We start from the raw sequence: 57671 nt of genomic DNA, 5'->3' as shown, positions 1-57671 counted from the left end.
TCATATTTCTTAGCATTTTTTTTGCAAGTTGATACATTATACAGATATTTTTGTCGAATTGCATAAGTATATTGATACACAAAAAAGAAATGCCCTTGTGTAAACGGACATCCCTTAGTTTGTAAAGCCATTATTTTCGCTTGCGCATCATATCGAAATAAGCAACAGGCTGATCTACCTTCATCCGCACACGCTGAAGCGGGTGACGGGCCACATCCAGCGGATTGCCGGCCTCATCCCACAGCTCTCCGACGGTCTGCTTGAAGAAGGTGTCATCCGGGCCGAAGAACTCAACTTCCTGTCCCGGCTTGAAGTTATTGCGCTGCTGAACGAGCGCCATTCCGCTCTCTGCATCATACTCCAGCACCAGTCCCGCGAAATCATACGGAGCTGCCTTCTCTTCGGGTTCATAGATGTGGTCCTCATGGTCCGGTGTGTCATAGAAAAAGCCTGTGTTCAGCGGACGGTTAGCCGCCTTCTGCAGCTCCTCCAGCCATTCGGGCTTCAGCACATACCCTTCAGGGTCGGCCATGTAAGCATCTATGGCTTTGCGGTAGGCATTCACTACGGTCGCCACATAGTGAATCGATTTCATCCGGCCCTCAATCTTGAAGCTATCGATCCCGGCTTCAATCAGGTCGGGAATACTCTCCAGCATGCATAGGTCCTTCGATCCCATAGTGAACGGGTTGTCCTCGGGCTGATGCAGCGGCAGCTGGGTGATTCCAGGCTGCAAGGCCTGAGGCGCCTCAGCTTGTTCCTCTTCGGATACCCAAGCCCCTTCGGGACGGGCATCTTCGAACAGATCATACTTCCAGCGGCAGGATTGGCAGCAGCCGCCGCGGTTGGAGTCACGGTCGGTGAAGTGATTCGATAACACACAACGTCCGGAGTATGAGGAGCACATCGCTCCATGGATGAAGCTCTCGATCTCAATATCCACATGCTGCTTGATCTCGGCGATCTCCTCCAGGCTAGTCTCCCGGCCCAATACTACGCGCGGCAGACCTTCCTCCTTCCAATAAGACACTGCCTGCCAGTTGAGCGTGGACTGCTGGGTGCTTAAGTGCACTTCAAGACCAGGCACGAGACGCAGGGCAGTATCGACAATCACCGGATCGGCTACGATAATTGCTGCAATTCCGGCCTCATATAAATTACGCAGGTATTCTTCAATCCCCGCGACATCTTCATTGTGAGCATAGATATTGGTGGCTACGAATACTTTGGCACCATATTTCTTGGCAAATTCAACACCCTCGCGCATTTCCTCGAAGGTGAAATTATCTGCGCCTGAGCGCAGACCGTATTTCTGTCCTCCGATATAGACTGCATCCGCGCCATAATGCACGGCGAATTTCAATTTCTCCAGATTTCCTGCCGGAGCCAGGAGCTCCGGTCTGTCCAGACGGTAACGCTTGCCCTTGAACTGGGGCTTAGTCATGGTTCCCATTCCTGTTCTCCTTTCTGTGTCTCATCTTCTGCAAGATTTAAAAGCATACATCAGGTGGTACACGCTGCTGAACCCAATGATGATGGGATAAACCTTACAAGAGCTGAGACAATACCTTTTATTTAATATACCTGCTCTTTATAGAAGAAGCCGAACGACAGTTCACGCTCAGGGTCCTGCAAAGCCCGGACCTCCTCCAGCCAAGACTCCTCGAATGCATATACAGCGGGATCAGCGGCGTAGACGTCCATGGCATGACGGTAAGCCTTAACGACAGCCACATTATAAGCCACCGGCTTCAGCAACCCCTCGATCTTCAGGCTGTGTACACCAGCTTTTAACAAGAAATGGAGATCCTCCAGAATGCAAATATCATCCGAGCTCATAATATGCGTGCCGTTCTCGTCCTCATAGATCGGGAACTTCTCATTCGGACGCTCCGCTTCGATCAGGAACAGCCCGCGCTCCTTACCCAGGCTTCCGCCATCGCTTGGACGGCCCTGGTGGGACATATAGCTTGCAACAAGCTTTCGCTTGGAATGATAGATATTCGTCATGCCGTGTACCTGGACCTGGGCTTCCACTTCAAGGTTAGGGACCATCTCGGTCATCTCATCCATATTCAGCTCACGTGCCAGAACGACCCGCGTGGCTCCCTTGCGGCCCCAGTAATTGGCTGTAGCATAGTTGGTCGAGGTCATTTCCGCATTCCAGTGCAGCTTCATTCCCGGTGCTTCGGCTTTGACGGCCGCCAGTACGGCGGGATCACCGAACTCCACCCCATCCACACCCAGCCCGCCCATGGCCTTCACATAAGCCGGAAGCTCCTCCAGCATAGTATTGGGAATCAGTCCATTGATGCTTACATATACCTTACCGCCCCGGGCATGTGCCAGCTTAACTACTGCGGCCGTGTCTTCAAGTGTAAAATGTCCGGCGAGACGCATACCAAAGCGGTCATCGCCGACCAGCAGGGCACTCGCTCCTGCATCCAGCAGCGCTGCCGCTTCTTCCAGAGAAGCCGCTGTTACCAGCAGCTCCGGTGTGTTATTCATCGTGTTACCTCCTGTGCATTGCTCATCCTTACTATTGTAGCGGGTTCTTACGGATTTTGTTTGCTTTTTTGAATATTGGCTAAATGTTCCTTGTAGGTTCTGGCAAATAAATGTCCCTGTGAACCGTCCTTCTTCGTCACATAGAAGAAATAATCCGAGATCTCCGGCGTCATGGCTGCTTCGATCGACGCCAGCCCGGGGCTGCTGATCGGTCCAGGCGGCAAGCCCGCCTGCTTATACGTATTATAAGGACTGTCTACCTTCAGATCCTTCTCATACAACCGCTCTTTCTGCTTGTCCAGCAAGTACTGGACGGTAGCGTCGATCTCCAGCTTCTGCCCCTTATCCAACCGGTTATAGATAATACCGGCCACCAGCGGACGTTCCTTGTCTACTACCACCTCACGCTCCACCAGTGAAGCTACGGTCAGCAGCTCATGCAGCGAGAGCCCGCGGTTCGCCAGCTTCGCCTTCCACTCAGGAATCGTATCCAGCTTCTTCACCAGCTGGTCCAGCATCGCCCCGATGACTTCCTGCGGGGTGCTGTCCTTAGCCAGTTCATAGGTCTCCGGGAAAAGGTACCCCTCCAGCCGGTGGCGCAGCAGCGGATTGTCCGGAATCTCCAGCTTGCTTACGGCTTCCATTCCCTTACCTGAATCAATCAGCTTCAGGAAGATCTCCGGCTTCTGATTCCATGCAGCGGCCAGCTTCTCTGCCACCTGAACCGCAGTATACCCTTCAGGAATTGTAAAAGTAACGGTAGCTTCCTTCACAATATCTCCGGCATTCAACCGGCTGATCAGCGTATCGTAGGAGTCGCCGGGGCTTACCTGGTAAGTGCCCGCCTTGAAGCTGGAGCCTTCCTGGACCCATTTCAGATATCCTTTGAAGAACAGGCTGTGCTTGATAATGCCCTCTTGCTCAAGCAGGTCAGCTATTTGCGAGCTTCCCATACCCTTCTCAATCGTAACCGTTACGGCCGGCCCTGCGGGCTTGACCGGCTGCATTCCATTCCAGATGTACCATGCTCCTCCTCCTGCAGCAGCTGCCAGGACCAGAATTAAGATAAGCACAGTGCGGATCACGGCTTTCAAATGTTACGCCTCACTTTCCGACTATAAAGTATAAAATTGTATTGTCCAAAATTCAACCTATTTTTATAGCATAAGCTTTTTCCATCCAAACTGAAAGGTCATTTCGCTGACCATAAGCAAAAAGAGCGCGGAAAAAATCCGCACTCTTCCGTATCTGCTCTACATGAAGTTGCTACAGTCGCTTATTCGCTATCCGCAGGGAAAGTAAGCTCATCATACAGCTCGGAAATATTCTCCCACTCTTCATCGTCCATAATGCTCTCCAGCTCCGGAAGTCCGTCCGGAGAAACTACGATGCGCAGAATTTCCTGCTCCGCAGCTCTTCCCGATCCGCCCAGAACGGCATAAGCATGATCACCCACAGCAAATTCTGCAATAATATCGTAAACGGAAGACTTGCCCTGCTCATCCTCCAGTTCTACTGTTTCTCCATATACTTCTTTGAGCTTAGAAGTCCATACCGCTTGATCAGCGGAAAACTCAGTCATTCTCTGCTCCTCCATCCAGCTCGTCAACCAAAGTATTGAAGGTCTCCTCTACGATGGCCCATTCTTCATCATTCTCAATCATGAAGAGCTGCAGATCGTCGCCGTCTTCCTCGTAACGGAACGCGTAGACCTCATCTGTCTCCTCATCCTCGGAATCAAGCGGAACCACCATCATATACTTGGCATCCGATCCGTCCACTTCAAACTTCATGATGACCTCGAATTCCTCTTCATTACCTTCCTCGTCGGGAATATAGATAATTTCCGGTTCCTCTTCTTGGCCGATCTGTTCGTTTGTCATATCCGCACACCCCTCACCTTTTACTGTTAGCATCCAAATAATTTTGCAAAATCAGCGCTGCGGCCATTTTGTCCACCAGCCCCTTGCGTTTCTTCCGGCTGACGTCCCCATCAATCAGCACCCGCTCAGCAGATACCGTCGTCAGACGCTCATCCCAAAGGTGTACGGGTAAATCGAGTTGCTCCCGCAGCTTATCTGCGAATTCAATGCAAATTTCACCACGGGGTCCTACGGAGCCGTTCATGTTCTTCGGCAGTCCGACAACAATCTCGCCGATTTCGTACTCCTTGACCAGTTCACGGATACGCTCGAATTCATTGCCGTTTCCGCGCCGCTCAATAGTCTCCAGAGATTGTGCTGTCCATCCGAAAATATCGCTTGTGGCGACACCTATTCTGCGGTCGCCGTAATCCAGTCCCAGCTTCTTCATCATTTGGGCTGGTCCACCCGATGATTGGCCAGATAGAAACGGACCAGTTCTTCGATCAGCTCATCACGCTCTTTCCTCCGGACCAAACTTCTCGCATTGTTGTGGCGTGGAATGTAAGCCGGATCTCCTGAAAGAAGATATCCTACGATCTGATTGATCGGATGATATTCTTTCTCCACCAGCGCGTCGTACACGGCGAGCAGTATTTCCTGGGGAGAGGCTTCCTTTTCGTCGCCCTTCACATTGAATTTGACCGTTTTGTCCATGGAGTCCATGTGGTGACACCTTCCTTCTGCAAAATCACCCTGATTCGGGCGGCTTCGCAAAGTTGCTGCTGTACAGCTCACTTGCTGCCCTCATCATAACATATTCATGCCCCAACGAGGAAATCCTGCCATGGTTAAAGCGCTTTTTTTGGCATTTTGTCTACAAAAATAGATGTTTTTTTGGGTTTTAAGCTATTGCAAGCCCTGGGTCAATAATGAATAACCCAAAAAAATATACATTGTGTGAATAAAGCAGCGGCACCGAGGAAATGCCCTCAGCACCGCTGCTTCCCAACCCTTGATAGAAATCCACAGTTTCTTACAGACAGGAATTACTGTATACCGCTTAAGCCTGTGCGGCTACCAGTTCCTCGGCCTTCTTCAGGGCTTCGCCCAGCTTGGAAGCGTCCTTGCCTCCGGCCTGCGCCATATCCGGACGTCCACCGCCGCCGCCGCCGCAGACTGCAGCGATCTCCTTCACCAGCTTGCCGGCATGGAAGCCCTTCTTCACCAGCTCCTGAGGTACGGCTACCACGAAGTTCACCTTGTCATCCATTGCAGCACCAAGTACCAGTATGGCCTCCGGGAGCTTGGACTTCAGTTCGTCCGCTGTCGAGCGCAAAGCATCGATATTGCCGGCTTGTACAGAGACCGCAAGAAGCTGCGTTCCTCCGCCTACTGTGATTACACTGCTGGTCAGCTCTGCTGCGAAGGTTGCGCTCAGCTTGGACTGGAGCGATTCATTCTCACGGCCCAGCTCGCGTACCTGGGCATGCAGGGCTTCAATCCGCTTCGGCACATCGGTCAGCGAAGATTTCAGCAAGGCTGCCGACTGCTTCAACAGGTCCAGCTGACTCTCCGTGAACTGATAGGCGTAACGGCCAGTCACAGCTTCAATCCGGCGCACCCCGGAACCGATGCCGCTCTCGCTAAGCAGCTTGAAGATTCCGATCTGTGCTGTATTAGACACATGGCATCCGCCGCACAGCTCCAGGCTGTAGTCGCCAACTTGAACGACACGGACAACATTGCCGTATTTCTCTCCGAAGAGGGCCATCGCTCCCATAGCTTTGGCTTCATCTATCGGCTTATTCTCAATGACTACTGGAAGGCTGCGCCAGATCTGCGCGTTCACGCGCTGCTCAATATCACTGAGCTCCTCTGGAGTAATGGCTCCAAAATGCGAGAAGTCGAACCGCAGGCGTGAGCCTTCTACTAAAGAGCCAGCCTGATTCACATGGCTGCCCAGCACTTCCTTCAGCGCCTTGTGCAGCAAGTGGGTGGCCGTGTGGTTCTTCACGATATCCTCGCGCTCCGCCTGGTTCACTTCGGCACGGACGGTATCGCCGACCTTCAGATCGCCTGCTTCCACCGTAACCAGATGAACATGCTGGCCATGCGGTGCTTTGAAGAGGCCGTTCACCTTCGCGGTCACCGATCCGCCGGTCAGAACGCCGGTATCGCTGACTTGGCCGCCGCTCTCTGCATAGAATGGTGTTGTCTCCAGGATCACCTGGCACTCGGCGCCTTCGCTTACTGTATCCTGAAGAACACCGTCTACCACAATCGCCAGGACCTTGGACTCTGTTACCGTGTCATTATATCCAACAAATTCACTTTTAACCGTAAGCTCGGCGAGCGCACCGCCTTGAATCTTCATGCTGGCGCTGTCCTGACGGGCTGCTCTGGCCCGGTCACGCTGCTCCTGCATCGCGGCATCGAAGCCGGCGCGGTCTACAGCAAGCCCCTGCTCGGACGCAAAGTCCTCGGTCAGGTCAAACGGGAAGCCATACGTGTCATAGAGCTTGAATGCATCGGCACCGGCAATGGTGCTCAGGCCGTCTGCTTTGGCTTTGGCGCTGATCTCCCCGAGGATCGCCAGACCATCGGACAACGTCTCGTGGAAGCGCTCCTCTTCCAGACGGATGATTTTGGCGATATATTCACGGTTCTCGACCACGGAAGGATAATATACTCCCATAATCTCTCCAACGGTCTCAGTCAGCTCATGAAGAAAAGGACGGTCCATTCCCAGCGTCTTGCCGTAACGTACGGCGCGGCGGAGCAGACGGCGGATAATATAGCCGCGTCCTTCATTGGAAGGAAGTACTCCGTCACCCACCGCAAAGGTAACGGTACGCACATGGTCGGCAATGACTTTTAGCGCGATATCCTGTTCAACATTATCCTTGTAGGTTACCCCGGCAAGCCCGGCAGTCTTCTGGATAATCGGCTGGAACAGATCGGTATCGAAGTTGGAATCCACATCCTGAAGAATGGAAGCGAAGCGCTCCAGGCCTGCGCCGGTATCAATATTCTTGTTGGGAAGCGGCGTATAGCTGCCGTCCTTATTATGGTTGAACTGTGAGAATACGAGGTTCCAGACCTCCAGCCAGCGCTCATTCTCACCGCCCGGATACATCTCCGGATCACTCATATCACTGCCGTACGCTTCACCGCGGTCATAAAAAATCTCCGAGCACGGGCCGCACGGGCCTTCGCCGATATCCCAGAAGTTCTCGTCGCCCAGCTTGATGATGCGTTCTGCGGGCAGGCCGACCTTCTCATTCCACAGCTTGAACGCTTCTTCGTCCTCAGCATACACAGTAACGGAGATCCGGTCGCCGTCGAAGCCGATCCACTCCTTGCCGGTCAGGAATTCCCAAGCCCAGGTAATGGCCTCTTCCTTGAAATAATCACCGATGGAGAAGTTACCCAGCATCTCAAAGAACGTATGGTGGCGGCGCGTCTTGCCCACGTTCTCAATATCATTGGTGCGGATACATTTCTGCGAATTCGTCAGGCGGGGATTCTCCGGAATCTCCCGGCCGTCGAAGTAGGCCTTCAGTGGCGCCATACCTGCGTTAATCCACAGCAGCGAAGGGTCATTGTGCGGCACGAGCGAGGCGCTCGGCTCAATACGGTGGTTCTTGCTCTCAAAAAACTGCAGCCATTTGGAACGGATTTCACTTGCTTTCATCATGTACAGCTCCCGTCTCTTCATTAAATTAACAACAAAAAACGCCCCTGAATGAAATTCAGGGACGATGATTATCGCGGTACCACCCTGGTTATCGCCTTGATCCGTGAACCACGGACAACTGCAGACGATCGCCTTGTGCGGCTGTTAACGGGTGCCCCCGGCGGGATTGTCCCCGCACTCCGAAATTAGCTTTCAGCCGGCCTGTCTCCCAGGTTCTCACACCCGATGCGGCAATCCGCAAAGGAACCTGTTCTCTGGTGAAGCCATGCTCCGGCGTACTTGTTTTCATCAACGCTTTGTCCGATTTGCTTTTTAACATTTCAAGTATAGCCAGCGGGTGGATATCTGTCAATCACAGGCCGTAATTTGCTGTAACAGGAGCTGATAATCGCTATGAAAAAGGTTATTTACAGCGCTTACACACAGGCGTATAATTTAATTATTCTTAGCGTCGAGACGTAGCTCAGCTTGGTAGAGCGCTTGCTTCGGGAGTAAGAGGCCGCAGGTTCGAATCCTGTCGTCTCGACCATTTCTAACATATCTAATTAAGATTCGCGGCTTTGGGGCCGCGATTTTTTGGCATTCTGTCTTCCATATATTATCCTGTTTGGACTCTTGGATCATTCCTCTCTAGCGGCTCTTCTCCTTGCCTAAGACCTTTCGGCATTCTTTCTCGGCAAGTGCCATCTGCTTAATTCCCGTTCTGATCTGATTCTCCGATAAATTCGAATACCCCAGAATAAATGTTGGCTTCTGAGGGATCTGGTTAAGAAAATAATCAGATGCAGGATATATTTTCACTCCATGTCCCAGAGCCTTCGCGGCAATCATCTGCTCATCAACCACTGTATCCAGCTCAATGAGCAGATGTAATCCAGCCTCATCTCCAAAAACCTTGACCCGGCTGCCAAACTCATGCTGAAGCGCCTTTACCAGACAGGAGCGGCGGGTAGCATATAATTTCCCCATTCGGCTTACATGCTTGGCATATTGTCCTGACTGGATGAAATCCGTCAGTGCTTCCTGTTCCAGCGTAGGGGTCATGCGATCCGTAATCCACTTGATCGCCAGAAAGGGCTTTATTAAGGAGGGCGGAAGAATGGCATAGCCAATGCGCAGTGCAGGAAACAGAATTTTGCTGAAGCTTCCCACGTATACGACCCGCCCAGAGTTATCCAGCCCTGCAAGCGCAGATACCTTTTGCCCTACATACCGGTATTCACTGTCATAATCGTCTTCAATAATGAGTGCTCCTGACCCTCTTGCCCACTCCAAAAGCTGAATTCTCCGGTTAAATGACATTGTCACACCCACCGGAAACTGATGCGAAGGGGTTACATAGATCAACTTGGGAGTTTTTGACTGTCTTTTACTGTGATGCGCCAGACATTCATCCATCTCCTGAACACATATTCCTTCCTGGTCAACCCGTACGGGAATCACTTCACCCCCAGAGTAGCTGAATATTTCCCTGAGCACGTTATGAGTTGGGTCTTCAACCAGCACCTGATCTCCTTTACTCAGGCAAAGCCTGGCGAGAATATCCAGAGCTTGTGTAGCCCCAGTCGTAATCACAATTTGCTCCGGAAGTGCCGGAATGGAGCGGGTAGAACGAACTAACCGGGCAATCTCCTCCCGGAGTGCCAGGGTACCTTCTGCTGGTCCGTATGTAAGCATGTCAGGTGTGGCTCTCCGGCAGACCTCAGTCAGTGCACGCTGCCATCGGTCCATGGGAAACATATCCCAAGCTGGCACACCATGTCGGAAATCATAAGGAACCGCTGACGATGAGGGAAGAGCCGATATGAATTTCGGTGCTTTGGTTGACACAGCACAATAATTACCCGTCATCCTGCCGGGGTCAGTATCTGCTCCCGCTGCATTGTCGGCAACAAACGTTCCCGCTCCTCTCCTCATCTCCAGATAACCTTCCGCCTGTAGTTGCTCATAGGCTTGAAGAATGACACTGCGGGAAACCAGAATCTGTTCGGACAGCAATCGAGTGGCAGGAAGCTGGTCCCCGCTTCGCAAGCATCCGCTGTTAATTGCCTGCAAGATTTGCTCAAACACCTGTCTGGATAAAGATGTATCCGATGTCTTATCTAGTGTAATTAACAATTCATACGCCAAGTAAAGCCCCCTCCATCCCCTATGAGATCATTCTCTATAAATGGATTTAAGCCTCCGGGTTTTGAGACACCGAAGGCTTGCTGTATATAGATTGTCTTATACTTCTTGTAGTGCAGGGCGCTCCTTGAGCATTTCATAGACTTGAGCAACATCCTTGTCCCCGCGGCCAGAAAGACTAACCACAATAATTTCATCCTTGCTCATGGCTCCTGCAACCTTCATCGCATAGGCGACAGCGTGAGAGCTTTCCAGGGCCGGGATAATTCCCTCCGTCTTGGAAAGGGTCAAGAAGGCATTCAGCGCTTCTTCATCGGTAATCGAGACATATTCCGCCCGCTTAATCTGCTTATAATAGCTATGTTCCGGACCCACACCGGGGTAATCCAACCCGGCTGCAATGGAATGACAGTTCTCCGCATCGTTCATCACGTAGCATCTGAACCCGTGAATAATATCCGGCTTGCCTGTACTAAGCGGTGCTGCATGGATCCCGGTCTCGATCCCTTTTCCTGCAGGCTCTATGCCCACTATCGTGACACCCGGGTCATCCACGAAGGGATGAAACAATCCAATCGCATTGGATCCCCCGCCTACACATGCAGTGATCAGATCAGGAAGGCGCCCTTCCTTCTGCAGAATCTGCTGCTTGGCCTCTCTTCCAATAATCGCTTGAAAATGACGGACCATCAGCGGAAACGGATGCGGTCCAACAACAGATCCGATGAGATAGTAGGTATCTTCATAGTTCTGTGCGAAATCATTCAGCGCTTCATCCACAGCTTCCTTCAGTGTTCTGTTACCGGACTTCGCAGCCACAACCTCAGCTCCCAGCATCTGCATACGGAATACATTGAGAGCCTGTCGTTCAATATCCACCTCCCCCATATAAATGGTGCAAGGGATATTGAACAAGGCACATACGGTAGCAGTGGCTACACCATGCTGTCCTGCGCCAGTCTCGGCAATAATTCTTTTGGCCTTCATCCGGTGGGCAAGCAGGATCTGGCCGATAGTATTATTGATCTTATGTGCTCCGGTATGATTTAAATCTTCACGTTTGAGGTAAATTTTGGCCCCGCCCAGTTTATCCGTCAGCCGCTGCGCATAATATAACAGACTCGGCCGGCCCACATATTCATTCAGATAGTGCAGGAACTCCCGCTCGAACTCTTCGTCGTCCTTATAACGCTGAAAAGCTTCGTCCAATTTATTAAGCGCCGCCCTTAGCTCATCCGGAACGTAGCTTCCGCCAAACTTCTCCTGATCTCCTTCACCAAATACACCGTCCGCAGTTACCTTAATAATGCTCATTGAGTAACCTCCTATATATTTTTGGGTGTGCCAAAAGAAGTTCTTATAAACCCGTCTCTCATTCTATAGGGTACTGTGCAATCAAACACGACTTTTGTGGTCATGCCAGGCTTCGTAATCTGCGGGGACATGCCCGGCATTTGCGATGGGTCCAGATGGAAACCTTCAAGTCCCGGGAAGGTAATAATGTCCACATCCGCCTGAAAACGGGTCGTCATGGCCCACCACACTTCCTCTTCACTGAACAGGTTAACATCCTCATCTACCAAAACCACCTGTTTGATCATTCGAAAAGAACGAAGAATCATCGTTCCGGCGCGCCTGACGGCGAGATCGTCCTCATCATCTATTTTATGAAATTGAGCAAATAACAGCAGTTGCCCTCCCCCGGCAGAGCTGCAATAGGCATTGGTAATGCGGGAGGTTACTTGATTGCGTACATATTGGAGCACTCCAGCTTCCATCCCCACCGCTAAAAGATTAGATTGCTCGTATCCCGGACCAATCACGGTTTGAAATATAGGATTAGCTGAGGAAGTGATCCCCGTAATCTTAATGACAGGCAAATGGGGATGTGCCTTGCCGTCATATCCCAGAAACTCCGGCATAGAATGGCCCCCAGGCTCTCCTTCAGGAGCATACTCATAGGTAATTTCACCTTCCAGTACATACTCCGCTTCGGACAAGCAGTCTGCGGCAACAGATAAACAGGAGGAAATCTTGACTGGCTGTCTCCGTAATCCGCCTGCAATAGCCAGCTCATTGAACCCCTCGGGCGCTACAGCACCCGTGCAGCAGGAAGCAATATATATAGCAGGATCCAGACCGATATTGATGGAGATCGGAAGCGGCACACCCATTTCTTGTGCCGCCAGGTAGAAGCTCTCCAAGTGGCGGCCTGGAACCATCCAGATTGTCAGTTCGTTGTTGCTTTTCACCCATAGCCGATGAATGGAAATATTGCTGTCACCAGTGACAGGATGCTTAGCGACTACTAACCCGAGTGTAATATAGGGTCCCGCATCCTTCATGCTCATGGTGGGGATTGGCAGCCGGGTGAGGTTAACATCCTGATGGATCACTTCCTGACAGGGCGGCTTCTCATATTTTACAGGCTCAATTGGATGCTGTGCGGCATCCAGCAGGAAGTCCGCTATATATTGTTCTTGGGCCCCGAGAAGCATTGCACAACGTTTCCGGGTTCCAAAGATCCCCGCCAGCACCGTTTTGTTCACTGGCATCACATGTTCGAATAACATCGGTACTCCCGGGCCGGTTGGTGAAGAGACAGGAACCCCGCCTCCCTGGGCTGCATATAGAGCGGCTAACTCATATTTAGCGTCCACAGGCACCGTATACCGCTGGACGCCTTCAACATGTTCCTCCAAGTATACAAGAGCCGACTTCAGATCATGAATCGCGGCTCTCACACCGCTGGCTCATCTGACTGCTCACGGCTGTGCAGATATTCAAGCTGCATATCCGTCAGAACCGTAATTAATGTCTTGTAAGTAGCCGTTGCGATCTGTGGTTCAAGACCTGCAGCCTCTGCCAGCCCAGCTACCTTATCTAGTACCTGCTTAACCCGGTCACAGGAACGGACGGACTCCTCATCTTTTTTCAAGACCATAATTTTCTTAACGACCCGGGTTCTTTCAGCGAGCAAAGCCACTATCTGCCGGTCGATGATATCAATCTCTTGACGATGAAGCGCAAGGTTCTCATTCAACATTACTGATCCTCCCTAGATAATTTGAGTTTCATATAAGAATGATACATAGGTCGAAATGAAATTATGAAATATTTGAAATCCGCTTTCAGTGCATACACTTTCAGGATGAAATTGAATAGATTCAATTGGCAATTCCCTATGCCGTACCCCCATAATATATCCATCATCCGCAGATTCTGCAGTGACTTCCAGACAATCCGGCAGCTCCTCCCGGCTCACGATCAGGGAATGATAACGCGTAGCCCGAAATGGATTATGGAGTTCTGCAAAACAGCCTTTACCATCGTGAATAATCTCACTGGTTTTGCCATGCATCAGATGTTTCGCCCCTATAACTTTGCCGCCGAATGCAAGTCCAATCGCCTGGTGACCCAGACATACGCCAAGGATCGGAAGACACGCTCCATATTGCCGGATCAGCTCGATATACCGCGCATCAGCCGGATGGCCCGGACCTGGACCCAGGACTACAAAATCCGGAGCCAACTGCTCCACAAGACCCGAACTTAACTGATCGTTACGCACCACTTCAAGCTCTACTCCGGCTTTCATCAGATATTGGCAAATAATAAATACAAAGCTATCATATGCGTCAACGACCAATGCTCTCATTCAGTACCTCCCTGCCTGTGACAGCCCAGAATAATGCACCCATTTTATGAAAAGTTTCACTCCACTCCTTCTCCGGCACGGAATCAGCCACCACTCCCGCAGAGGCGCGAATGGAATACGAATCAGGCTTATGGTGAACCGCTGTACGAATGCACAGGGCCATATTTACATACCCGTTGAAATCAATGAATCCCATTGCCCCCGCATAGGCCCCACGGCGCGTGGTTTCAAGCTCTTCAATGATCTCCATTGCCCGAATCTTAGGCGCTCCAGTCATTGTGCCTGCCGGAAAAGTAGCGGCAATAATATCATACATGTCGTTTGTGGCTTTCTTCGCTCCCCTTACACTTGACACCAGATGGTTCAAATGTGAATATTTCTCGATCGCCATTAATTCCTCTACCTCCAGAGTCCCTGTTTCACAGACCCGGCCAATATCATTACGGCATAAATCTACCAGCATAATGTGCTCTGCTACTTCCTTTTCATCCCGCTTCAGAGCTTCTATAAGTCTCACATTCTCCTCTGGAGTGGGGCCCTTGGGGCAAGTACCTGCAATAGGCCTCATTATGATGTTCCCACCCTGGATTTTAATATACAGCTCTGGACTGGCCCCGATCAGCGTCATCCCTCCAAAAGTGGCCAAATACATATATGGCGATGGATTACGCACTCTTAGTCTCCGATACACGTCAACAGGAGTCATAGGGCTGTCAATATTGATTTGATTCCCTAGCTGGACTTGATAGATATCTCCAGCCGAAATATAAGAGAGAGCTTTCCTCACATTATTCTGATATACCTGACTGTCTATCGTATATTCCACAGATAATGGCTCTACAGCATCAGTTAACACCCGGTTCATCTGCAAATCACCCTTATGAAGCATAAGGCAAATCTCCGCCTTGGACAGGTCATCCCATCCTTTAGCAGCTTGGTTGAGAATCAGCCGTACGGTCTTGTCAACCAAATTATATTCTATTAGCCCTTGATACAGGGACAAGGCAAGATCCGGGACCGTTCCGTCATTCGGAATCTGTCTCGGCAGACTTTCAACAGACCATGCGATATCATAGCCCAAATATCCAAAAAAACCGAAATAGAAGGCTTCGCCCCGATCCGGGACGGAAACGGTGAACTGGGACTGAACGAACCGCAGGAAATCCCACAAGTCCTTGCGATTTCGCAAATGCAAACCCCCATCCCGAGAGACAAGCAGCCCTGCCTTCAGCCCCCCCTGGCTTACCCGCTCCATCATGGACTCTAGTCCTGTCAGTTGTATTTCTGTTGAGAATGCTGTAATCGTAAAGAGCGGTTTGAACCCTATAAAAGTACTCTGGGCACTCTTGGAAGACCCCGATAAGGTTTCCAGAAAGTAGGTATTTTGCTCCCCCAGGTGTTCCCGCAAGGATAAATAGGTCTCAAAGGAATCGTGAAACGGAATATCATGCACTTCAGTGTTTACTTGAATAGGATGCAAGATTCTTCACACTCCCAGTCTGTTTTAGTCCACTTCATCAATAACAAACACCAGAGTCGGGCTACCTTCCATCCCTTGTGACCGATGCGGATCTCCATCAGGAATTACAAAACCCATCCCGGGCCTGCAGGATACCTTTCTGCTCTCGTAATGTATTGTGAATTCTCCCTGCAGCACATAACCCACATGCCCCTTCAGGCACCAATGCTCTTCATTAAAACCCGGAGGAAGCTCCAGCAACCGAAGCCGCTTATTGCCGATATAGCTGATTTTCACACGCCCGTTAGCACCAGGCTTTTCCCAGCTTGTCCATTCCATATTAGGAAAATCAATCCCTCCGAGAGCTTCCAGTTCCTTATTCGTCACAGCCATCAACCTCCACTTTTTATTATTTATTATATGAAAACCAATGATGGGCAATCTCTTACACTAGCGGTGCTTGGAGACGACGCAGCTCATTCTTGCATATTCTCCGCTCATTCTCTTCCTCACATTGCAAAAAGGAATGATTCGTAATCTGCGAATAATGCTTCATAGCTGAGATCATATCAATCATCCGGTTGATCATTCTTCGTACAGAATCCAGCCCTTCCAAATCACTGAATGCCTCGCTTGCTTGTCCGGCATGCAGAAGAGCGGGAAAACCGCTCCCTACCAGGATCATACGATTCAGCAGAATATTGTTCACAATCTGAGAATGAACATGCTGGTGATTATAGCGCCGGCCTGTAATGATCGCTCCTCCGACCTTATTCGTAAGGGGGCGCTCAAATCGGAGATAGCATACCCCTGAGCGTTCAATAAACATTTGCATCAGATGCCCCATGCCGAAACCATGAACAGGAACCGCATAAATAATCCCTTCGGCCTTCTGCATCATCTGCACAATGTACTGCATGTCATCCGTCAGTTCGCAGGCCTTCTCCCGGTAGTTGCAATCCCCGCAGGTCCCGGAAGGCGAGAGGTTAAATTCTCTTAAATTAAGTACTGAGAGATTTGCTCCTCTGTGGATAGCTATTTCTTTGCTATACTTCAGGATCTGGTCTGTATTTCCACCAATGCGGGTTGATCCGCATATCGCTAGCAGTTCTACCGGCATAATATCCATAGGCGCATATTCCTCCCATTATGAATGGATTATAGAAGTTCAACAAAAACAGCAACAGCGACAGAAGCAATGATGACACCAAACAATGGCACCTTTTTAGCCAATACGAGAACAATAGCAACCACACCCGCTGCAATCCCTACCATCGGCGCCTCTTGATCCACCTGAAATATACCGGGAATAATTAACGCGCTGAGTACAGCCAGAGGAAGATTCTCCAAAAACCAGTTCTTTCGCTCCTCCATCTCCGCCTTCCGCACAAGCAGCAGCGGCGCAATGCGGAATAAGAAGGTCAGCATACCCATTCCGAGGATCACAATTATTGTCACATGACTTCACTCCTGACCTCATTTTCTTTGGAAGGGAATATTCCGCCGACACATGCTCCGATGATCATCGCAGCCACTACAGTAGCTGTTCCTAATAAGGGCTGTAGCAACCAGGAGGAAACAGCGGCTGAAATGCAGATCGCCAGGTTTCTTTTGTTGAGCCGGATCTGGGGTATTACTAATGCAATAAGCAAAGCGTACAGGGAAGTATTCAGCGCCGGCAAAATATTAGCGGGAATATAATCTGCCAGCATAATCCCGGCATACGTTGCGATTAGTGTGACGGTGTAGGGCGGGATCTCCAGCCCCAGCAAATAAGGAAGGGAATGACTCCCTGCTTCTCTGCGGTTTTTGTCGGACATCATACTGACCGCATACACCTCTTCTGTCAGCCCGAATCCAACAAATCCTTTGTAGAACGGGCGTGTATTCCGGTTCATTCTGGAAGAGAATGACAGGCTAATAAAAAAGTATCTTAAATTGATAACGAACGTGAGCAGCAAAATAATAGGGGCAGCGGTTCCCACTGCGAGCAGCTTAGCTGCGATAAACTGGCTTGCTCCGGCGTAGACCACAGCGGATAGAAGAAAGACCTCCAGGTCACTTAAGGAAAGGGCTTTGCCCACCAGGCCGAAGGTGATGCACGCCGGGATATATCCGATAACAATGGGAATGGAGTCAATAATACCTTTCTTCACTTGCCTCATGGGCTCTGTCACGATCCGCGAAAACCTCCCCGTTATGTAATAGAAAGGTATGCACAGGTGAATCCTTATGAATGAACGCCCATTCAGATCTCCCAACTCCGGTAAATGGCTGCAGCAATTCATTTAAAAGAAACGTAGTGGCCTCTACAAGTACTTTAGCTTCTTTATGGACCGCTTCAATCGTAAACAGCATTTGTGAGGATTCAGCCGTTGTCTTAACATGATCGCTCTGTCTCCAGTTCCAGCGCCGGGAGTGTGCTCTCCCGGCATCATCTGCATAAATAATCTCACCGGCTGAAGGAAGCTCACACCCATCCACTTTCCCAATCGGCAAGAACTGTTCATTCCCAGTAGCTCTTCTGATAACAAATTCTTGTATATCAGAGATATCGCACGAAGCTATAGGTGTACGGCATTTCAAAGAGATAGCATTGCATAAGTTCACGAGTGTATGAATTCGGGCTAATGCCCCCTGTTCAACTACACGTCTTATGAGCGATTCTGCAGCGCAAGGATACCTTGCGGGCTTGACACCAAATTGACTATAGACTTTCCGCCAGGCTGCAATGGTCGGAATTTCACTTATTGATTCTTTTTGCAATCCTGAGTTCATGATTTCCTGTTCCATATGAGCAAGCAGCGCGTTCACTTCAGAATCCCTGTCTAAGTTTGCAATATGAGAAGTCGCGATCAACCCAACATGTAAATCAGGGGCTATCTCAAAAACATCTTGCGAAAATTCCACTTTAAATGCTCTACTGCCCTCTACTTTCCCGGTATGGACTTGATTCATCTTAATCCTCCTTCGGAGCATTTCACTTCACTGCATTGCAGCGCTACATGGAATATTATACCTTATATACATTTTATTTATAAACTACCAATTCCCGACCAATCAACCATACCAATTTGCTTTTGAACTGAAACGTCCGGATGGACGATATCATCCTCAAATAAATCGAATATGTGCTCTTCTGTCTCTAAAATAAAAAAGCACTACCGTGAAGTAGTACCGTCAATGTCCTATTCTCTTTTATGTTTAAATAGCAAATTCAGACTACCTCAGCCCCGCCCACAGCCGTCTTCGCAGCTCCATCTCCTCATAGATACGCTCCAGCGGCAGTTGCATGGACTGGCCCGTTATATTCACTGGTGTGCCGGCGAGACGGAGGTTGATGGCCATCAGCCAGCGCTTTAGTCCGCGTTGCCGGGACAGGTAGGCTTGGGGGTCAACGAGGAAGATGCAGATGTTCAGTTGTCCATAGTAACGGATCAAGCGGATGTCCGAAATGTCCTCCCACATCAAGCGTCCTCCCGGAATCGCTGAAGACTGGTCATCAATGCCCTGGGCATCCACCACCAGCAGCGGGGAGCGGCGCAGCAGCATGATTAGATAGACGATGGCCGCCAGGCCAAACAGCACGGTGCAGGCAATTCCCAGCGTCCGCAGAAGGATGGCAAGATCCGTCGTAACCTCCCCGGATATTTTTAGCAGCCAGAACCCCAATATCACAAAAAGCAAGGATCCCGCTAACAGGAAAAGGATCTTGATCCAGAACGGCTTCACCACGAGCGGCTGGTAACCTCCATCGTTATACGGCTGGTAGTCCATTTAGTCGTCCTCCTTCAGAGCCTGCCATTGAACCGCAGCAGATACATGCCCAGTTTCTTTGGATTATAACTATAAATGGTACCCGATCACTCTACCCTCCGCAACCATTTTACCCAAGAAAATGAAACATTATTGCACATGCGCACCAGCCGTGTTATTTCCGTATTCTAGGCAGGAACGCCGCCGGAATTAACGCCAGAGTCGAGAAGGCAATCGTCCACATGAACGTATGATCGAAGGCAACGGCCAATGCGGACGGGTCAGGAGTCAGGACGGAATTCAGCTCATTTTGCAAAATAATTGCGATAACCGATACGCCGAAGGCGCCGCCAATCTGCTGCATAATACGGGTAGTGCTGCTCGCGTGCGGGATTTGCTTCGAGGACAGACCGATATAGGCAGAAGCCATAACCGGCAGAAAAACGGCCCCTAATCCGGCCCCCCTCACAATAAGAACTGCACTCAAAAAATAGTAACTCGTGTCTGCTCCAAGCTGTGTCAGCGGCCAAGTGCCGAGGATGGTAAGGACCGTTCCGGCAAGCACCACAGGTCTCGATCCGATCTGATCCGTCAATTTGCCGGCCAGTGATCTGGTCAGCAGCATCCCGATGCCTTGGGGAACGAGCAGCAGGCCGGAGATCAGCACCGTTTCACCGCGGACTTGCTGGAGATACAGCGGCAGGAGCAGCATTGCACCATAGGTGGTCAAGCCGGATAGAAACAGCAGTGTAGAGGACACGGTTAAGGAACGTACCCGGAACAGCCTGACATCGATCAATGCTTCGCTTCCTTTGCGGAGGGCATACACCACAAATACTGCTAAAAGCGCCACACCTGCTATGACTGGGGCAAGAACCGCAGCATGACCGAAGCCGTGGTGGGAGCTGACTTCTCCAAGACCGTACAGGATAAGCACGATAGCCGGAGACAGCATCAGCAATCCAGACATATCCAGCCGTAGCGTCCGGGCATTGTGCTCTTCCTTAGGGAGCCCTTTCCAAGCAACAATTATGGCAGCCACGCACAGCGGAATATTGACAAAGAAGATCCATCTCCAGTTCAAGTGATTAACGATTATTCCACCCACCACCGGTCCCAGAATGGGCCCAAGCAGCGCTGGCAGAGCTATGGTCGCCATTTTTCTGCCCATATTGTCTCCTCCATAGGCACGTACGGCCAAGGTCTGCATAATGGGCATCAGCAAGCCCCCGCCGATCCCCTGAAGGGTTCGGAACAGTATCAGGCTCTCCACGTTCCACGCCATGCTGCACAGCACAGAGCCGAGCAAAAACATGCCCAGTGAAAACAGCCACATCCTCCTTCCCCCAAACCGCTCCACAGCCCAGCCGCTTATCGGAATGACCATCGCAAGCGATAGCAAATATCCGGTCATCACCCACTGAATCGTGGACACCGAAGTGTTAAATTCCCGGACCAGCGTATCAATCGCCACATTGGTTATCGTCGTATCGAATATCGGTGCCAGGATACCAAGCATAAGAATCCACATCAAGTTCTTCGCTCCAGCCTGCTGTTCAGACGGTTCAAGTGCTGGTTTAGCTTGCTCTTGCAAGTTGATCATCTCCCTTTAATCACTAAATAAGATACTTTAAGTTTCTTATTTGAGCCTATGATATACTATCCACATAGGAAACGCAACGAAATTCTCCAATGGAGGTTGAGATAGATATGTCCACTTCTCAAGAACAGGATAAATCGAAGAACAGACGCAGAGGCAAGGAGCTGGAAGCTGCCATTCTGCAAGCTGTACGGGAAGAGTTAACAGAGCAGGGGTATTCCAATCTTACGATGGAAAGTGTGGCCGAGCGGGCGGGAACAAGCAAGGCCGTACTCTACCGCCGGTGGGCTAACCGCGCTGAGCTTGTGCTTGCTGCCATCCGGGAACGTGTGCCCCTGCCGCTGGAGGAAGTCCCCGATCACGGGAATTTGAGGGATGATGTATGCGGGGTGCTGCGGGCTATGAACCAGAATAATATTCAAGCCATATTGAACGCTTTCTACGGGCTTGTAGCGGAAATGGGCGATATGCCGCTTGCCTCGTATATTTTCCCGCATGGGCGTCAAAACAGGACCATGTCGATTTTGCTAGAGCGGGCTGTTGAGCGGGGAGAAGTGTCTGCCGAAGCCGTGACCCCCCGAATGCTCACTCTGCCGTCCGATCTGGCCCGCCATGAGCTGATGCTGTACAACGCCCCCATGTCGGAGGAGACGATCGCCAATATTGTGGACGAGGTGTACCTTCCACTGGTGTTGAAGCGGTAAATACTTGTTATGAACCTTCATGCCATTTCTCCAGCATCTCCTGCGCCTTGTGCTTATCTGTCAAAAGCATCTTGCCACTGTCGTGCTGGCAGCCGGTGCAGCCGGGACTGATTGCTGATCTGGATGAGGGGCATTACTTTACCGTTTAGGCTATTCGCCCTTAATTATTTGATGTGGGGCTAATGTTGCAAGTATTGCAACTCGGCATACCCAAACAGCCAGCCACCGGAAATCCCCGGCGACTGGCTGTTTCTCTTTCTTATAGAAGTAACTTTACAGCTTCCAGATCCGGTACAGAATCACCGCAGCTTCCGCACGGGAGAGGGTGTCCCCCGGGGCAAGCTTGCCCGTCTTACCGTTCACTACACCGTATTTCAGCAAGGCGGATACGCTGTCCTTGGCATAGGCGGAGATTTGACCGGCATCGGTGTATGATGCAATTGATCCGTTGCCTTCAGCCGTGATTCCGGCCGCCTTCAGGGCACGCGCTGCAATTACCATCATCTCCTGACGGGTGATGACGCCCGCTGGCTTGAAGGTATCGCCCGCATAGCCTGTGACGATACCGAGCTGCTTCGCCGCCGCAAGCTCCTTGCTGTATGCCGCGTTATTCTGGACATCGCTGAAGCCTGTAACTGCTTCAGCAGCAGCCTTAAGCTCCAGCACCTTCATCAGCGAGGCTGTGAAGTCTGCTCTGTTCATAGGAGCCGCAGGCATGAAGCTGATGCCGCCCGGAATGATATCGCGCGCAGCCATGGCAGAAGCTGCCTGCTTCGCCCATGACAGGCTGCCGAGATCTGTAAAGGACGGCGGAGCGAAAGCTGCGGCAAATGTGCCGAACTCCGGAGTACGGAACACCAGCGCTTCCTTCGCTGCCTCGTAACGGCTGTTCACCACAGCAGACAACGTACCGTTACCGGTGAGCGAACGGACCAGCAGGGAATCAAGTCCCCTCTGCTCTTCCGCTGACGCTTTGTAAGGAATAGAGACGGTCATCGCGCTGCTGCCAGGCAAGGCTACCTTCTGCCCGTCTGCAAGCAGACTCAGCTCCACCACCGGACGGCTGCCGGTCTGCTGGAGAGCAGCGGCATTCAGACCTTCGGCTGTGGATTGCTTGACCCGGATGCTAACATATTCAGTGGTTGCTGTAACCCCTGCGAGCTGCTCACTTGGAATGGACAGCGTAGCGAGGCCGTTCTGGAGGACAAGCAGGTACTTCTCCTGTGTCTTCAGGCCTTGAAGCGGCAACTGGGCTTCATAGGAAGCCACGCCGGTCAGGTTCGCCAGATCGATGATGATCTGCTTCCGTCCGTCCGCTGCCGGGGCCGCCTGCTTCAGGGCTTGCTGCCACAGCTCAGCCGTAACTACAGCCTTCGCCTCTGTACCTACGGTCTTCACCACAGGTCTGAGCGTCACCACACCATCCTTGCTGTCCATCTGTGCAGTCTTAGGTGCAGGCGTACTGCTGTAGCTGGTACCGCCGGATACTGGTGCCGGTGTAGCTGTTGGTTCCAGCGTTGCTTCCGGTTTTGGCGTTACCGTTGGTGTTGGTGTTGGCGTTGGCGTTGGCGTTGGAGTCGGCTTCGTCGGCGGTTCAGCGCCGTCTTTGGCCTTAAGCTTCAGCACGCCGAAGACGGAGGTGTCCTGATAGCCGTTGCCGGTGGTATCATTCCAGGCGGCCACACTTTGCCGGACGCCGCTCTTGGCATCGTTGATCTGAGTGTCGAAGCCGACCTTGGTGCCGCCGGCTGGCGTGATTTTTTTGAACGGAATCTTCATTTCAAGCGTATAGTTAGTTCCGGTTACCTTGGTTGCCGACTCGAAGCCTGCACCAATGGCTGCCGGACTGAAGGAGGCTTCATTGTCGTAATTGACCCGGTATTGTCCGTCATCGCTCTCATAGAAGGTCGTGCGGCCGAAATTCTCATCCAGGAAAATCTCGACAGAGTCCTGCTCCCATGGATTCACATTGCTCTTGTCCAATTGAGCGTCATTCACTTGGACCAGCACATACAGATTCTGGTCATCCCACAGGGTACGCGTGGTTCCGCTTGCGCCCTGCCAGGCCATCTGATAACGGTTCACAGCCATCTCGGGCGCAGAAGCCCAGATGCCATCCGCTGTTCCGTCAATGACCGGCGTGCCGTAGACCGCCTCTGACACGTTGGCTTCCGCTGTATCCGGCTCATGCTCAGCCATGAATTTGGCCGGATCAATGACTGCGTAGTAGGCCGGCTTCGCCTGCAAATCCCTGTCGAACAGAAGCGGGCTTGACTCCGCTCTCCAGCTTGTGCGGTCATCCATGCCCCAGAAGGTTACCCGCGCGATATGGTCAGCATGGGCCTTGTAAATATCCATTAATTTGGCATACAGATAGCCCTGGGCAATCTGTTCCTTCTCCGTCTGCTTATTCCCGCTGCCAGCCTGAATATCCAGCTCGGTAATACTGACCTCTACGCCAAGGGAGATGAACTTCTCCAGCGACAGCTTGACGTTATCTGGATTGGTATTGATATTGTAGTGCGCCTGCATTCCCACACCATCAATCAACAGCTTGCCTGGATGGGTCAGCGCGTACTTCTCATTCAGTTCCTTGACCATACTGTAGATGGCCTGGGCCTTGTTCTGGTTATCGTCATTGTAATCATTGTAATACAGCTTGATATCCCATTCCGGATGCTGGTCCAGCACTTCTCTGGCCGCCAGGAACGCCTGCTCCAGATAGTCCGGGCCGATAGCATCATACCACGGAGCCTTACGCAGCGCCGCTTGCCAGTTATTCGGATTGGACGGGTTATCATTCATAGCTTCGTTGACTACATCCCAGGAGATCACCCGGTCTCCGAAATGCTCCATAACTCTCTTAATGTGCTCTCTCAGGTTAGCGAGGGCTTCGTCACGCCCCAGTGGAACGCTTTTGCCCGCTCCATCCGTTGACGTATTCATCCATGCAGGAGACTGCTGATGCCAGACCAGCACATGCCCGTGCATCTTCATGCCTTCGGCAAGTACCTTGTTCACCATCGCATCCGCCGCTGTAAAAGTGAAATTGCCCTTGGTCGGCTGCAGCGCATCCGGCTTCATGGCATTACCTGCGGTAGCAACGTTGTGATGCATTTTCAGCAGGTCCAGCCGCACACCTTCCAGATCCTCGGCGGATAACGCGTTGCCGATCAGGAAGTCTTTTTGATAGGCTGTTTTTAGCGGAATCAGATCTCTCTGAATATCCACCGGAGCGGTACCGGTATGTTCGAAATTAATATCATCGATATAAAAGGAAGCGGTTGCATTATTGGAACTCTCAATGTACAGGGTCAGATGTTCGCCGCCCACACTGTTATAGCGGTAGCTGCCCTCATATTTCACCCAGCCGTCAGCCGTACTGATCGTCTTGGGAGACAGCGCCACATAACTCGCTCCTGTATCGTTCCCCACCTGTGTGGACAGCTGGAGCTGTGCGCTCGCCGGTTCGATCAGCTTCACCCAGGCAGACAGGGTATATTCGCTGCCCTTGTCCACATACTTCTCCACACGCAGGGAAGGCCCGTGCCAGGTGTTGCTTCTGCCCTCGACCTTCAGGGAATACGAACCGCCCTCTGTATGATTCGCTTCATTCGTTACAGTTACCGTCTCGGTTCCGGCTCTGCCGGTGAAGCCGCCCAATTGCTGATCTTCAAAAGTAACCTTGCTGAACGGCAAAGCCGGTTCACGCACAGGCTCTTCCCCGCCGCCCGGAGCGGACTCTGCCGTTATCAGAAGATCGCCAAGGTAGAAGGGTACTGTGGCTCCCTTTTCGTTGGAGTTGATGCGCAAGGAATGGTCTCTCTTAGTAGAGTCCGTGGCACTCGTGTCCACAGTAAATGTCTTCGTCAGTGTGACCGATTGCCCTGCCACATAGGGTATTGCTGCATAATTCCCGTAGCTGTTCACTGTCTGCAGCGCTGCTTCTGCTCCCTCTGGGAGCGTCACCTTCGCGTCAACGTAGACAACAGCCGTTACGGTGTACGTTTTCCCATGCTGGAGACCGAGATCGGTAAATTTGAAATCAACTCCATCCCAGTTGTCCTTCCGGTTGTTTACGTATAATGCTGCACCATCGGCATTCCCTGCAAAAGGAACCTCCTTAACCGCACTCAGGATTGCTCCCCCTGAGTGGCTCGTCTTACCTGCCCCATTCGCGAAGGTCTCATGATATACCGTGGTCTGTGCCTCGGCTGCCTGAGCAGCCGGAAGATAACCGCCTGCCGGAAGAAGCAGAAGGGCTGCCAGCAGCACCAGAGAGACTTGCTTGATTATTCTCTTCATGCATTGCACTCCTCTGTATGAATTTGGGTTTCAATGAGTTAAGCGCTTACAGCTAATGTGGAAGCCTCCCCCTTCACCACCCAAATCGTAGCATACGGACCCAAGTGCGTCTTACCTGAAACTAAAGGTTGTACCGTGCTTTTTATAGATGATTCCGGCTTACTGCACAGCAAAGAAGACCCCTGAATTAGGAGTCTTCTTACCAGCAGGATCTAGATCAGCTTGTGCGCATACCACTTCTTGCCCCGGAAGCGCCACAGGAATACTGCTCCTCGGACCGCCCACTCGCAGTTCATCGCCAGCCATACCCCCAGCACCCCGTACCCCAGTACAATTCCGAGAATATAGCCGAACACCACCCGGAACAGCCACATGGTCAGCATTGAAGCAATTGAGGTGAAGCGGGAATCTCCCGCTGCCCGCAGGGCAGACGGCAGAATGAAGCTGAACGCCCAGAGCGGAATCTGGGCAATCGCATTGACCAGCAGCACCACGAACAGATCATCGATAATCTCCGCAGGCGGGGAGAAAATAGACACCAGCGGGTGGAACAGCGGCATCAGGATCAAGGCCACCAAGGCGTAAGAGGCGGAACCGATCCACAGGAAGGACTTGATGAACTTCCGGGCATCCGCCACATCCCCCCGTCCGATACACTGGCCGACCACGGTCACAATCGTCAGCGACAGCGCACTGGCCGGAATCTGAAAGACCATCGCCAGCGATCCGGCAATCGCATTAGTGGCGATGGCATACGTGCCCAGACTGACAATGAAGATTTGCGTCAACAGCTTACCGCCGTTGAAGAACATCTGCTCTGCGGCGAACGGTACGCCGATGAACATGATTTTGCGCAGCATCGTAAGCGGTACATGGAACAGGTCGCGGAACCGCACACGCAGCACCGAATCGAACTTGAACAGATAGATCAAGGCACAGGCCATCCCCACATAACGCGCAATATTGACCGCAAATGTCATGCCCAGCACACCCATGTCCAGCAGGTTAATAAAGACGACGTTGAGGATAACGTACAGCACGTTCATAATCAGCGACAGCATCAGCGAAGCCCGCGTCCGGCCTACGCCCCGCAGCGCACCGCATACGGCCTGAACCACGGCAATCCCCAGATAAGAGATGCTGCTGCCGATCATATAGACCCGGGCATTGTCCAGCACATCGGCGGAAGCCGTCCCGAACAGCAGATTCAGAATAGGCGTATGGAAGGACATCAGCAGCAGACCAATACCCACCGCAAGCAGCGAGACCGAGGTTACCGAGCCGGCTGTAGCCTGGGAGACCATGCGGTCATTCCCGCTTCCTTTATACTGCGCAACCACCACCGTCCCCCCGGTCGCAATCGCCACAAACACATTGATCAGAAAAATATTCAGGGAATCCACCATATTCACCGCACTGACCGCCGCCATCCCTGACGAGCTGATCATCGCAGTGTTGACCAGATTCAGTCCGATAATGAAAGCCTGGTCAATGAGAATAGGCAGAAACAAGGCGATAATTTGCCGGTAATCCATGCTGTCTCCGGACAGATATTTTTCCAGCCATTTCTTGGCCGGTTGAGGAGCTTGAAGCTGCATACATTGATCACATTCTTTTCTGTAGAATAATTGCAGGCACACAATACATTCCTTCCAGTTTACTACAGATTCCGCTTCAAGTCTGTGTTAAGTGTGGATTTCGTTCAGATTACCGGATAACATTCCCTGCTCCCTAAGTAAAATCCTGGGTCCGGCCGAAATATAGAATGAGAGTATTTACTTTCGGAAGGAGGAGCCTATTATGAATAACGAGATCGTCAAAAGTCTGATCCAGCAGGTGACGGAAGATGTGTTATCCGAAAACCAAGCTGCCTTGGAGCAGAGTGGAAACAGCCAGGCCAGCATTCAATTAGCTGTGCAGCTATCTGCCATTACCACCCTTAAGATCCTTGAAAAGCTGGAGCTGATCGATAAGGATTAACCGCTCAGCTCGCCTGTGCTACATACCCATAAGGCACTCCGCGCAAAAAAACGCAGGAAGCAAATTTCGCCTGCGGGTTTTTTGGCGTGCCTATGGGAGATTCAGGGGTATTTGTGCGCTTCGTATACGCTCTAGGCCTGCTTTTGACAAATTCAGGTGCACTAATGCTCTTCATTTACGCTCCAGGCCTGCTTTTGGCAAATTCAGGGGCACTTGTGCTCCTCATTTACGCTCCAGGCCTGCTTTTGGCAAATCCAAGTGCACTTGTGCTCCTCATTTACGTTCCAGGCCGGCTTTTGGCAAATTCAGGGGCACTTGTGCTCTTCATTCTGACGGCTTAGAGGGATTTATCCCTTTTATTTTGGCTCATCATCCACTTTTATCCGCATCAATGGGATTTATCCCTCTCATTTTCGCTCACCGCCCACTTTCAGCTGAATCAATGGGATTTATCCCTTTAAATTTGGCCTGCTCCCCTTATATGCGCTGCGCTTCCAGCCCCCGTGTGAGCTCAAGCACTTCAATACCGGCCAGCAGCACTATTCCGATTCCGTGAGTATCGTTAAGCTGCCAGGTGAGTTGTTCTTTGTAATATAGTTTGTTGAAGGAATAGCCCGATCCCCGGCAGACGCCATAGACATTCCCCTGATGGTCGATGCAGTACTCGGCCAGTGCCGTCCAGCCGCGTAACGCTGCACCGGTATATGGATACGGCTCTGTCAGCCAACCTCTGCGCACGCCGCGCGCAAAAGCATACACGAACATCGAGGAACAGGATGCCTCCGCATAAGATTCGGGATCGGTCAGAACCTGATGCCATAATCCTGCGGCGTCCTGCAGCCGTAAATATCCTTCGCACAGCAGCCGGTAATACTCCAGCAGTTCTTCCCGCTGCGGATGTTGCTCCGGCAGTACCTCCAGCAGCTCAGTCAGCGAGAACAGCACCCAGCCATTGCCTCTTCCCCAGGCTACACCGTTCGGCTTGCTGAATTTGTAGTCATACACATGATGCATAATGCCAAGCTCCGGCTGGAATAGCCGATTACGGTAATGGAGAAATTGTGACACTGCATCATCCAGATAAGCGGTATCTCCCGTCAGCTTATAATACCTGCTCAGGAATGGAGTACTCATATACAGGTCATCACACCACATCGTTCCCTGCATGAAGTCGGTGGTGCCCCGTGTCCGGTAGAGTGCCCCCTCCTCATCGCGGGACTGCGTCTCATGAATGTACCGGGCGATATACGCCGCTGTCTCGGTCGCTCCATGCAGCGGCTGTTCGGCATGGGCGGCGAGCATCGTAGCACCGAAGGAGCCGCAGTCATCCAGTGAGTCCATGAGCGCCAGCTGCTGGTTAATACCCGGAGCACCATAGCGGCTGCGGTCCCAGAGCGAATAAGCATGAAGCCGGGTACACTGCTCAATATGTCCTCTAGTATAAGCGGAATAATGAGGATCAGCCAGAGCCTGACCGGTACGCAGCAGACCATATAGAGTTACCCCGAGCGGATAATTCCAGCGGCCGTACAGCACACTCTCCAGATAGGGCCTGACTGCACCGCCAGGACGGTCCACCCGCCAAAAGCATTCCTCCGCCCCTTCACCGAAGGGAGCATCCATAGAGACCGCTTCCATTGGCTGCGGTGCCGCCGATTGTAGAAACGGGCCCAGGTACAACCATGGCCCGGTCTGCCCTTCCACCGGATAAGGACTCACCAGCTTCAGTGTGCCGGTGGAGCTTTTAAGGACACAAGAACTGCCTCCCGTGTCCCCCGCCCGGACACGGGGAACTGCTTCTGCTGCTTCCAGGCGGAAGCCCCACCCGGGGCCGCCGCACACGGCCTCGACCAGCAGGTCATGGCTGCCGAAGCTCAGCGGCAGCATGCACTCAAGGCCGGCACTCTCTTCGGACTGGATGGCGGCAAGCCTGCCATCTACGTAGACCTTGAGTGCCGCTACATCCCGGCTGCGGAGGGACAGCCGGACGTTCATTCCGCCCGGCGCGCTCACCGCAAGCCTGCTCCAGGCCAGCGCCTTCGCGCCGGGCTCCGCGCCGAGCACGCGCGCGAGATTCCCGCGCTGTGCCTCGTCATCCGGCCATCCGGCCGCCGGATACCAGGCACAGCGGGCCGCCAGCGCAGCTTCGGCGGCCTCCGCGGCTTCTCCGCAGCAGACGCGCTGCGAAGGCTCTGCGCGGTGCGCCGCAGCCTCTCCCTCTGGAGCGCCGCAGCCCTCCGGCTGCAGGGCCCATCTGCTCTGCTGCGGCGCGCTGTAGATCCAGCCCTCGCAGCCGCTGCGCTCCGCAGTCGGGGCCAGACAATGCAGCGGTGCGCCCTTCACGCTCCCGGTGCCGAAGATCCCGCCGCAGCCGATGCCGACTGCGGTACACTCCAGCAGGAAGTGATTCCAGCCTGCCGTCAGCCCGGTACGAAAGAACGCCTTACGGTCCGGGAACACATCATCGTTCAGATTGGAAGCGAAAACGGCAATGCCGTTGACATAGACTGTCACCGGACCGAAGCAGCTGAGGGCGAGCGGGATTTCGCTGTCTGTATCGCTCCACAGCTTCCCCCAGGCATAGACAAATTCCCCGTCCCGCAGCTCAGGCAGCCGCTCCTTCAGGTTCATCTCGTACCGGCAATCCGCCAGCCGCGGGAAGCTGTGCTCCAGATGCACCCGGTAGACCGGAGGCTGCGGCGGATTCGCACCAATATAGCGGTTCGCTATAACCGCCAGCATGGATTCTGTATGATCTCCAGCGGTACGGACGATGGAATGACGCGGATCAAAGTAGGCGGGGACGTTGGCCTGCGCAACCTCACCTCTGCTGCCCGGCGGGCCACTTTTCACGGTACTCTTCACGGAATCCGCTCTCAATGTACTATCCTGCACGGCATCACTATTCGCCGACTCCGCTCTCAATGCAGCACCCTTCACGGCATGCCCTTCCTCGGCACTCAACACCGCCTTCTCGTCCCCGCCCCCCATCACAACGCCACCTCACCGCCGGGGTACAGGGTGGAGCTGTACAGGCGTTTGGACTGGGGCAGCGGCTGGCCGGGGTGCGCCGCTTGCAGCGGTAGGGCTTCACCGGCATAGACAGCAGCCAACTCATCCGTATAAATAATGACCTGCTCCGTTCCGCTGCCCAGCAGATCCCCGTGCACGGCATAACCCTGCTCGGCGAACTCGGCTACGATATTCATATAGCCGTCATAGAGTGCGGGAAGCACAGCTTCGCCCCGGCGGTATGCCAGAATATAGTCGGGTGCATCCGGCCAGAATCGGCTGACGGCTTCGACAATGGTAAGCCAGCCGTCAGTGGTACGTTCTTCCTTCCACAGCTCCCGGCCGGACTGGTCCAGCAGGAACATAGCATCCTTGCCCCGCAGACCCTTGCCGTCATCCTCCCGGACTAGACGGTCAAGGCCCGCAATCTGCAGGCCGGGCAGGTCCGGGCGGAACCGCCCGAGCGCCAGATGCTGCGACTCGACAGAGCCTTCGTACCGCCACAGCTCGCGCCCGTCACGGTCGTACATCACCGTCACACTGCCGCCGATGACCAGCTCCGGCACCCCGTCTCCGTTCACATCGCCGACCCACAGGCAGTCCGCGTGATCGTCCAGATCCTTGCAGCTCCATAGCAGCTTGCCCTCCGCGCTCAGCAGATCATATCCGGCCATTACCTCATCGCGCCCGTCACCGTCCAGATCGTACACCCAGGGATAATGCCCCAAATTGCCCTGGTGGGTCCAGAGCAGCCGGAAGTCCCGGTCCAGCACCCACAGCTGATGGTAGCGGTCTTTGAGAATGATGTCGGAAGGATAATCGCCGCCTGACAGGTTGGCAATAATGATGCAGTCATGAGCCTCCTTTGTCGGCAGCGGATGAACCGCTTTGACTTTGCCCGTCGCCCCCTCCAGAATATGCAGCTGGTCATTCATCACACACAGTACCTCCAGAGCCCCGTCACCATCGATATCAGCAATCTGCGCCGGATAATCGGAGCCTTGGCTGCCTGCGTCCGGGTCCGGCTTTCCCGTCTGCCACAGCAGGCGGCCATCCAGATTGTACGCCGTCAGGCACTGCACCTGATGGGGAATATAACGCACATCCTGGCGGTTATCCGGCTGCACCAGCAGCAATTCAGCCCGGCCGTCCCCGTCCAGATCGCCGAGCAGCATTTTACATCTTGGACCGGCGGCGGAGATATCCAATCCGGCCAGCCGGTGCAGCTTTTGACTATGATCCATATGATTCACAATACATCCTCCTTCACTCTATCCCTGTTCTGTATCAGCCCAGATCCACAGTCTGTCCCCCAGGCACCTCGACTGCCGTACCGTCAACCTCCAGCCAGACCGCAGCCGCTCCCGGATTACAGACAAAATTCCTTGCCGCCGAGAACAGCAGCCCCCGGCAGGCCTTCATATATTGCACCAGCTCCAGATTCGTCGCATACCAGATGTCGCCGCGTCCGCCCGCCATGGCGCAGAAGCGCTCCATCAGGTCCCAGTTGTGGTCATTGTCGAACTCATAGCTATGTCCCCACACATACATCAGGTACAGATACTGCCGCTTATGCAGTTCCACAAAAGTCTCCCCGTGAGCCAGCAGCTCCCGGTTATGATGGCAGGTCGCCTGCCACTCCAGCCAGTCCTCCGGCAGGGCGAAGCCCCCGGTGGTCTGTACCGTCCGGGCATATTCAATGCCCAGATGCGGCAGCAGCGCCTTGATCTCCTGCGTATAGGAGCCGTTCGGGTAAGACATGCCTCGCACAGGCTGGCGGACCAGCCCTTCCAGCACCCTGCGGTCCTCCATAATCTCCTCCACGACCTGCTCCTGCGGGCAGCGCGCCAGCGTCGGATGACTCCGCGTATGCACACTGACCTCATGTCCATGGTAGAGAGCCGCAACCTCATCAGCCCTGATACGGTCCCCTTCGCCAAGCAGCCCGGAATTCAAATGGAAGCTGCCCTTGATTCCATGCTGGTTGAACAGCCCGACCAGCCGTTCATCCGCCCGCCGTCCGTCATCATAGCTCATGGTCAGCGCCTTATGACGGCCTTGCGGGTAGCAGTAATAGACTCCCGGCATTGCAGTAAAACCTCCTTCGTAATCGTCCATCCCTATATAGATTGAACTTGTATATTTTTTAAGCTATGGGATAGCCGTGACTCCAGCCACCTCTCCCAGCTTCAGGGAGCATAGACGACCAGATCGCTATATTCCGCTATCAGCGGGGCCATCTGCCGAAAGCCAAGTCTGCCGCCGCCGAGCAGCGGACCGAAGGACGAGCCGTCGTCCACCCATTGCAGCACCGGCAATTCATTGATGGCAAACGTCACAGCAGCCCCCCGCTTCACCACCAGCATCCGGTAGTCCGCAGTCATATCGGCGGTATCCGGCAGCGGGTCAGCGCCTTGGGCGACAAGGTGGAAGCCATAGCTTTTGCGCAGATTACAGGTGTGAAAAGCCCGCTCCTCCTCCCACATCCGGCGAAAATACGAGATATGATAGGCATCCATCTCCCCATGGTGGTACTGGTCATATTCGCCCGTGCGGGCCGGCAGGGACGGGTCGAACAGATCCTTGCCTCCTGCACCGGCAGCCGCGAAGAACAGAATGGCCAGCCCCGGCTCGCGCAGCGGGCGGAACCTCCAGGAGATGGCAAGCTCCGCTGGAAGAACCTCAGAACACCAGAAAACCACATTCGCCTTCTGTCCTTCCTCAGCCCCGCGGGTACTCTCCAGCCTTAACCGTCTCTGCGGAAAAGTAACTGCGCCCTCGCCTTCCATCCGGAAGCCCTCTACCTGCGCGGGCCCCTCAAGCGTATTGCGGTAGATCTCCCGCCAGCCCTCAGGAACATCTGCTCCACCCTGTAGCGTAGTCATTGAACCACCTCACCTTTCTCGGCACCGGCATTATGGTCAATTCCGGCACCGGCCCTCGCGCTAATCCTAGCTTCTGCACCAGCCTCAACATCAGTTCCAGCACCAGCTCCAGTTTCCGTACTCCCCACAGCTTCCGCATCAGCTACATCACCCGCTCCACCATCGCGTGCAGGCAAGGCTTCGGCAATCAGCTCCAGCGCAATAATCGTGTTCAGTGACCACTGTGAGGCTTCGTTCGTATTCATCCAGTCCACTTCATCCAGCGCTTCCATAGAAGTCACCTGCTTCTGCTCCGCTTGCAGATTGACCGTGCCGAACGGATTCTCAAGCAGGATGCTCCAGCAGCGTTCCGCCGTCGCCCGGTCATCCTTAACCCATGCGCCGTAGGCGGCAATAGCCACACTCAGCACCGGATGCTCGAAGCGCAGCTTGCCTGTAATTGCCCCCCCGGATCTAAGCCGTTGCTCTTCCTCCGGCAAATTATAGAAGACACCGAACTCCGCCAGCATGTCCTCCCACTCCGGGTCCTCCAGCATCATGGCCAGCTCGAACCACACCTGCGGCCCGCCCATGCAGATCGCCAGATGCCGTCCCCAGTTGTCATCGCCCATAGGACTGAGAATTCCCGTTGTGGGATCATATCCGTAGGTTGGCCCGGAGATCAGCCGCAGATTGACTGCTTTGATGCAGTCGATGCCGGTTAGGATTTTGTCGCGGTAGGCCGTATCCTCATAACGTTCCCAGCGGGTCATCCAATTAGAGCTGAACGCGGCCCAGTCCGGCCCCACCCGCACATGCGTCTTGAATTCATCCTTCGCAAAATAAGCCCGCATCGGGTCCAGATTCACCGTGGAATAATCCGCATCCTTCACACTGTCCATGATGTCGCCGGTCCGCTCATCTCCGGTCAGATAATAGTAGTAGCGGTGCAGGCCCGCCATAGCAATCCGAGCTTCCTTGCAGCCGCAGCCCCAATGCACGACATTGTGCCGGGAGCCAAGACCCGCATATTCCCCGAAATGATACACATCCACCTCGCTGGTATGCCTGGTCATCGCTTCTGCCATCCGGTAAATATCCGCGCGTCCGGTCCGCAGAAAGCTCACCCACAGCCACATATTCGGTACCAGTTCGGCATTCTGCCAGGCACAGCCGCCCAGATCATAATTCCAGACATGGCGGACCGGATCATAGCTGTGCATGAAATCGCCATAATCCCACAGGCCATACCACTTCCGCTGCTCCATCTCCTTCTGGTAAAAGCTGATGATTCCGTCCAGCCGCTCCTCCAGGTACGCCTTGGCCGGCGTGCTCCGGTCCGGCAGGCTCCAGAGTCCAAACGCCCGGCTGCGGTGGTAATACCCGGGCTCACAGACCAGCAGCGGCGGTTCATCCGCCTGCTGCTGCATCTGCCGAAGCTGACCAGAATCCGGCGTCCGCGCGGTACACCACAAGGTCAGCTCGTTCGTATTGGCGATGCCGTAAGGGGTTGCCCGCAGCTCCTCCGCGCCTTCATAAGAGGACTCGACATGCGTCTTCGTATCATAGTGGCGCAAGTCCATCGCCTGTGCCTCCGGCGTCCAGAACCAGACCGTTAACGCCGCTTCCGCGCCGGAGGTGCCGCTGATCTCCAGCCCGGAGGGGTGCTTCTGCCAGAAATCCTTCACTCCGGCAGCCAAGCCTCCGCCGTCAGAGCCGACATAGCCCAGTCCGCCTGCCCGCCGGCCTTCCGCCCCTTTAATCCAGGTGCAGTCCGACCCTGTCCGCTTATGCACGGCATAATGCTCAGACGAATCCTGCACCAGCCGGAAGTCATCCCATACCGCCGAATCCTGGAGCAGTCCCGTGAAGTACGCATCCTCTACGGGATCAAAGTGCTGGCTCTGCCCCTCAAGCTGCCCGGCGAACATACCGGCATATTTGCCCCGGGTTCTGCGGGTCTGCAGCGTCTTGGGGGATTCGCTGAAGATTCCCCCGCTGCCCGCCAGCCGGACATGTCGGTTATACAGCGGACCGCTGAGCGGCACCTTGAACAGCAGGCCCAGCCCCTTGATGAAGTCCTGCTGCGGGTTGCCGTCATAATGGAAGGTATGCACCAGCCGGATGGATGCAAGCCCGGCATAGAAATAGAGCCGCAAAGTATAAGGAAGCCATTCCCGGGCTCCCCTTGTACTTCTGTGCCGTCCGTCCAGCCGGATCACGGCACGCACCGGTCCCCGCTCCTCCAGGCTGGCCTTCAGCGTCACTCCGGTGAACCGTTCCTGCCGCAGCTTCAGCTCCCCGCTGAGGATGTCCCGCTGTTCGCGGAGACAGAGCAGCTCGCTTCCGCTGCACACCAACTGCTCTGCCGGGCAGGGTTGATTCGCCGCGCCTATAGCTGCACCGGCTGAATCTGCACCTGCATCCGTAGCTACACTCACATCCGCACTCGCACCTGCACGCTCACCAGCCACCGTGCCCACACTCACGCCCGCACTCGTACCCGCACCTGAACCCGTCACCGCCTCCGCAGCTCTGTAATATCCATGATCATCGTCCGGTCCCCCGGATTCCGCCGTTCCCCGGCGGATAATCCGCGAGATCACGCCCGGGCCATGCTTGACCACGGTGCAACGAATGCTGCCTGTATCGACAATATAAGCCTCCTCTGTCTCTGCCACGGACAGCTGAAAGGCTGCGGACACAGCGCTCTGCCCGGCAGAGCGTTGCAGCGTATATCCTGCCGTACTCCCTTCAGGGCATACGGCAGAATGCAGGGACCATTTGATGCTGCCGTCCGGCCAATACGCAGCCGGACGGCTCTGCAGCGGCAGGCGGGAGCCGTTATCCGCCCCGCCAAGATATAGCGCGGCCAGTTCTCCGCGCTTCAGATCTCCCTTGGACCAGGGGACACCCCAGGTCACCCCCGCAGCCGCAGCAGGCGGCTTCAGCCATCGTAACTGGACTGGCAGGGCCGAGGATAAAGAGGTCATCTTCTGTCATCTCCTTGATGGGACATCACCTGGACGATTGAGCCGTTGCCGGAGCAGGAGGCCTGCGGACGCGGGATCACGGAAAGTGAGCCGCTGTCATTCTGAAGCCGGTCCCCGCTTACCGGGTCCCATTCTCCTTCTCCCCCTCCTGCCGGATCAGTTCACGGTAACGTGTCGGAGTGATATCCTCCTGTTTTTTGAAAATCCGGTTGAAATAACTCTGCTGATAGCCAACCTGCAAGGCGACATCGTTCATCTTCAGATCGGTGTCACGCAGCAGTTCCTTCGCCTTGGTGAGCCGCAGTTCCGTTACATAATCAATGAAATTCTGCCCGGTGACCCGCTTGAACGACTTACTGAGCAGAAAAGGACTGGTCCCTGTATAATCCGCACAGCTGTCCAGTGAGATATTGTCCATATAATGCTGCTGAATATACAGCATCGCCTGGTCAATGGTCCGCCTTATCCCGGCGTCGGAGCGCTCGCACAGCTCCTTCAGGAAGGGAGCGATAACCTGTGTGCGGAACCAGGAGAGAATCAGCCCCGGCTCATGGATCTGCGAGAGGCTGGCATACAGATTCCTGCCGCCGAATAGCTGGCTCTGGGCCATCCCGGCCTCCAGCACCGCATGAAGGATCGCGCCGAGCAGATGCAGCATCCCCTGCTGTACGTCGATCACCTTCGCGCCGCCTGCGGAGAGCGTCTCCAGGAATTCCTCCAGCAGCCGGTCCGCTTCCTCCGCTTCGCCGGTCCGCAGCGCCTGAATCAGCCCGCGCTCCAGCGCGAAGGAATACTGCGGCATAGGTGTGCCCTGCCCCTCCCGCTCCAGCTGCTCTAGACTGATAATCTGGTTCCCGCCCCCGTACCTGCTGTGACTGGCCGCCTGCTTCGCCGCCTCGAAGGACCGCGGAACCGCGGAGATGCTCCCGATCCTTGCACTGTACGCCACCGTGGCTTGAAGCTTAAGCATCCGGCTCAGGGTAGCCGCCAGCTCTTCACCGAAGGCCCCCACGCGGGCCGGGTCCGGGCCGCTTCCCGGTTCCATCAGCAGCATACCGGAGGTAAGGTCATGCAGATTGACCGTCTCTGCCCGGCCGAAATGCTCCTTAGCAAGCTCCCCGATGATATTTACAGCCGCGAACGACACCAGACTCTCGTCACCGCTGCGGAATTTGGCTTCCAGGCTGGAGATGCCGGTCAGCTGGATATACAGCACCACGAAGGTACAGTTCTCCACTTCCCACTTGTACTGCTTCATCCGGCTCTGCAAGTCCTGTTCGGAATAGGCATACAGATACCCCTGGAACAGCTGGTGGAGGAAGCTCTGCTGCACATGCGGAAGCTGCTCCGAGAGCGTGTACTCGAGGGCGTGCTGCTGTCCGTGCAGGTTCTGCCAGTGCCGCTCGATCAGCGTCAGCTCATCCACCCGGTCCCCGGAGGCCGCATGCTCGGGAAGCAGGGTCTGAAGCAGACGGCGGACCGGCGAATAGATTCTGCGGGAGGCAATCCAGGACAGGACTGCCGCCAGCAGCAAGGCGCACAAGCTGACCAGAATAATCATCCGGGACAGCCAGACCACCGGAGAGGTAACGCTGGAAATCGGCGAAGCCGATACATACCGCCATTCACTGGCAATCCGCGAGAAATCACCATAGGTCACCGCATAAGTAACCCCGTTCCAGTCATACAGAAAGGACCCGCTATCCTGGCTGCCTCTGGCTGCAATAGCAGCCCGCAGCGCCGTAACGAGCGGCGTTGGGGTATCCATCCCGGCCCCCGAGATGAACAGCCCGCCGGATTTCTGCTCCATGAACACCTCCCCCGTGCTGTACGGGGTCATGGTCCGCAGCATCGCCGATACCTTCTCTGTATCCATCCGCAGCAATAGCGCCCCGAAGGGCTCCCGGCTGCCGCCGGGGATCTGGTGCACCAGCGTCAGCTCCTTCTGCTCCGGCTTCTCCGGTTCAAAAGCCCACTCCGTCCAGTACGTGCTCCGCTCCTGCTTCAGCAGCTTCGAGTACAGTACTTCCTCCTCCGCAGCCAGCGTCCCGTACTCCGTGCCGAAGCGCACCGGCTGTTTACCGGCCAGATACAGCTCAACCTGCCGCACCATAGAATTCGAGCCCTGCATGACTACCAGTGTCTTCGTAATATCCCAGGCCCGTTCATGATTGCGGATGAAATCCATGTTGCTCAGCCCGTAGTCGAACTTCGGATCGAATGCCCAGTGGGCCAGCATCAGCTCCAGATTAGACAATTGATCATTGATGTTGTCCGCCCGCTGCTCAATCTGCCGGTTATGCATCCGGAGCAGCTCCTTCTCCAGATTTCCCCCGGCCATAAAATAGACCAGCAGCCCGATGATCAGCCCGGGAATGGACGAGACGATCAGCACAATAATGAGATTATTGCGGTAATAACGGCCCTTGCGTCCTGTCCGGCCTCGCGTATACCTGTTCCGTGCTCCTGCCCCTTCATTCTCCATTGCATTCACCAGCCGAATCCTTAGTTTAGAGTTGCAGCTATGCAGCCGCAGCGGGCTCAGACCGGCCGGAGACTGGAGCAGGACCGGGTTTTACTTGCCCGCTGAGGCGTACAATTCGTTCATTTCCTTCACAAGCTCATCTCCGCCGGTCTTCCGCCATACCTCAAAAGCGGACTTCAACCCGGCCTCATCCATCTGACCGACAATGAATTTGATGCGCGCATCGTTGATTACGTTATCCAGCTGTGAGCCTTTTTGCGTATAGACTGCCGAGATCAGCGCTTCCGCCGGATTGGTCACAATCGTCGCTTCATTCGTCTTCTGTACCTCGGTCTGCTTCAGCCGCAGCGGGGTCTGTTTCACTTGCTTCGCCTTGTCCTCAGGGATGAACGGCAGCATCTGGTTCAGGCCTTCCACTTCCGATTCCAGCAGAACGGTATCGCTGGAGCGTTCGATGTATCCATCCACCAGCTTATAATGCACGCCTTCAATTCCATAGTTCAACATCGTCTGCAAATCCTCATCATTCAGCCGGTCCAGGAAGGCCAGCACCTGCTTCAGCTCCTCCTCGGTTTTGACCGAAGACTTCGGAATCGCCAGCATGCCGGAGAAGCCGGAGGTCGGGAGAGTATGCAGCGCGCCGTCCGCTCCGCTCACACCGCCGATAACATCCATATAATGACGTTCCGGCTCATCTTTGCCTTCCTTTTGGAGGGCGGCATGAATCTTGTCATCCAGCCGTGCCGCGTTATCGACCACATCGACGATGACACCAGCCTTGTTGTTGACGACAGGATCATTCCATTTGGAGCTGTCCATCACCGCGAAGTCGGCGTTGATCAGCTGCTCATCGTACAGCTTTTTCATAAATTTAAGCGCTTCCAAATAACCGGGATATTCATGCTCAGGCACGAGCTTCCCTTCCTGAACGCCCCACTTGTTCGGAGATCCGAACCACAGCTTCATCGTATCGAAGCCGCTGGCCCACTGGCCGGTCCACTTGACCAGCACCATGCCGTACGTATCCGCCTGGCCGTTGCCGTCCGGGTCCTGCTCCTTGAACGCTTGCAGCATCGAATAGAAATCATCCACCGTCTTCGGGTTCTCAATCCCCAGCTTCTCCATCCAGTCCTTGCGGAACACCACGCCGTTACGTCCCAGCGCCCGCCCTCTGTAGATCCCGTAATTCTTGCCGTCGATGGCCGAGTTATTCAGAATGACCTCCTTCGCCCCGCTGAGATTCTGATAATCCTTGAGATACGGACCCACCTCCCAGAAAGCGCCGGATCTGGCCGCATTGACGAAGCTGGACGCTTTCACGTCGCCTACATACATAATATCAGGCAGCTTGCCGGAAGCCAGCGTAATGTTGAATTTGTCGGCATACGATGCATTCGGCACCCATTCGAAATGGATTTTGGTGTTCGTCAGCTCCTCCAGCTTGGCGGCGACCGGACTGCCGTCCTTCGGATAATTGGTTTTGAAAATCGGCAGCATCAGCGTCAGCTCAAGCGGCTTCTCTCCCTTGGCTGTACCGTCCGTCTTCCCGCTGTCAGCGGCAGGGTCCTTCTGTCCCGCACCCGCATTCTCCCCGTTTCCGCCGCAGCCGGACAATACACTTAGCAGCATAATCATAGCCAGCAGCATGAACAACCCTTTTTTCGCAGACCGTGAACCTTCACTCCGCTTCATCTTCTTCATCACTTGGCCTCCCTTTATATGTTGACTAACCGCTTACCCTTTGACTGAACCCAGCATCACCCCTTTGGCAAAATGCTTCTGCAGAAACGGATACACGCACATAATCGGCAGGGTGCCGACCACGATGACGGCCATTTTGATCGACTGCTCCGGCGGCTGCACGAAGTTCGGGTCCATCGAGCTGAGATCCCCCGCTGCCGACTGGGACAGCATGACGATCTGGCGCAGCATCACCTGCAGCGGCCACTTGGACGGGTCATTGATGTAGAGTAGCGCCGAGAAGAAGTTATTCCAGTGTCCGACCGCATAAAAGAGGGTGAACGTCGCCAGCACAGGCTTCGACAGCGGCAGCACAATCCTCCACAGCAGCCCCAGCTCCGTGCAACCGTCGATGCGCGCCGCCTCCTCCATCTCAGCGGGAAGCTCCTGGAAGAAGTTCTTCACGATAATCAGGTTGAAGGCGCTGATCGCCCCCGGAAGAATTAAGGCATTCAGCGTATCGAGCAGATGCAGCTCCCGGATTACCAGATAGGTGGGAATCATCCCGCCTCCGAACAGCATCGTGAATATCACCAGATTGAGGATCAGATTGCGGCCCATCAGGTACCGCTTCGCCATCGGATACGCCATGGTAACCGTGAAGAACAGATTGACTGCCGTCCCGATCACTGTCACGTACAGCGACACCCCGATGCTACGGACAATGGTATCCGTGGAGAAAATAAACCGGTAAGCGTCCAGCGAAATGGTCGTCGGAACCAGAAAGACCGCGCGCTTCGTAATTTCCGCCTCGGTGGCGAAGGAACCGGCGACGACAAACAGGAACGGCAGAATGGCCGCGATCCCGATGATGCCCAGCACCAGGTAATTAAACACGTCAAAGGTAATCTCTCCGGCGCTGCGGTAACGTTTAGCCACACTCTTGGCCTCCTTTTCAATATAATCCAGATTCGCCTGACTTCTTGGCGAGCCAGTTGGTGCCGAGCACCAGCACGACCCCGATTACCGATTTGAACAAGCCGACTGCGGTGCTGTAGCTGAATGCCCCCTGGGTAATTCCCAGCGCATACACATAGGTATCGAAGACCTCGGCCACCTCGCGGTTCAGCGCATTCATCATCAGATAGATTTGCTCGAAGCCGTTATCCAGAATCGTACCCATCCGCAAAATCAGCAGAATGACAATCGTACTGCGGATCGCGGGCAGCGTAATATGCCAGGTCTGGCGCCAGCGGCTGGCTCCGTCCACCACGGCGGCTTCATATTGCTCCACATCGACACCGGCCAGCGCAGCGAGGAAAATAATCGTCCCCCAGCCGCATTCCTTCCAGATGGTCTGCAGAATAATCATCGGGCGGAACCAGTCTGGATTGGCGAGGAAATCAATTTTGTGCCCGGTAACTGTGTAGAGGAATTCATTGACCGCACCGCCCTGGGTCGTAAGGAACACGTAAGAGATACTCGCGACGATGACCATGGAGATGAAGTGGGGCACATAGATCAGCGTCTGAACCGTCCTTTTGTAGAAGGACAGCCGGATCTCATTCAGCAGCAGGGCCAGGATAATCGGTGCCGGGAAAAAGAACACCAGATTATACAGCGACAGCACCAGCGTATTGCGCAGCAGCATGAAGAAATCAGGATTCTGAAAAAACGTGCGGAAATGCTCCAATCCGACCCAGCTGCTTTTCCAGAAGCCCAGAAAAGGCTGATAATCCTTAAAGGCGAGCAGCACTCCCCACATCGGTACATATTTGAACACCAGGAAATATAGGAGTCCGGGGCTGAGCAGTATGTAGAGCCATTTGTCCCGCTTCAGACGTCTGAAGCGCTGCTCGCGCCTGCTGCGGCGGAAGCTTGTACCCGCGCTGATCTCTGCTGCCCCCATTGCCGCTCCTTGCTTCATTTACCTTCACCTCCGTATGGATAAGCAGCCTGGCTAGTTCGCTTCACTACATTGCCGTGGCTGCGCTTTCTATTATGGTTGGCGGGTGTTTTTCCGGCAATCGGACTTTTTGGACAGCGCTTTGTACGCCTTCTGCACCGCTTCCGCAATAAAGTCCAAAACCGGCAAAAGTTTACTATTGATTGTGGGGGGAGGACACTATATAAATTAAACCTTGTAAATACTCAGTATGGGATAGCCGTGACTCCAGAGAAGTTTTGGGCTTCCGGCCGCTGTTGTCTGCAGATTTCTTGATATATACCGTTTTTAACGGTTGAAATCCGCATACAAAGGCGGTCGCTATCGCTCCTACAGCTCCAAAATTCCCCTCCGCCACTTTCCCTGTCTGTAATTTTCAAATTCAATTGATATAGATCGAAAGAAGTAAAAATACATCGCCCATATGGGGCTTTTTCCAGGAGGTTATAATGATGAAGCAAAAGCTATATTACGGTGCAGCATGGTACCCTGAGCTGTGGGGAGAAGCTGAGCGGCAGCAGGATCTTCAGCTCATGCAGGAGACCGGGATTAATCTGGTACGCATGGGCGAGTTCATCTGGTCGCTGCTGGAGCCGGAGGAGGGTTCCATCGATGTACGGCCGTTCGCTGAGCATATCCTTCAGCTGCATGATCACGGCATCGATACGGTCATGTGTACGCCGACCGCGACCCCGCCAATTTGGCTGACTCACGGGCACCCGGAGCGCCTGCACATCCGGGCAGACGGGGCGGTAATGAGCCACGGGTCCAGACAGCATGTCTGCACGAATAATCCTTATTTCCGGCAGCGGGCGGCGCTGATCACGGAAGAGCTGGCCCGGGTGCTGGGTCCGCTTCCGGGCTTAGTCGCCTGGCAGCTCGACAACGAGCTGAAGGCGCATGTGGCGGAATGCATGTGCGGGTCCTGCCGCTCACTGTGGCATGAGTGGCTGGAGCACCGCTACGGAAGTATCGGCGAGCTGAATAATGCGTGGGGAACCGGCGTGTGGAGCCAGATGTACCAGCGGTTTGATCAGGTGCCGCAGCCGGTGGCTACGCCTTTCCTGCATAATTCATCGCTCGTCACCCAGTACCGGCTGTTTCAGATGGAGAAGGTTGCGGAGTTCGCGGGGGAACAGGCGGCGATCATCCGCCGTCATTCGGCAGCTCCGATTACGCATAACAGCAATGTTCCTTTTCATCTGGACAATGAGCAGCTGTTCCGGGAGCTTGATTTCGCTTCGTTCGACACCTACGCCTCCCAGGCCAACAGGCACGCTTATCTGCTGAACTGTGATCTGTGGCGCGGCTTCAAGCCCGGGCGGGATTTCTGGCTGATGGAGACCGGCCCGGCCTATGCCGCTTCGCTGACAAGCTACGGCGAGCCGCATCCGGACGGCTATCTCACCGCTGAAGCCGTGGCTGCCTACGCACTGGGGGCAGGCGCCTTCTGCTACTGGCTGTGGCGGCAGCAGCGCACGGGCAGCGAACAGACGCACAGCTCGATCATCAGCGCCTGGGGCCAGCCTGCGCTCGGATATGACAATGTGCGCAAGGCTTCCGCTGCCAGGCTGCGGATCGAGCCGCACATGCTGAATACCCGGCCGGTGCAGGCCGAGGTGGCGATTACTTATTCGGACCGGGCCAAGGCGTTCCTGGCTACGGAGCCGCACCGACAGCTGAACTACCGTTCCCTGCTGGGGGACTTCTACAGACGGATTCTCGATCAGGGGATTCACCGTGACCTGCTGCCGGAGAGCGGCGATTTAAGCGGCTATAGGCTGCTGTTCACGCCTTACATCCATTATCTGTCGCCGGAATACATGAAGAAGGCGCTCGCCTTCGCTGAAGCCGGCGGCATCTGGATTGTCGGCCCGCTTAGCGGAGGCCGCACAGGAGAGCATACCCTGCATACAGATGCTGCGCTGGGGGAACTGGAGCGCTTCGCCGGAGTGAACACTACCTTCGTCTACCCGATGGAGGGGACGGGCAGCATCGGGGAGGCCTTCGGCCACACCGCGCCGCTGTCGCTATGGAGCGCGGTGTTCGAGCCGCTGCCGGGCGGTGCCTCCGTAATCGGCGTCATTACGGAGGGCCGGACGCCGGGCCGGGCCTACCTGACAGAGCAGCCCTATGGCCTGGGAGCCATCGTGATGCTCGGCTCGCTGCCCTCGGGCGGCGAGGGCGACAAGCAGCTATGTGCGCTGATTGAGCATTATGCCGCCCGCGCCGGGGTCACCCGGCGCAGCGATGTCACGCCAGGCACTATTCTCTGCCCTAGACGCGGCGCTGCCGGAGAGCTGTGGACGCTCGTCAACATGGACGGGCTTGGCGGCAGCATCACTCTGCCGCACAGCGGGCAGGATGTGTTGACCGGCACTCCCGTACCTGCCGGTCCACTGTCCATTGGCGCTTATGAATACAGGCTGATCTCGCTGTAGTAGTGGAAGATCCTCCTGCCGATGGCAGAGGGCGGTTGCCCAGCACAACACAAAAACACCCGGCACCATCTCCCGCCGCCGGGTGTTTTCCTTTTACCATATCTGATTATACGATAGCCTTCTCTGCTTCTTCCGCCTGCTGGAGCAGCCCGATCTGATGCAGATGATTCAGCAGCTGCTGGTAATGGTCGGCCTTCTTCTGAACGGTAAGAACCAGCTTACGGAACTGGTCTGAGTCCTGACCCGATTTCTCCAGAATGCGCAGCAGGTCGCTGTTGATCTGCTCCACATCCTCCATGCTGCTCTCCTGGGACTCCTGGATTGCCTCCAGATGCTCGAAGACCTGCTCCTCTGCTTCTACAATCTCATTCATGTATAACGTGGACTCACCGATCTTCGCCGTGGTCTCGTTCATCGCGAGCGTTCCATCCCCGGACTTGCTGTGAATCTGCTCCATGACGCGGGTCATTCCTGAGAGTGAACCCATAATCTCCTTCACATGGCTGCGGGTGCTGTCAGCAAGCTTGCGGATCTCTGTGGAGACAACGGCGAAGCCGCGTCCATGTTCACCGGCCCGCGCCGCCTCAATCGCCGCATTCAGCGAGAGCAGATTCGTCTGCTCGGCAATATCCGTGATAATCTTGGCCAGCTGCTCAATGCTGTGGAAATGCTCCCGCAGATCCTCATTCAAAGCAACGAACTCCGTAAATACCTCCGAAGCCTTCAGCATTTCCGCAGAGATCTGGATATTGGCTTCCTTAGCAAATTCGATTTTGTTGGAGGAGTAGGACAAGCTGCCGTACATTTCATTAATCAGATCTTCAGTCTGTCCGTTGTTGGTCTTCAAATGCTCCAGAAGCTGCTGAGTCCCGGCAATTTGGCCGATCATCTCCCCGCCGCCTGCCCGCAAGGCCTCGAAGTCCTCCACCAGTTGGGCCTCTTCCTTCAGAATAGCTCCAGTCTCAAGGCGGATCTGCTCCGCCAGGGCATAGGCATGTCCCCCAAAAGACACCGTGCCTGAAGCGTGTGCAGAGGGTTCTTCGCTATCTTTACCGCTGTAAGATACAGGTGCGTTAGCGCCCGCTTCCTCTACTGCGACTTTTCCCTCTACTATAACCGTTTCTGTTGATGCGGCCGTACCCTTAGCCTCAATCACACGCTCTGCCAGGGCTTTCTCCGCTAACCCGCTTGTATTACTGTGACTTTGAACGCCTCCAACAGAGGGGGTTCTCCCCCAAGCTGTGCGCAGTTTGCTTAACCACTCCATCCGATTTCAACTCTCCCTTATTCAACCAGCAGCAGAATCATGGTCTGATTGGCATGCTTAGTATAATATTGCTCTCCATAGCTGATGAAGCCTGTAGTGTTGCCGCAGAACCCAAGCATCGTCTCGTCAAAAGCTCCCCAAAGACCGTCCCGTGTAAACAGCTGGTCCCGCAGCGTACAGTTAATATTGAGGACAAACGAAGGCTTGAACGGACTGCTGCCCAGCGTCTCCTCCAGCACTGCCAGCGGATCGGCAGAACTCAGCAGCTCCACATATGTACTAGACATAATCTGGCTGTAAAATGTGACAGAGCCGTCCGGATGAACCGCCTTCGGGGAGGCTATGATCAGATCATCCTCGTATCTTTTGCCCAGCGGGCTGCTCAGAAAATGCTCTGCCAGCTCCTTCTCCGGCACGCCCAGGACACGCGCATATTCCCCGGCTGCAGGCCGCCCGTTGAAGGAATAGACCCGTCTGCCGAACACATCGGCTTCTGTCACCAGCAGCGTCTTCCCGGACGGGACATATATATTCTCTTTGACGAGGGCAGTGCTGGCAGGCATATTGAAATAAATCCCCAGGTTCCGCACCCGGCGGGTTCCTATATAGAGGTAAGTCTCGCCGCGCTCATCATCAGCCGCACTGCCGCCAATCACCTTGAATTGCGGGTCCATGAAATACAGCGAGGAGAGCAGCATCTCTTCCATCCCGCCTGTGCCGTCACAGAGCAGCATCAGAAATGCGTTCGGATTGCCCCGGACCTTGCGGTAAGCAATCTCCAGCGTACTTGCGCTAAGCACGGGAGGGTGCAGAATGCCCACAATCTCTGCTATACCGGCTTCATATTCAAAACCGGTAATTACGCCGCTGCGGTAGCCCTGCGGAGTATATTCCCCCTTGGTTGAGCACAATACTGCCCGCGAAGGCGCATGACGGGATAATTCCCGGACAGCCGCAGCCGCAGCGAACAGCACCAGGCCACGGTTCACATCCAGCTCCTCCAGATGGTGCCTGGCCTCGTCCAAGGTGTCAAAAGATACAGCAATCATTATGTATACCAAACCTTCCTTTGCGGAGATTTCTCCCGCATACTGTTACTGAAAAATTAAGTTATAATTTTCAATACTCCCTATGGTAAAACCAGAACCGGGTTCATTGTCTGTGAACAATGTCGCAGCCTGTGCCGGGTTTCCGTGAAACAAGGTTGAGCCCTTCCTGCAAACCCTGTATCATGAATATATCACAGATCAGAGAAAAGAGGCTTAGGCATATGACCTATTCCCAACGCTCCACCCACCCTGCCGCCGCATCCGACTACACATATCTGGAGTATCAGATCGGCATAGCCGCCGATGAACTGGCAGTTGCTGTGAAGGCGCAGGACGAGCCCCGGGCAGAAGCTATCCGGCTTAAGATTGCTGAACTCGAAGACAAGCTTGCGCTGCTTGAGGATTAAGCACAACTACTCTATCCCTAATATGGAAGGACGGCTGATACAATGGCGATACGCGGGTATTACTTTGCAATGGAAGATGAACTGGTGCAGCAGATTGCAGCAGGGAACACCCTGCTGGGGAGCCTGAACATAGACAAATACCCCGGGCTGGATATCGACCGCGCCTGGGAGGCGATTCACTACCTGCTCTGCGGAGATATATCGGATGGACCTGCGCCGCTCGGATATGTGGTTCCGCTGCATTCAGACCAGGGTATTGAGTTCGGGGCATACGGGGCATTCTGCCTGCGTGCCGGACAAGTGGCCGAAGCGCTTGACGCCATCTCCGGCTTGGATGAAGCGCAGCTGCGCCAGCAGTATGATTTCCGGACCATGGCCGAGGAGGAGGTCTACCCGCTGGACCCGGATACGGTGTCTGACAATGATGCGGATGCGTTCTTTGCCTACCTGCTCCAGTTCTTCACCGAGATCCAGCGGTTCTACAGCCAGACTGTGGCCGCTGGTAAAGGCATTATTTTCTATTTGTTTTGAAGCCTGGCTCTCCCGTCAGATGTCGCGCTGGACTGGGTGGGTGTCCGGCGGGGAAGGGGCGTACGCTGAATTTCAGGTGCACTTGTGCTCCTGATTAGCTCATTTCGGCCGCTTGCGCTGAATTCAGGTGCACTTGTGCTCCTCATTGGCTCGTTTCGGCCGCTTGCGCTGAATTCAGGGGCACTAATGCTCCTGATTAGCTCATTTCGGCCGATTGCGCTGAATTCAGGTGCACTTGTGCTCCTGATTAGCTCATTTCGGCCGATTGCGCTGAATTCAGGTGCACTTGTGCTCCTCATTGGCTCGTTTCGGCCGTTTGCGCTGAATTCAGGTGCATTTGTGCTCCTGATTAGCTCATTTCGGCCGTTTGCACCGAATTCAGGTGCACTAATGCTCCTCATTGGCTCGTTTCGGCCGTTCGCGCCGAATTCAGGTGCACTAATGCTCCTCATTGGCTCGTTTCGGCCGTTTGCGCCAAATTCAGGTGCACTAATGCTCCTCATTAGCTCATTTCGGCCGATTGCGCTGAATTCAGGTGCACTTGTGCTCCTGATTGGCTCGTTTCGGCCGTTTGCGCCAAATTCAGGTGCACTAATGCTCCTCATTGGCTCGTTTCGGCCGTTTGCGCCAAATTCAGGTGCACTAATGCTCCTCATTAGCCTGCCTCTTCCCATCCGGCAGCCCCTCTGAGGGATTTATACACTTAATTTGCTCACTCAGCCTACTTCCGGCGATATCAAAAGGATTTATCCCTGTGATTTCACGAGGCAGCCACGCTTCCGGCCTATGGCGGTCAGGGATCAGATGGGAAACCAGCCTACACCCCGCGACCACCAAAAAAGGCTATCCCCGTCACTGCTGACAGCGGGATAGCCCAATCACTCAGTTACTTCACACCATTCTCATTCAAGCTCATCTATCTCAACCTCACTCATCTGTCTCACTCTAGCTCATCTAGCCCAGCACAACTCATCTGCCTCACTCTAGCTCATCTAGCCCAACACAACTCATCTGCCTCACTCTAACTCATCTAGCCCAACCCATCTCATCTACTCACTCTAGCTCATCTAGCCCAACCTCACTCAGCCATCTCACACTAACCACATCAACCTCGTTCCAGTTCACCATTAACCTCGTTCCAGCCTAACACCGCTCCAGATCCAGCTCAACATCCAGCTCACTCTATTCGCCTTCCGCAATCCATCACCCGGCAGCTTCCGCTTAGACCAGCTTCACCAGGCTGTAGTTCTTCTTGCCCTTACGGACAATGATGAACTTGCCGCCGATGGCATCCTCAGCCGTAATCTCCGTCTCCAGCTCGTTCACGCGTTCCCCGTTGATCGAGATTGCGCCTTTGGTAATATCCTCACGCGCCTGGCGTTTGGATGGCTCCACTCCCAGCTCAACCAGCCAGTCTACAATGTTCTTGGTTTCTTTGCCTGCTGTGAAGGTCGGCATTTCCTTGAAGCCTTCCTCGATTTCGTCCGCAGTCAGCGAGCGGATATCGCCGCTAAACAGCGCCGCACTGATGCGCTTGGCCTGCTCCAGCAGCTCCTCGCTGTGCACGAAGCGGGTCATTTCCTCGGCCAGCGCTTTTTGCGCTTCGCGTTTATGCGGCTCGGTAGCTACCTTCTCCTCCAGCGCTTCGATCTCCTCTTTGCTCAGGAAGGTGAAGTACTTCAGGTATTTGACCACATCGCGGTCATCGGTATTCGCCCAGAACTGGTAGAACTCGTAAGGCGTGGTCTGCTTCGGATCGAGCCAGATAGCGCCGCCGGCGGATTTGCCGAATTTCGTACCGTCAGCCTTCAGCATGAGCGGGATGGTCAGGCCGAAGGCTTTGGCTTCGTTGCCCTCTTTTTTACGGATCAGATCGAGGCCGCTCGTAATATTGCCCCATTGGTCAGACCCGCCGATCTGGAGCTGCACATCCTCGTGCTGGAACAGGTGCAGGTAATCCATGGATTGCAGAATCTGGTAAGAGAACTCGGTGAACGAGATTCCGCTGTCCAGCCGGCTGGACACTACGTCCTTCGCCAGCATCGTGTTGATGCTGAAGTTTTTGCCGATATCACGCAGGAATTCGATGACATTCATATCCTTGGTCCAGTCGTAGTTATTCACCATCCGCACCTGGTTGTCGCCATCGGTAATGAACAGCTTCTTCATCTGCGCCGTCAGGGCATCCACATTCTCCTGCACCTGCTCCAGCGTCTGCAACGAGCGCTCGCTCTGGCGTCCGCTCGGATCGCCGATCGTTCCCGTCGCTCCCCCGATCAGAATCACCGGACGGTGACCGGCCAGCTGGAAGCGCCGCAGCATCATGAATGGAATCAGATGGCCGATATGCATACTGTTGCCCGTAGGGTCTACGCCGCAATACAGCGATACCGCCTTACTCTCTGTCAATTCACGCAGTCCGTCCGCATCTGTCTGCTGGTTAATGGCATCGCGCCACAATAGCTCGTCAATAATGTTCAACATGTACAGCCCCTTTTGTGTAAGTGATTGTTCTATATCCCTTGGTATCCGTCAAAAAAAGAGCAGCTATACCGCATCAAGCCACAGAAGCCAAAAGCCTGCCGCGCAGGCACTAAGCCAGTATCCCCAGCACACAGACAACAAAAAATCGCCCCTTGTCTATTCAGACACAGGGACGATTAGTATTAACCGTGTTACCACCCAAATTGCACAGACCCCATATTACACACAAGTCCGTACCACTCTCAGGCGAGTTATCGTTCGCTTAGCTCCGCTTGGCATTACCCAAGATACTCCCGAGGCGTAATTCGCAGTCCGCTTGTGTGTACCGGGTTCCATCGACCCCCGGCTCTCTGGGAACAGGGACAAGGCTGCTACTGGCTCGTTCAACGTATACCAACTATAAGATTACAGAAAGTATAGCCGCTCCGCAAAAAGTTGTCAATGCAGAGCACCACCGCAATGAACCAGCCTGCTCCGGCACCGAGAAAAATGTTACATGCACCTGAATCCGTGATACATTAGGTAGAGGAAACAACCGTTCTTCACAGCACATTCCATTACCTTAAGACAAAGGAGAGTCAGCATCTTATGAAGAGTATCGCAGTATTCTGCGGTTCCAGTGAAGGGGCTTCGCCCGTATACAAGGAATCCGCTATTCTACTCGGCAAGGAGCTTGCCGCACGCAACATTACGCTGATCTATGGCGGAGCTACTGTAGGCTTGATGGGTGCTATTGCAGATAGCGTGATGCAGGCGGGAGGCCGCGTGATCGGGGTGCTGCCGCATTTTCTGAAGCAAAGGGAAATCGAGCACACCCGTCTGACGGAGCTGATTATGGTAGACTCTATGCACGAACGGAAGCTTAAAATGTCTGAGCTGGCGGACGGATTCATTGCTATGCCGGGCGGCCCGGGCACGATGGAGGAGTATTTCGAGATCTTCACCTGGGCGCAGCTCGGCCTGCATCAGAAGCCCTGCGGACTGCTTAATGTGAACCACTATTATGATCCGCTGATTGCCCTGTTCAGCAACATGGCCCGGGAACAATTCATGCAGGAGAAACATCATTCCATCATGCTGAACGCTACCACGCCGGAGGGCATTTTGCAGCAGTTCGCGGAGTATACCCCGCCTCCAGTGAAGCAATATCTTACAGATGAGCGCACTTGAAAAGTCTCTGCCCTCCTTATAACGCAATATACTATGCGCAAGACTGCAGCTATAGCCTGACCGCTAAGTAGCCTGCCTGTTCCTGCCAGAAAGAGGTTATACCTATGTCGTTGTCTGCTTATTCAGGTTATGATGCGCTGGGGCTTGCCGCCCTAGTGAAAGCACGGGAGGTCTCAGCGTGTGAGCTTGTGGAAGACGCCTACGCCCGGATGGATGAGGTGAATCCGCTGCTGAATGCGGTGGTACGCACCCGCCGGGAGGCCGCGCTGAAGGAAGCTGCGGAAATGCCTGTCGACGGCGATGATCTCACCCGCCCGTTCGCCGGCGTCCCCTTCCTGCTGAAGGATATCTCCCAGGCGATTGGCGGCGAACCGCTGACCTCGGGCGCTCTGCTGATGAAGGACAATGTCGCGAAGCGGGACTCTAACTATGTGGCCCGTATCCGGCGCGGCGGCTTCATTCCGCTGGGCCATACGAATACGCCGGAATTCGGGCTCAAAAATATCACCGAGCCCCTGCTCCACGGCCCGGCCCGCAATCCCTGGAACCCCGCCTGTTCACCCGGCGGCTCCAGCGGCGGTGCGGCGGCAGCAGTTGCCGCCGGGATCGTTCCGGCCGCCGGAGCCAGTGACGGCGGCGGCTCCATCCGCATACCGGCCTCGTTCACCGGCCTGTTCGGGCTGAAGCCGACGCGCGGGCGCACGCCGGTCGGCCCGGGGATCGGCCGCCAGTGGCAGGGCGCGTCGATTGATTTTGCGCTGACGCGCTCTGTGCGGGACAGCGCCGCGATGCTGGATCTGCTGCAGGTGGTGCAGCCGGAAGCGGCTTTTCAGACGCCGCTGTATCCGGGCGTCTACCTGGACGATCTGCTGAAGCCTGCACAGCGGAAGCTGCGGATCGCCTTCACCACCGCTTCGCCGGTGGGAACACCGGTATCCGTTGAGGCAGTAGAGGCCGTGCGGAAGACGGTCAAGTGGCTGGAGTCCGAGGGCTATGAGGTGGATGAGAAGCTGAGCCCGGTCAACGGAGTCCGGCTGATGGACAATTACTATACGATGAACGCCGGAGAAGTATCCGCCATGTTCCTGTCGCTTGAGAGCGCCATGGGCCGTGCAATTAAGGCAGAGGAAGTGGATATTGTCACCTGGGTGCTGGCCGAAGCCGGGAAGCAGGTCTCGGCGGCAGAATTCGTACACAGTCTGCACGAATGGGATGTAGCCGCTGCGCAGATGGCGGCGCTGATGGACCGCTTCGATCTGTATATTACCCCGGCCAATGCGGACTCCGCGCCGAAGGTTGGAGAGCTGACCCAGACTGCGGCGGAGACAGAGAAGCTGATGCAGGTCAGCGGGCTGCCCAAGGACGCGCAGCGGCGGATGATCTATGAGATGTTCGAGCCGAGCCTGACCTACACGCCCTTCACCCAGCTCGCCAATCTGACCGGCCAGCCTGCCATGAGCGTACCGGTGCACCTTACGGCAGAAGGGATGCCAATCGGCGTCCAGGTCATGGCCTCCAAGGGACGCGAGGATCTGCTATTGCAGCTCGCCGCTTGCCTGGAGCAATCCCCGCTGTGGGTGGGGATGAGAGGGAACCCGGGGTTTGCTTGAAGCCTGTTCTTGTTGCCTGAATAGAATGAGACACAAAGGGCCGTCCGCAGCGTGAAGTAACGCTGCGGACGGCCCTTACCCTGTTATGCATCATGCCCGGCATTTGCTTGGATTTATGGCGGGATACAGAAGGAGTGATTGTATTCTATACAACAGAAGCAGAACAAAAGCCTCCTAAAACACATTCTGCTGTATTTGCTGCAACAGAATGGAGCAGATCTGGCCGATCCAGGCTGTTTCTGCGAAATCTAATGTAGGAAGTACAACAGTGGGCCGAAACAGCCCCCTTTTTGCATCATCTGCATGTACAAAATACAATAGATTTCTTCCTTCCCAGGCTGAACACCCTTCCCGGCTCTCGCTGGCCCGGTTATTTAAACTCCGCGCCTCATCAGCCCTCCTCCAGAAAAGCCGCATTGAACTTCTGCAGCAGCTCCCCGAACAGATGTCCCTCCTCCTCCGACCAGCCTTTTAGCAGTTGTTCGATCATCTCCTGCCGGACCCGCCGGTTCTCCTCCAGACTCGCTTTGCCCGTCTCCGTAATCTGGAGCGAATAGGCCCGCCCGTCCACAGGGTCCGGTACCCGGGTGATGTGCCCCTTGCTCTCCAGTGAGGCAGCCTGCCGGCTGACCGTAGAAATATCCAGCTGAAACTCATCGGAGATTGCCTTGATCCCGGTAGTTCCCTCACGAGATTCAATGTGATGCAGCAGCAGGTAGGCCGCACGATCCAAATTGCCGATTTTTTTGAACGTGGTAATCGAAGTGAGACGGCGGAACAAAACCGCCATTTCCAGCTCTATTGTCTCAATTGAATGTTTGTCCATGCCGGTTGCCCCTCTTCTCTTTTATTCATTGACTTTACTCTTTTCACTTGTATAATACAAGTATATACTTTCATGATACAACTTATTTCTGCAGAAGCTAATTTTCAGGGGGAACCGGTATGAAAGCCCATGAATTCATGGTCCGTCAGGTGTACAAGGTTAAGCAGGAAGACACCGTACGGACTTTTATTGAGAAATGTATTGCCCACCGGATCAGCGGCATGCCCGTAGTCAATGACCGGAACGAGATTGTCGCCTACCTCAGCGACGGGGATATCATGCGCTATATCGGCAGGCATGAGGATCTGATCGTGGATTCTTTTTTCCAGATTAATGTGTTCGTCGGGGATAATGATCTGTTCGAGGAACGGGCGCAGAAGCTGCTGGGTCTGAACGTAATGGCTATCGCCAAGAAGAAGGTCATCACCGTGCATGCCGAAGAAGATATTGAAGCCATCGCTACCATCCTCGGCAAAAAGCAGATCAAAAAGGTTCCCGTTGAACGGAACCATGTGCTGGTCGGCATCATCAGCCGCGGCGATGTGATCCGCCATTCCTTCAAGGCGCTGCTCTAGCTCAAGGCCCTGTCTCCCAGAGCAGCGCCCGCTTATGCCCGCATGCCTGCTGCAGCAATCCGGCCTATGCCTCCCCTGTTAGACTCCTCTTGCATTCTCTCCTTGTGATAGTTGCGGCCCCCTGATTTTTGTGTCATTGTAAAAACAGGTCTAGTACATTATAAGGAGAGAATCGTCCGTGCTGCTCATTCACGAAATCATCGCCAATCCCAAAGCCAGGGAAATCTACCTCACCGTAAGAACACACGGTACCGTCTCCAAGCAGACCCTGCTGGAAGAAAGCGGACTGACGATAAGCACCTTAACGCGTATACTGGACGAATTGCTGTCCCGGGAGCTTCTGGTTGAAGTCGGCTTCGGCGAATCCACCGGAGGACGCCGCCCTACCCTCTATGAGACGAATCCGTCTTACGCTTATCTGCTGGGACTGGAGATCTCCCGTACCCATGCCAAGCTTGTGCTGACGGACTTTCATCTACGGCTGCTGGGCGAATATACCTGGAGCATGGATGCGGGGCTTACCCCCGAGCTGCTGATGGAGTCGCTCCACAGACAAGCCTTGCAGATGCTTGACGCAGCCTCCATTCAGCTCAGCCGGGTCGCCGGACTTGGCATTGGCGCAGTCGGTCCGCTGGACCGCACGGCTGGAGTCATCCTGAATCCGGCCCGTTTTCCTGCAGAGGGTTGGTCACAAGTACATATCAAGGAGCAGCTGGCGCAGCGCCTGGGGGTGCCTGTCTATCTGGATAATGGAGCCAATACGGCTCTGCTTGGCGAATACTGGGCCAGCAGCAACCGGATACAGCAGCATCTTCTCTATCTCCATGCCGGAATCGGCCTGCGCTCCGCCATTATGAACGATGGACGGCTGCTCTACGGCATCATCGATACCGAGGGAGCGGTCGGACAGATGATCATTGAAGGCTCAGGGCGGCCGCCGCAGATTCCTGGAGGCAATGCCGGGGCGTGGGAGAGCTATGTCTCGGTCCACACCCTGGAAGAACAAGCCCGTGAGGCATGGCGGCAGGGCAGCAGCGACAGGCTCCGCAGCTTGGCCGGGCATGCCGGGGAACTGGAATTCGCCCACTTGATCGAAGCGCTGAAGGAGCGCGACCCTGTTGTGGTGGGGTTGTTCAACGAAATGGCGGTGTACTGCGGCATCGGGCTGGCGAACCTGATCAATATTTTGCATCCCGAGGAGGTTATTCTCGGCGGGCCGCTGTTCCTCGCAGCAGATGATTTCTATCAGACGGCCACACAGATCGCCCTTGAGCGAACCTATTACCGGGAGCAGTATAACGTCCGCTTCACCCGAAGCAGACTGGGTGAGCGTTCGGTCGCCACCGGCGCATGTGCTGTGGTCCTTCACCAGTTGACGAATTAAAACACTGCAAGGAAACCCATTACCTTGAAGGAGGAATTGAGAGAATATGAAATATAGAAGACTGGGTAATACCGGACTGAAAGTCAGCGAGATCGGACTGGGCAGCTGGCTTACGTATGGAACAGCGGCAGAGCAGCAGGCGGCGGATGCTTGTGTCGCCAGCGCTTTTGAATGCGGTATCAATTTTTTCGATACGGCCAATGCCTATAACCGGGGCGAAGGCGAGAAGGCCATCGGTGCCGCACTCCGGCCTTATAAGCGCTCCGATTACGTCCTCAGCACCAAGGTATATTTCCCGATGGGCGACGGGGTGAATGACCGCGGGCTCTCGCGCAAGCATATTATGGAGCAATGCGAAGCCAGCCTGCGGCGTCTGGGCACCGATTATATCGATGTGTATTTCTGCCACCGCTTCGATCAGGACACTCCTGTGGAGGAGACGCTCCGCGCCCTTGATGATCTTACCGCCCAAGGCAAAATCCTCTACTCCGCCGTCAGCGAATGGAGCGCGGCCCAGATCTCGCAGGCGGCTGGCATCAGCCACAGACTGAACCTACGGCCGCTCGCCGCCAATCAGCCGATCTATAACATGTTCGAGCGGTACATCGAAGCGGAGGTGCTTGAAGTATCTGCCCATGAAGGCCTGGGACAGGTGGTCTTCTCCCCGCTGGCCCAGGGCATTCTGACCGGCAAATACAAGGCCGGTCAACTCCCGCCGGCCGGTACGCGCGGCGCGGATGATTCCGTGAACGGCGTCATCCGCAGCTACCTGCGGGATGATGTACTGGAGGTTGTCGGCAGGTTGGATACGCTTGCCGCTGAGCTGGACCTCAAGCTCTCCCAGCTCGCGCTCGCCTGGGTGCTGCGCCAGCCCGGCGTAAGCTCAGCGCTGATCGGTGCCAGCAGACCGGAGCAGGTGCTTGAGAATGCGCAGGCGGTGGATGCGGTGCTTCAGCCGGATACGCTGAAGGCGCTCGATGACATTCTTAGTGACGTAGCCGGTTTCGCCCCGGCGAGATAGGGACGGGGCGAGTGGGAGGTAGGGACGGGGCGTGGGCTGAGTAAGGTCGGGGTGAGGTATGACCAGGGCGTGGTGAGCCTAGGGCGGCGTTGGGACGGGGCGTGGTAGAGTGGAGATGGGTTTGTGGCAAGCGCAATGTAGTCGGTTTTTCGATTACATTGGGTCCGCACAGCACCATCCTGGTCATACCCCTGTCAAGTAGACAGAAGAAAAAACTAAGCAGCCAGCGCGTGTCGATACTCAATCGGCGCGCGCTGTTTCAGTTTCG

The 57671-nt window shown here is 54.5% G+C and carries 47 protein-coding genes and 1 tRNA gene; 11 read left to right on the top strand and 37 right to left on the bottom strand.

From position 1 onward, the window contains the following. Window positions 1-130 precede the first annotated feature (130 nt). From C162_RS19170 to C162_RS36025, 9 genes are all read right to left on the bottom strand, one after another. On the bottom strand, window positions 131-1453 hold the full coding sequence (locus tag C162_RS19170; protein WP_036696612.1) for a peptidase U32 family protein: 1323 nt from the start codon (window positions 1451-1453) through the stop codon (window positions 131-133). 122 nt (window positions 1454-1575) lie between these two features. Next, the gene (locus tag C162_RS19165) at window positions 1576-2508 is read right to left on the bottom strand and encodes a peptidase U32 family protein (RefSeq protein WP_036696609.1); all 933 of its coding nucleotides are present in this window, start codon (window positions 2506-2508) and stop codon (window positions 1576-1578) included. 47 nt (window positions 2509-2555) lie between these two features. Next, a complete protein-coding gene (mltG, locus tag C162_RS19160) occupies window positions 2556-3602 on the bottom strand; it encodes an endolytic transglycosylase MltG (RefSeq protein ID WP_200869218.1) in 1047 nt (348 codons plus the stop codon). 182 nt (window positions 3603-3784) lie between these two features. Beyond that, window positions 3785-4090 (bottom strand): DUF1292 domain-containing protein, encoded by a 306-nt coding sequence (locus tag C162_RS19155; RefSeq protein ID WP_036696608.1) that lies wholly within the window; start codon window positions 4088-4090, stop codon window positions 3785-3787. Then, entirely contained in the window at window positions 4083-4391 is a 309-nt protein-coding gene (locus C162_RS19150) for a DUF1292 domain-containing protein (protein ID WP_036696606.1), read from the bottom strand. The genes C162_RS19155 and C162_RS19150 overlap by 8 nt, the downstream gene beginning before the upstream one ends. Before the next feature lie 13 nt (window positions 4392-4404). Then, a complete protein-coding gene (gene ruvX / locus C162_RS19145) occupies window positions 4405-4821 on the bottom strand; it encodes a Holliday junction resolvase RuvX (RefSeq protein ID WP_179090526.1) in 417 nt (138 codons plus the stop codon). Continuing rightward, complete coding sequence (locus tag C162_RS19140; protein ID WP_036696603.1) at window positions 4821-5096, bottom strand: IreB family regulatory phosphoprotein; 276 nt, start codon at window positions 5094-5096, stop codon at window positions 4821-4823. The genes ruvX and C162_RS19140 overlap by 1 nt, the downstream gene beginning before the upstream one ends. Before the next feature lie 337 nt (window positions 5097-5433). Next, window positions 5434-8067 (bottom strand): alanine--tRNA ligase, encoded by a 2634-nt coding sequence (gene alaS, locus C162_RS19135; RefSeq protein ID WP_036696598.1) that lies wholly within the window; start codon window positions 8065-8067, stop codon window positions 5434-5436. A 91-nt stretch (window positions 8068-8158) separates the two neighbouring features. After that, window positions 8159-8359 carry a hypothetical protein gene (locus C162_RS36025; protein WP_143804416.1) on the bottom strand — a complete coding sequence of 67 codons (201 nt, stop codon included), beginning with the start codon at window positions 8357-8359 and terminating at the stop codon, window positions 8159-8161. Window positions 8360-8522: 163 nt separating this feature from the next. Between C162_RS36025 and C162_RS19130 the strand changes: the two genes are divergently transcribed. After that, window positions 8523-8599, top strand: a tRNA-Pro gene (locus C162_RS19130). A gap of 101 nt (window positions 8600-8700) precedes the next feature. Here C162_RS19130 and pdxR read toward each other — a convergent pair. The 13 genes from pdxR to C162_RS19065 form a co-directional block, all read right to left on the bottom strand. Then, window positions 8701-10200 carry a MocR-like pyridoxine biosynthesis transcription factor PdxR gene (gene pdxR / locus C162_RS19125; protein WP_051493699.1) on the bottom strand — a complete coding sequence of 500 codons (1500 nt, stop codon included), beginning with the start codon at window positions 10198-10200 and terminating at the stop codon, window positions 8701-8703. 96 nt (window positions 10201-10296) lie between these two features. Further along, entirely contained in the window at window positions 10297-11511 is a 1215-nt protein-coding gene (gene trpB, locus C162_RS19120; RefSeq protein ID WP_036696595.1) for a tryptophan synthase subunit beta, read from the bottom strand. Window positions 11512-11522: 11 nt separating this feature from the next. Then, complete coding sequence (locus tag C162_RS19115; protein WP_036696593.1) at window positions 11523-12941, bottom strand: UbiD family decarboxylase; 1419 nt, start codon at window positions 12939-12941, stop codon at window positions 11523-11525. Beyond that, on the bottom strand, window positions 12938-13243 hold the full coding sequence (locus C162_RS19110; RefSeq protein ID WP_051493698.1) for a chorismate mutase: 306 nt from the start codon (window positions 13241-13243) through the stop codon (window positions 12938-12940). Before C162_RS19110 ends, C162_RS19115 begins: the two co-directional genes overlap by 4 nt. Window positions 13244-13255: 12 nt before the next feature. Further along, entirely contained in the window at window positions 13256-13855 is a 600-nt protein-coding gene (locus C162_RS19105; RefSeq protein WP_036696590.1) for an anthranilate synthase component II, read from the bottom strand. Further along, on the bottom strand, window positions 13836-15308 hold the full coding sequence (locus tag C162_RS19100) for an anthranilate synthase component I family protein (protein ID WP_235218473.1): 1473 nt from the start codon (window positions 15306-15308) through the stop codon (window positions 13836-13838). Before C162_RS19100 ends, C162_RS19105 begins: the two co-directional genes overlap by 20 nt. A gap of 51 nt (window positions 15309-15359) precedes the next feature. Then, complete coding sequence (locus C162_RS19095; RefSeq protein WP_036696816.1) at window positions 15360-15701, bottom strand: cupin domain-containing protein; 342 nt, start codon at window positions 15699-15701, stop codon at window positions 15360-15362. 58 nt (window positions 15702-15759) lie between these two features. Next, window positions 15760-16443: a flavodoxin family protein gene (locus tag C162_RS19090; RefSeq protein WP_036696586.1), complete on the bottom strand. Its 684-nt coding sequence runs from the start codon at window positions 16441-16443 to the stop codon at window positions 15760-15762. A 29-nt stretch (window positions 16444-16472) separates the two neighbouring features. After that, entirely contained in the window at window positions 16473-16772 is a 300-nt protein-coding gene (locus tag C162_RS19085) for an AzlD domain-containing protein (protein WP_051493694.1), read from the bottom strand. Beyond that, complete coding sequence (locus C162_RS19080) at window positions 16769-17491, bottom strand: AzlC family ABC transporter permease (RefSeq protein WP_162174476.1); 723 nt, start codon at window positions 17489-17491, stop codon at window positions 16769-16771. Before C162_RS19080 ends, C162_RS19085 begins: the two co-directional genes overlap by 4 nt. After that, a complete protein-coding gene (locus C162_RS34465) occupies window positions 17451-18272 on the bottom strand; it encodes a B3/B4 domain-containing protein (protein ID WP_051493691.1) in 822 nt (273 codons plus the stop codon). Before C162_RS34465 ends, C162_RS19080 begins: the two co-directional genes overlap by 41 nt. A gap of 264 nt (window positions 18273-18536) precedes the next feature. Further along, a complete protein-coding gene (locus C162_RS19070) occupies window positions 18537-19091 on the bottom strand; it encodes an STM3941 family protein (protein WP_051493688.1) in 555 nt (184 codons plus the stop codon). A 154-nt stretch (window positions 19092-19245) separates the two neighbouring features. Beyond that, a complete protein-coding gene (locus tag C162_RS19065) occupies window positions 19246-20673 on the bottom strand; it encodes an MDR family MFS transporter (RefSeq protein ID WP_036696581.1) in 1428 nt (475 codons plus the stop codon). Window positions 20674-20780: 107 nt separating this feature from the next. Here C162_RS19065 and C162_RS19060 point away from each other — a divergent pair, with 107 nt between their 5' ends. After that, entirely contained in the window at window positions 20781-21374 is a 594-nt protein-coding gene (locus C162_RS19060; RefSeq protein ID WP_036696578.1) for a TetR/AcrR family transcriptional regulator, read from the top strand. A gap of 273 nt (window positions 21375-21647) precedes the next feature. Here the strand turns inward: C162_RS19060 and C162_RS19055 are convergent, their stop codons facing one another. Both C162_RS19055 and C162_RS19050 read right to left on the bottom strand, forming a co-directional pair. After that, on the bottom strand, window positions 21648-25679 hold the full coding sequence (locus tag C162_RS19055; RefSeq protein ID WP_036696576.1) for an endo-1,4-beta-xylanase: 4032 nt from the start codon (window positions 25677-25679) through the stop codon (window positions 21648-21650). Between the two features lie 212 nt (window positions 25680-25891). Next, the gene (locus C162_RS19050) at window positions 25892-27277 is read right to left on the bottom strand and encodes an MATE family efflux transporter (protein WP_036696574.1); all 1386 of its coding nucleotides are present in this window, start codon (window positions 27275-27277) and stop codon (window positions 25892-25894) included. Window positions 27278-27479: 202 nt separating this feature from the next. Between C162_RS19050 and C162_RS19045 the strand changes: the two genes are divergently transcribed. Further along, window positions 27480-27659: a hypothetical protein gene (locus C162_RS19045; protein ID WP_036696572.1), complete on the top strand. Its 180-nt coding sequence runs from the start codon at window positions 27480-27482 to the stop codon at window positions 27657-27659. Between the two features lie 477 nt (window positions 27660-28136). Here C162_RS19045 and C162_RS19035 read toward each other — a convergent pair whose 3' ends face one another. The 9 genes from C162_RS19035 to C162_RS18995 form a co-directional block, all read right to left on the bottom strand. Next, window positions 28137-30650 (bottom strand): glycoside hydrolase family 88/105 protein, encoded by a 2514-nt coding sequence (locus C162_RS19035; protein WP_084648974.1) that lies wholly within the window; start codon window positions 30648-30650, stop codon window positions 28137-28139. Further along, window positions 30650-31915: a hypothetical protein gene (locus tag C162_RS19030; protein ID WP_036696808.1), complete on the bottom strand. Its 1266-nt coding sequence runs from the start codon at window positions 31913-31915 to the stop codon at window positions 30650-30652. Before C162_RS19030 ends, C162_RS19035 begins: the two co-directional genes overlap by 1 nt. Window positions 31916-31958: 43 nt before the next feature. Continuing rightward, window positions 31959-32759 (bottom strand): polysaccharide deacetylase family protein, encoded by an 801-nt coding sequence (locus tag C162_RS19025; protein ID WP_036696567.1) that lies wholly within the window; start codon window positions 32757-32759, stop codon window positions 31959-31961. 101 nt (window positions 32760-32860) lie between these two features. Beyond that, complete coding sequence (locus tag C162_RS19020) at window positions 32861-33556, bottom strand: DUF1961 family protein (RefSeq protein ID WP_036696566.1); 696 nt, start codon at window positions 33554-33556, stop codon at window positions 32861-32863. Further along, window positions 33553-36528, bottom strand: coding sequence for an exo-rhamnogalacturonan lyase family protein (locus tag C162_RS19015; protein ID WP_235218468.1), 2976 nt, complete (start codon window positions 36526-36528; stop codon window positions 33553-33555). Before C162_RS19015 ends, C162_RS19020 begins: the two co-directional genes overlap by 4 nt. Before the next feature lie 118 nt (window positions 36529-36646). Next, window positions 36647-39013: a helix-turn-helix domain-containing protein gene (locus C162_RS19010; protein ID WP_051493685.1), complete on the bottom strand. Its 2367-nt coding sequence runs from the start codon at window positions 39011-39013 to the stop codon at window positions 36647-36649. Window positions 39014-39103: 90 nt separating this feature from the next. Continuing rightward, entirely contained in the window at window positions 39104-40705 is a 1602-nt protein-coding gene (locus C162_RS19005) for an extracellular solute-binding protein (protein WP_156949662.1), read from the bottom strand. 42 nt (window positions 40706-40747) lie between these two features. Beyond that, window positions 40748-41632, bottom strand: a complete 885-nt coding sequence (locus tag C162_RS19000) for a carbohydrate ABC transporter permease (protein WP_036696562.1) — start codon at window positions 41630-41632, stop codon at window positions 40748-40750. 16 nt (window positions 41633-41648) lie between these two features. Next, complete coding sequence (locus C162_RS18995; protein WP_036696559.1) at window positions 41649-42620, bottom strand: ABC transporter permease; 972 nt, start codon at window positions 42618-42620, stop codon at window positions 41649-41651. A 470-nt stretch (window positions 42621-43090) separates the two neighbouring features. On the opposite strand from C162_RS18995, the gene C162_RS18990 reads away from it, so the two are divergent. Continuing rightward, a complete protein-coding gene (locus C162_RS18990; protein WP_036696557.1) occupies window positions 43091-45079 on the top strand; it encodes a beta-galactosidase in 1989 nt (662 codons plus the stop codon). Between the two features lie 106 nt (window positions 45080-45185). Here the strand turns inward: C162_RS18990 and C162_RS37475 are convergent, their stop codons facing one another. Next, window positions 45186-46346, bottom strand: a complete 1161-nt coding sequence (locus C162_RS37475; protein ID WP_051493683.1) for a methyl-accepting chemotaxis protein — start codon at window positions 46344-46346, stop codon at window positions 45186-45188. Window positions 46347-46363: 17 nt separating this feature from the next. Next, a complete protein-coding gene (locus C162_RS18980) occupies window positions 46364-47395 on the bottom strand; it encodes an FIST signal transduction protein (RefSeq protein WP_036696555.1) in 1032 nt (343 codons plus the stop codon). 221 nt (window positions 47396-47616) lie between these two features. On the opposite strand from C162_RS18980, the gene C162_RS18975 reads away from it, so the two are divergent. Together C162_RS18975 and C162_RS18970 are read left to right on the top strand one after the other, a co-directional pair. Next, the gene (locus C162_RS18975; protein WP_036696552.1) at window positions 47617-47802 is read left to right on the top strand and encodes a hypothetical protein; all 186 of its coding nucleotides are present in this window, start codon (window positions 47617-47619) and stop codon (window positions 47800-47802) included. 42 nt (window positions 47803-47844) lie between these two features. Beyond that, window positions 47845-48333: a YfbM family protein gene (locus tag C162_RS18970; protein ID WP_036696550.1), complete on the top strand. Its 489-nt coding sequence runs from the start codon at window positions 47845-47847 to the stop codon at window positions 48331-48333. Between the two features lie 1221 nt (window positions 48334-49554). Here C162_RS18970 and tyrS read toward each other — a convergent pair. Further along, the gene (gene tyrS, locus C162_RS18960) at window positions 49555-50814 is read right to left on the bottom strand and encodes a tyrosine--tRNA ligase (RefSeq protein WP_036696801.1); all 1260 of its coding nucleotides are present in this window, start codon (window positions 50812-50814) and stop codon (window positions 49555-49557) included. A gap of 591 nt (window positions 50815-51405) precedes the next feature. On the opposite strand from tyrS, the gene C162_RS18955 reads away from it, so the two are divergent. Then, a complete protein-coding gene (locus C162_RS18955; protein WP_036696546.1) occupies window positions 51406-51987 on the top strand; it encodes a TIGR00730 family Rossman fold protein in 582 nt (193 codons plus the stop codon). Window positions 51988-52091: 104 nt separating this feature from the next. Beyond that, a complete protein-coding gene (locus C162_RS18950) occupies window positions 52092-53597 on the top strand; it encodes an amidase (protein ID WP_036696544.1) in 1506 nt (501 codons plus the stop codon). Between the two features lie 391 nt (window positions 53598-53988). Here the strand turns inward: C162_RS18950 and C162_RS18940 are convergent, their stop codons facing one another. Next, window positions 53989-54423 (bottom strand): MarR family winged helix-turn-helix transcriptional regulator, encoded by a 435-nt coding sequence (locus C162_RS18940; RefSeq protein WP_036696540.1) that lies wholly within the window; start codon window positions 54421-54423, stop codon window positions 53989-53991. Window positions 54424-54542: 119 nt separating this feature from the next. On the opposite strand from C162_RS18940, the gene C162_RS18935 reads away from it, so the two are divergent. From C162_RS18935 to C162_RS18925, 3 genes are all read left to right on the top strand, one after another. Continuing rightward, complete coding sequence (locus C162_RS18935; RefSeq protein WP_036696539.1) at window positions 54543-54998, top strand: CBS domain-containing protein; 456 nt, start codon at window positions 54543-54545, stop codon at window positions 54996-54998. A gap of 178 nt (window positions 54999-55176) precedes the next feature. Further along, the gene (locus C162_RS18930) at window positions 55177-56382 is read left to right on the top strand and encodes an ROK family protein (protein WP_051493682.1); all 1206 of its coding nucleotides are present in this window, start codon (window positions 55177-55179) and stop codon (window positions 56380-56382) included. 46 nt (window positions 56383-56428) lie between these two features. After that, complete coding sequence (locus C162_RS18925) at window positions 56429-57403, top strand: aldo/keto reductase family protein (RefSeq protein ID WP_036696538.1); 975 nt, start codon at window positions 56429-56431, stop codon at window positions 57401-57403. Window positions 57404-57671: the final 268 nt, after the last annotated feature.

The sequence above is a fragment of the Paenibacillus sp. FSL R7-269 genome (assembly GCF_000517865.1).
Classification (GTDB): domain Bacteria; phylum Bacillota; class Bacilli; order Paenibacillales; family Paenibacillaceae; genus Paenibacillus_AQ.
The sequence above is the reverse complement of the archived record's forward strand: the minus strand, read 5'-3'. Positions and strand labels throughout refer to the sequence as shown.

Coding starts and splice junctions, on each gene's coding strand:
- C162_RS18950 (WP_036696544.1), top strand. CDS start 52,092: ATGTCGTTGTCTGCTTATTCAGGTTATGATGCGCTGGGGCTTGCCGCC.
- trpB (WP_036696595.1), bottom strand. CDS start 11,511: ATGAGCATTATTAAGGTAACTGCGGACGGTGTATTTGGTGAAGGAGAT.
- C162_RS19035 (WP_084648974.1), bottom strand. CDS start 30,650: ATGGGGGGCGGGGACGAGAAGGCGGTGTTGAGTGCCGAGGAAGGGCAT.
- C162_RS19070 (WP_051493688.1), bottom strand. CDS start 19,091: ATGGACTACCAGCCGTATAACGATGGAGGTTACCAGCCGCTCGTGGTG.
- C162_RS18995 (WP_036696559.1), bottom strand. CDS start 42,620: ATGAAGCAAGGAGCGGCAATGGGGGCAGCAGAGATCAGCGCGGGTACA.
- C162_RS19170 (WP_036696612.1), bottom strand. CDS start 1,453: ATGGGAACCATGACTAAGCCCCAGTTCAAGGGCAAGCGTTACCGTCTG.
- alaS (WP_036696598.1), bottom strand. CDS start 8,067: ATGAAAGCAAGTGAAATCCGTTCCAAATGGCTGCAGTTTTTTGAGAGC.
- C162_RS18970 (WP_036696550.1), top strand. CDS start 47,845: ATGGCGATACGCGGGTATTACTTTGCAATGGAAGATGAACTGGTGCAG.
- C162_RS19165 (WP_036696609.1), bottom strand. CDS start 2,508: ATGAATAACACACCGGAGCTGCTGGTAACAGCGGCTTCTCTGGAAGAA.
- C162_RS18940 (WP_036696540.1), bottom strand. CDS start 54,423: ATGGACAAACATTCAATTGAGACAATAGAGCTGGAAATGGCGGTTTTG.
- C162_RS18955 (WP_036696546.1), top strand. CDS start 51,406: ATGAAGAGTATCGCAGTATTCTGCGGTTCCAGTGAAGGGGCTTCGCCC.
- C162_RS19020 (WP_036696566.1), bottom strand. CDS start 33,556: ATGACTACGCTACAGGGTGGAGCAGATGTTCCTGAGGGCTGGCGGGAG.
- C162_RS36025 (WP_143804416.1), bottom strand. CDS start 8,359: ATGAAAACAAGTACGCCGGAGCATGGCTTCACCAGAGAACAGGTTCCT.
- C162_RS19065 (WP_036696581.1), bottom strand. CDS start 20,673: ATGATCAACTTGCAAGAGCAAGCTAAACCAGCACTTGAACCGTCTGAA.
- C162_RS19010 (WP_051493685.1), bottom strand. CDS start 39,013: ATGGAGAATGAAGGGGCAGGAGCACGGAACAGGTATACGCGAGGCCGG.
- C162_RS18980 (WP_036696555.1), bottom strand. CDS start 47,395: ATGATTGCTGTATCTTTTGACACCTTGGACGAGGCCAGGCACCATCTG.
- C162_RS18990 (WP_036696557.1), top strand. CDS start 43,091: ATGAAGCAAAAGCTATATTACGGTGCAGCATGGTACCCTGAGCTGTGG.
- C162_RS19150 (WP_036696606.1), bottom strand. CDS start 4,391: ATGACAAACGAACAGATCGGCCAAGAAGAGGAACCGGAAATTATCTAT.
- C162_RS19140 (WP_036696603.1), bottom strand. CDS start 5,096: ATGGACTCCATGGACAAAACGGTCAAATTCAATGTGAAGGGCGACGAA.
- C162_RS19155 (WP_036696608.1), bottom strand. CDS start 4,090: ATGACTGAGTTTTCCGCTGATCAAGCGGTATGGACTTCTAAGCTCAAA.
- C162_RS34465 (WP_051493691.1), bottom strand. CDS start 18,272: ATGAATCAAGTCCATACCGGGAAAGTAGAGGGCAGTAGAGCATTTAAA.
- C162_RS19030 (WP_036696808.1), bottom strand. CDS start 31,915: ATGGATCATAGTCAAAAGCTGCACCGGCTGGCCGGATTGGATATCTCC.
- C162_RS18935 (WP_036696539.1), top strand. CDS start 54,543: ATGAAAGCCCATGAATTCATGGTCCGTCAGGTGTACAAGGTTAAGCAG.
- C162_RS19005 (WP_156949662.1), bottom strand. CDS start 40,705: ATGAAGCGGAGTGAAGGTTCACGGTCTGCGAAAAAAGGGTTGTTCATG.
- C162_RS19060 (WP_036696578.1), top strand. CDS start 20,781: ATGTCCACTTCTCAAGAACAGGATAAATCGAAGAACAGACGCAGAGGC.
- C162_RS19015 (WP_235218468.1), bottom strand. CDS start 36,528: ATGACCTCTTTATCCTCGGCCCTGCCAGTCCAGTTACGATGGCTGAAG.
- C162_RS19055 (WP_036696576.1), bottom strand. CDS start 25,679: ATGAAGAGAATAATCAAGCAAGTCTCTCTGGTGCTGCTGGCAGCCCTT.
- ruvX (WP_179090526.1), bottom strand. CDS start 4,821: ATGAAGAAGCTGGGACTGGATTACGGCGACCGCAGAATAGGTGTCGCC.
- C162_RS18975 (WP_036696552.1), top strand. CDS start 47,617: ATGACCTATTCCCAACGCTCCACCCACCCTGCCGCCGCATCCGACTAC.
- C162_RS19105 (WP_036696590.1), bottom strand. CDS start 13,855: ATGAGAGCATTGGTCGTTGACGCATATGATAGCTTTGTATTTATTATT.
- C162_RS19045 (WP_036696572.1), top strand. CDS start 27,480: ATGAATAACGAGATCGTCAAAAGTCTGATCCAGCAGGTGACGGAAGAT.
- C162_RS18925 (WP_036696538.1), top strand. CDS start 56,429: ATGAAATATAGAAGACTGGGTAATACCGGACTGAAAGTCAGCGAGATC.
- C162_RS19025 (WP_036696567.1), bottom strand. CDS start 32,759: ATGCCGGGAGTCTATTACTGCTACCCGCAAGGCCGTCATAAGGCGCTG.
- C162_RS19110 (WP_051493698.1), bottom strand. CDS start 13,243: ATGTTGAATGAGAACCTTGCGCTTCATCGTCAAGAGATTGATATCATC.
- C162_RS19090 (WP_036696586.1), bottom strand. CDS start 16,443: ATGGATATTATGCCGGTAGAACTGCTAGCGATATGCGGATCAACCCGC.
- C162_RS19050 (WP_036696574.1), bottom strand. CDS start 27,277: ATGCAGCTTCAAGCTCCTCAACCGGCCAAGAAATGGCTGGAAAAATAT.
- C162_RS37475 (WP_051493683.1), bottom strand. CDS start 46,346: ATGGAGTGGTTAAGCAAACTGCGCACAGCTTGGGGGAGAACCCCCTCT.